The organism is Hymenobacter segetis, from assembly GCF_038448715.1.
GTDB lineage: Bacteria > Bacteroidota > Bacteroidia > Cytophagales > Hymenobacteraceae > Hymenobacter > Hymenobacter segetis.
Genome location: NZ_JBCEVZ010000013.1, coordinates 56709 through 106734 on the forward strand (window position 1 = coordinate 56709; position 50026 = coordinate 106734).

A 50026-nucleotide genomic window follows, 5' to 3' on the forward strand; every position below is an offset into this window, starting at 1 on the left:
AGCTGCCCGAGGGTATAAATGGCGCTTACCGCTGCATCATTCGCGGCCGGCGCCGTGACGCAAATGGAGAACGCGCCGCTGGCGGGGCTGGCGAAGTAGGAGTAGTAACGCACCAGATACGTGGTGCCGGCCGTGAGCGTGGTCAGGGTCAGGGTTTCGTTGTTGCCACTTGCATCCGAGCAGGCCAGGCTAACCGGCGCGCCGCAAGCGCCGGAAAACACTTCCATCACGCCATCAAAGGCACCGGTGATGGCGATGGTGTGCGTAGAACCGGTGGCCGTGAAGCTATACCACACATCCTGGGCGGCCGTGGCCGTGTAGCCGCCGCAAAGGATGGGTGCCAGCGACTGGGTGGCGCCGGCTACGCTGCCGGTCGTGGGGGTGCAGGTGGTGCCGGGCGTCAGGACCGTGGCCGTGGCGCAGTCGTCATTCGCTACCGTGGGGGCGGTGGCGGTGCCGGGCACGAAGCGGTAGGTACGCCCTACATCGGGCCGAACTGAGCCCCGATAATTGTAGAAGTTATTCGTGAAGTCGTAGTAGCCGGTGATGAAAGGCGTGGTGCTCCACAGTGCGGCCGAGCTGGAGCGGTCGGCCAGCACGGTTTGCCCGTTCGCAATGCCCGAGCCTTTGATGCCCACCACGGCAAACCGGTAGTCATCCGGGTTTGGCCCCTGGGTGGTGGTGCCGTACACGAATTCAATGTTGCCCGTGGTTTCGTACAGCTTCACCTGGAAATTCATCGAGCCGTATTGCAGGTCGTATTCCAGGGTTTTATCGGCCACGTTTTTCCACTGGATGGTGCACACCCGGTTGGGGGCCGTGCCGGTGGTGGCCACGCGGTACTCGGTACCGCCCGCGGCCGAGCCGGCGGTCAGGTCGAAGTTGAAGGGCGCGATGATGTTAACATCGGCGGCATCGGCACTGTAGATGGGGTCTTCCTGCGTAGCCGTGCCCGATTCCGGCAAAAACAAGTCGGCCGCCGACGGGGCCGTGGCTCCGAGCTTGAGGAAGCCGTTCGTGTTCAGCACGAATTGGGTGAAGGCCGTGCCGTTGTAAGTAAACGTGAAGCCAATCGGCTGGGCGGCCGAGTTGGCGTCGTCGGTATTGGCCGTGGCGATGGCGGTGCCAGTAGCAGCCAGGTCGGTGTAGGTGCCGGCGGTGTTCACCACATTGGCCGGGTCATAGCCCAATTGGGCGTGGGCCGCAAACGGCAATAACGCGAACGGCAGCAGCCGGCCGGCGTGTTTAAGCCGGGTTTGTAAGTTTGTTAACATGAGGAGGGTGGAGAAGTGGGGAATAAAAAAAGGTAAAAAAATAGGATGCGCGGGGCCGGCATCCAATGGGTAATCAATAGAAAAGGCCGCAGCCTTAGTGCACCGGCAAATGACGGTGCCGTGCCGGCTACTGTTGCACAATTATCGACTGACAGCGCTTTTACCGCGACGTTTGGGCCGTTTCGGCAGCGGCGTGTAGCAGCCGCGCGGCATTCGCGGCGGCATCGCAGCCGGGTACCGGTACGAAAGTACGGGGCGGCTCCTCGGGGCGCGGGGCTAGGCCGTAGGTGTAGGTCTTGTCATAATAATCGAGCACCAGCTCCACCATCAGCGGGAAGTCGCCGGCCGCCACGGCGGCCAGGGCCTGCTGGGTGGCCAAGCCGCCCAAGCGCTTGCGCAGGCGCTCGATGGCCTCGGCCAGCAGCTGCGGGTCTTCGGCCCCGTACTCGGCGGCCAGCTTGGCCACGCGGGCGGCGCGGGGCACTTCCAGCACGTAGCGCGGGGCGGCCTGCAATTGGGCAAACAGCCCGGGCGGGATGGTGAGGCGGCCAATCTGCCGGCTTTCGTCTTCTACCCAAATAGGTGCATCGGTAGGCAGCCGGGCCAGGGCGGCGGCCAGGTTGTTCTCGAACTGCTCCTGCGTGGGCTGGGTTGGCTGCCCAATGCTGCCGAAGGCCGAACCCTTGTGGTGGGCCAGCCCTTCGAGGTCGAGCACCAATTGGTCGGGCGTGGTGGCCAGCTCGTGCAGCACGTCGGTTTTGCCGCTGCCGGTGAGGCCGCCTAGCACCCGCCATTGTCGGGGCTGCGCAAAAGAGGCCAGCACAGCCCGGCGGTAGTCCTTGTAGCCGTGGTCGAGCAGGTGGACTTTGAAGCCGGCCAGCTCCAGCAGCCACAGCACCGCGCCGCTGCGCATGCCGCCGCGCCAGCAGTGCAGGCGCACTTCCTTGCCGGGCACCAGCTTTTTGGCCTGCTTCACCATCTGGGACATCTTCGGCCCGAAAAACTCCAGGCCCAGGTGCACGGCCCGCTCCTGGCTCACCTGCTTGTAGGTGGTGCCGATGCGGGCCCGCTCCTCATCGGTAAACAGCGGCAGGTTGAGCGCGCCCGGCACGTGGCCCTGGGCAAACTCAATGGGGGCCCGCACGTCGAGAATCGGGTAGGGGAGGTCTTGGAATTCAGAAAGAGGATGGCGGGGCATGGCGGATGTGTACGTGCTTATAGTGAAAAGGACCGGCCGCACTTCGGAGACGCCGGACGCCGGCGGCGGGTGCCACTTACCCCCTTGGGCATGGCCCGCCGCCGCCGGCGGGTGCTACTTCAGCTGCCGCAGGTACAGCTGCACCGTGTTTTCGAGGCCCAGATACAGGGCGTCGCACACCAGGGCGTGGCCGATGCTCACTTCGGCCAGCTCGGGCAGTTGCTGGTGCAGCCAGGCCAGGTTGTCGAGGTCGAGGTCGTGGCCGGCGTTCACGCCCAGGCCCAACTGGCCGGCGCGGGCGGCCGTGGCGCGGTAGGGGGCCACGGCGGCTTCGCGGTCGGCGAGGTACTGCACGGCGTAGGCTTCGGTGTAGAGCTCGATGCGGTCGGTGCCGGTGCTGGCGGCGGCTTCCACCAGGTTCACGTCGGGGTCGAGGAAGATGCTCACGCGGGCCCCGAAGGACTTCAGCTCGGCCACCACTTCGCGCAGAAACTGCTGGTGCGTCACTACGTCCCAGCCCGCGTTGGAGGTGATGGCGTCGGGCGCGTCGGGCACCAGCGTCACCTGCTCGGGGCGCACCTCGCGGCACAGGTCCAGGAAGTCGGGGGTGGGGTTGCCCTCCACGTTCAGCTCGGTGGTCACGATGTGCTTGAGGTCACGCACGTCTTGGTAGCGGATGTGACGCTCGTCGGGACGCGGGTGCACCGTGATGCCCTCGGCCCCGAAGCGCTCGATGTCGCGGGCGGCCTGCAGAATATCGGGGCGGTTGTGGCCCCGGGCATTGCGCAGGGTGGCCAGTTTGTTGATGTTGACGCTGAGCTTGGTCATGGAATTAAAGAAAGAAGGGTAGGAGAGGGCGCGGGCCGGTTGTCATCCTTGCCGGCTGGTTGCCGTAGCTTCGGGGCGAAATTACGTCTGGTGCCACCGTCGGGCGCGGCCGGCCGTATTTCCCTCGTACAACCTGCGCTAACCCGCCCAACCATCCATCCCATGCTCAAAACCACTATCGACGCCGCCATCAAGCAAGCCATGCTCGCCAAAGACAAGGTGCGCCTCACCGCCCTGCGCAGCATCAAATCGCAAATCATGCTGGCCGAAACCGCCGAGGGCGCCAGCGAAGCCGGCCTCACGCCCGAAGCCGAGCTCAAGCTCCTCAACAAAGCCGCCAAGCAGCGCCGCGACGCCGCCGCCATCTACAAAGAGCAGTTCCGCTCCGACCTCGAAGAAACCGAGCTCGCCGAACTGGCCATCATCGAAGAATACCTGCCCGCCCAGCTCACCGAAGCCGATTTGGTGGAGAAGCTGGTCCACATCATCCAGCGCGTAGGTGCCACTGGCCCTTCCGACCTGGGCAAAGTAATGGGCGTAGCCGCCCGCGAGCTCTCCGGCCAGGCCGACGGCAAGCGCATCTCCGACGTACTCGGGCATTTGCTGAACAACACGAACCTATAATCAATGAGTGAATGGGCGAATGGCTGAATAAGTGAATAAACTCGCTTGATAATTCAGCCATTCGCCCATTCACTCATTCACCCATTGTAAGCAATGACGGCCCTCGACATCCTCCTGCTCCTCCCGCTCGGCATCGGGGCCGTGAAGGGCTATCGGCGCGGGCTGGTGCTGGAAGTGGTGTCGCTGCTGGCCTTCGTGCTGGGCGTGGTGGGCGGGCTGAGCCTGCTCTCGGCCGCCGTGCCGCTGGTGCGGCAGTACGTGGGCGATGCCTTCGGAATGCTACCGCTGGTGTCGTTCGCGCTGGTGTTCGTGGCCATTATGTGGGGTGTGCACCTGCTGGGCGGCCTGCTCAAAACCGCCGTCCACCTCACCCCGCTGGGCGTGCTCGATAATTTGTTGGGCGGCGCGGCCGGCGTCATTAAGTGGCTGCTGGGCTTGAGCCTGCTGCTCTACGGCACCCGAATATCGGGCCTGATGCTTCTCTCGCCCAATTTGGTGGCGGGCTCTCAAATCCTGCCCATTGTAAAGCAGGCCACGCCGCTGGCCCTGCAAATCACGGGCTACGTGCTGCCCGTTGGGCAGGACCTGCTGGGACGAATGCGGGCGGCGTTTGTTAAAAGCTGACCATGCGCCTGCTGCTGCTTGATAACTTCGACTCCTTCACCTTCACCCTGGCCGATTATCTGCGCCAACTGGGGGCCGAAGTCGTAGTGCGCCGCAACGACGTGCCCTTGGCCGAGCTAAACGTGCCCGAGTTCGATGGCGTCGTGCTCTCGCCCGGCCCCGGCACCCCGGCCGAAGCCGGCGTTATGCCGGCCGTTATCCACGCGTTTCATCAGCAAATGCCCATGCTGGGCGTGTGCCTGGGCCACCAGGCGCTGGGTGAGTTTTTCGGGGGCGAAGTGGTGCGGGCCGCCCGCCCCATGCACGGCAAAGTCACCGACATGCGCTGCGATACCTCCGACCCGCTCTTTGCCAGGCTGCCGGCCGTGCAACCCATCACGCGCTACCACTCGCTCATTCTCGCCGAGCCCCTGCCGGCCGTGCTCCAGGCCCTGGCCCACACCACTGGCCCGGCCCCCGAGCTTATGGCCTTGCGCCACCGCACGTTGCCGCTCTACGGCGTGCAGTTTCATCCCGAAGCCCTGCTCACCCCGCACGGGCTGGCAATTTTGGGCAATTGGCTCCGCTGTTGTATCATTGCCAAAACCGCCGGTAATTGAGGAAATACGAGATGGAATTGCGCCGCCAGCACCAGCACGGGTACGAATTTGTGGATGAAGGCCAGGGGCCGGTATTGCTGCTGCTGCACGGCCTGTTCGGGGCCCTGAGCAACTGGCAGGATGTAGTGCAAGAGTTCTCGCCCGACTACCGCGTCATAATCCCCCTGCTGCCCGTCTACGACATGCCCCTAACCCAAGCCGGTGTACCGGGCTTGGTCGCCTACGTCGAAGGGTTCGTGAAAGCCCTTGAATTACCGGCCACGTTCACCGTGCTCGGCAACTCCCTCGGCGGCCACATCGCCTTGGTCTACACCCTGAAAAACCCCGCCCGCGTCAGCCGGCTGGTGCTTACCGGCAGCAGCGGCCTGTTCGAGGACAGCATGGGCGGCTCCTTCCCCAAGCGCGGCAACTACGCCTACGTGCAGGAGCGGGTGGGCTATACTTTCTACGACCCCAAAGTAGCCACCCAGGAGCTGGTCGATGAAGTGTTCAACGTGACCAACTCCAATGCCAAGTGCCTGCGCATAATTGCTATCGCGCGCTCGGCCCAGCGCCACAACCTGAGCAAGGAACTGGCTAAAATCACCGTGCCCACGCTATTGGTCTGGGGCCTGAATGATACCATCACGCCGCCGCCCGTAGCCCACGAGTTCGAGCGTCTGCTGCCCCACGCCGAGCTACGCTTCCTCGACCACTGCGGCCACGCCCCCATGATGGAGCGCCCCGCCGGCTTCAATGCCTACCTGCGCCACTTTTTGCGTACTACCGAAGCCACCCCCGCCCTGGCTGCCTAAAAGGCCGATATCCTTCTGCCGGCCCGATTGTTGTTCACTATTCCATCACCCGCCCGGTGATAATTTATGCCTTTCACTTATTTCTTTTCACCCAATTCGGCATCTATATCTCATCCCTCCTAAACTGCTACTAATATGCCCGCCCTGCTTGCCGAAGACCTCCTCAACGAAATGATTCCGCCCCTCAAGGGCACCGATTCGGCGGGCAAGGCAGCGCGCTGGCTCGATGAATTTCACGTGGCCCAGCTGCCCGTGCTCGACAACCGGCACTATCGCGGCCTCGTCACCGAAGCCGACCTCGCCGATTTCGACGACCCCGAAACACCCCTCTCCGAAATGCCCCTGGGCTACGCCGATGCCTTCGTGCGCCCCGACCAGCACTTCTACCGCGTGATGGAGCTGGCCATTGAAAATAAAATCCAGCTCGTGCCCGTCGTCGATGAGCACCAGGAATACGCCGGCGTGGTCACCATTGCCGATGCGCTGGCTGCTTTCGGGCAGCAACCGGCCGGCGGCCAGGGTGGCATCATCGTCCTCACCATGGAGGAGCGCGACTATTCGCTCACCCAAATCAGCCGCTATGTCGAGGAAAACAACGCCAAAATCATGAGTGCCCTGGTCGCTCAGGATGAAGTCGACCCCCACCGCATCCGCCTCACGCTGAAGCTGAATACCGACAACCTGACCCGCATCACGGCCACGCTGGAGCGGTTCGGCTACGTCGTGACGGCCCAGTTCAGCGGCACCGCCGTTGCCAACGACGACGAGCAGGAGCGCTACGATGCCCTCCTGCGCTACTTGAGCGTGTAAAGTCGGGTGCTGTTCGGAATCCTTCTTTCGTTGCGACTGCTGCTGGCTAGTCTGGTGCCAGCTCAGGCCGATACGTTGCCGCGTCCGCTACGCCCCGTGGTCGCCCCCGCCGATACGCTCGTGCGAATCGTGCCCTGCCCAGGCATCGAACGGGCACCAGTCGGTACCATCCTTTTCGCGGGCAATGCCGTCACCAAAGACCGCATCCTACGGGCTGAGCTCGACTTTCACGAAGGCGATACCCTGGCCCTGGCCGACTTGCCGGCCCGCCTCGAGTCCAACCGCCGCCGGCTGTTCAATCTCCAACTGTTTCATGCCGTGGTGGTGCAATCCAGTTGCACCGGTGGCCGACTGCTCATCGTGTTCGGGGTGCAGGAGCGGTGGTACACCTTCCCGGTGCCCATTCTCTCATTGGCCGACCGCAACCTGCGTTCCTGGCTCGACCGCGCCGACCGCTGGCGGCGCGTTGACTACGGTGTGCATCTTGTACGCAGCAATTTTCGCGGCCGCAACGAACAGCTCATCGCCAACCTGCAATTAGGTTTCAATCGCAAATACGAGCTGTTCTACGAAGCCCCCGGCCTGGGCCACTATCGGCGGCTGGGCCTCGGCGTAGGCGCGTCCTATTTCCAAAGCCACACCCTCGACTATAGCACGCTGGCCGACCGCCTCACCCCATTCCGGGCCGATGAAAGCTTCCCCATTCAGCGCTTCTACGTCACGGGTGGCCTGCGCTTTCGGCACACCGTCCAGTTTCTCACGGCCATCAACGTGTCCTACCACCGCGAGCAAATCAGCGACTCGGTCAATTATCACAACCCCGTCTACTACCTAGGCCGCACCCAGCGCGAATACCTCGACCTGAACCTCACCAGCACCCGCAACCAGCGCAATACTTTCGCCTACCCGCTCACCGGCAAGTATGCCCAGGCCGCGCTCACGCACCGCGTCTTCCTCGACGGCACAACGCCCAGCATCACCACCCTGCACCTCAACTACACCCGCTACCTGGCCCTCGGCCGCGAATTCTACTACAGCGTCGGCCTCACCGGCCAAGCCCGCCTCACCCGCCAGCTTGCCTACGCCGACAGCCGCGCCCTCGGCTATGACGACCTGGTGCGCGGCTACGACCAGTACGTTATCGACGGCCGCCACTACGCCCTGTTGCAGCAGGGTATCTCGTACCCGCTGCTGCGGCCCCAGCCCATCCGCCTGCAATCCATCGACAACCCCAAAGTCAACACCATCCCGCTCGCCCTCTATATCAATATCTTTGCCGATGCCGGCTACGTCGTCGCCCCTCATCCCTTGCCCCAAAACCGCCTGCCCAATCAGCTGTTGAGTGCCGTCGGCCTCGGCCTGCACCTCGTCACCTACTACGACCGCGTGTTTACCGCCGAATACACCCTCAACGGATTAGGACAAACCGGCTACTTTTTCCGGGCCGAATTCCCGATTTAGCCGCTCTATCTTCGCCACTCAGGTTATTTATTTGTTACGTAAGCCCGCCGCCGCGTTACGTAATCCGCTCTCCCCTCCGCATGAAAATCGCCATTTTCGGTAAGCCTTTCGACGACGAAGCCGCCCCGGCCATTCAGGCCCTGCTCGACGATTTGGCCGCCCGCCGGGCCGAAGTCCGCATTGGCGAAGCCTTCCGCACCTTCCTCGACAACCGTCTGCGCCTGCCCGAAGGCACCACCGAGTTTCACCGCGGCGACTCGCTGCGCGGCGTCCAGTTCGTGCTCAGCATCGGTGGCGACGGCACCCTGCTTGACACCGTCACTTACGTTGGTAGCCTCCAGATTCCGATTCTCGGCATCCACACCGGCCGCTTGGGCTTCCTGGCCACCATCACCCCCGACCGCATTTCCCAGGCCATCGATGCCCTCTTCAAAGGCCATTTCACCATCGAGGAGCGTAGCCTGATTCGCGTCGATACCGACCCCGACGTGTTCGGGAGCCTCAATTTCGGCCTCAACGAGTTCAGCGTCCTCAAGCGCGACACCTCGTCCATGATTGTCGTTCACACCTACATCGATGGCGAATACCTGAATTCCTACTGGGCCGATGGCCTCGTGGTAGCCACGCCCACCGGCTCCACCGGCTACTCCCTGAGCTGCGGCGGCCCGGTAATGCTACCCCAGACAAACAATTTTATCATTGCTCCCGTATGCCCCCACAATCTGAATGTGCGCCCCTTGGTGGTGTCCGACCAGAGCGTGATTTCCTTCGAAATTGAAGGCCGCAGTTCCAGCTACATGCTGGCGCTCGACTCCCGCTCCCTGCCCGTCGAAGCGTCCGTCCAGATAGCCGTTCGCCGAGAAGCTTTCAATGCTCGTCTAGTAAAACTCAATCACGTTAACTTCCTCAGTACCTTGCGCAGCAAACTCAATTGGGGCCTCGACCGCCGGAACCCAGCCGGCATCCAGGTTTAAAAACAGAGTTTTTTGTTGAAAAAATTGTCGAAACTTTTTTTAGTTCCCGATTAGCCCTACTTTTGTCACCGTCTGAAACTGTGCGCTCTCTGCACTGCTCTTACCCGCCGAACCTAGTATCATCATTTTAGTTGCCTTATGAAAAATATTTTCACGTATTCTACGGCCGTAGTGCTCGGGCTGGCTTTGGTGGCAACACCAGAGGCGGATGCCCAGCAGTTCAGCAAGCGGAAGCAATACAACTCCATAGGCTTCAGCCTGAATGCTATGAACTACTTCGGGGATTTGACGCCCGTAACTAGCTTCACTAGCTTGCGTTTAGGCGCTACCCGGGTTGGTGCTGGCGTTTCTATTACCCGTCGCTTCTACCCACGTTTGTCGGGCCGCTTCGGCTTGTCTTACGGTCGTATCTCGGGCGATGACTCGTTCGTTAACGACCAGGACCCGGATGCTCGCTTCCGCAACAACCGCAACATGAATTTCCGGAATGATATTCTGGAAGCTTCGGCCGTTGCCATCGTTGACCTTATCGAAAACCGCAACAACTACCTCAAGCGTCCGGACTTTGTGCCTTACGTTTTTGCTGGTGTAGCCGGTTTCTACTCCAATCCCCAAGGCCTGGATAACCGTACTGGTAACTATGTTGACCTGCAGCCGCTGAAAACCGAAGGTCAGGCAACTGCCTACGGCAAGACGCAGCTCTCGATTCCGTTCGGTGGTGGTATCCGCTACCGCATCAACCGCAACTTTGATGCAAGCCTGGAAATCGGCTGGCGCAAAACATTCACCGATTACCTTGACGACGTAGGAGGCAAATATGCTGACCAGTCCAAGCTAACCACTGATGCAGCGGCTTATTTTGGCCACAACATCACTAAGGACCGCACCAAGTTCCCCGGTTTCGACAATGCTGGTGAGCAGCGTGGCGACTCGGGCAATAAAACCGACTGGTACATCGTAACAGGTGTAACGTTGAACTACATCTTGACGCCCCGCATCAAGAACCCCAAATTCCGCTAGCCAGCGACTGCTGGCTTAGGTTTCTCTTTCCGAGTCAGCAATTACTAAATGACGAATTCAGGTTTCAAAAACGTACTCCTCGCTTGCTTCATGCAGGCGGGGAGTACGTTTTTTTGCGCTTCGGCCAACGCTCAGAATACCAGCGAAATAGGTATTGGTATTGGCGCTACCAATTATCGGGGCGAAATATCACCCGATTTTCAGCTGCAAAACAGTCGGCCCGCTTTCACCGCCTTTTATCGTAAGGATGTATCGGTGCCCATCACCTTACGGGGAGGCTTCACCGCCGGCTTCCTGCGGGGGGCTGACGATAATGTGACGGGTGTGAATGGCGGAGTGCCCCCGCTCCAGGCCTACCGCCAGGCCAATACCAAAGGCAGCGTGCTCGAAGCATCGGCGGTAGTGGAGTACAACTTCATGGATTATCATTACCGGACCGATAAGGTGCATTTCACGCCATATCTATTTGCCGGCCTGGCCGGATTTTACGCCAATACCACTACGGTATCCAACAACCCGCTTCTACAGGCTAGCTTTAACCAGAAAGGCAGCATGTTGGGACTGGCTATTCCGGCCGGAGTGGGTATGAAGTATGCCCTTTCGGAACACCTGAATCTGGGTCTGGAAGTGGGGGTGCGCAAAACATTTACGGACCAACTCGACCATTTGAGTACGCAAGACCCACTGCTGGTAAATGTTCATGACCAGGATTGGTATTATTATAGTGGTGTCAGCTTATCCTATACGTTCTATAAAATCCGCTGCCCCGACCAATATAAAAAGAATAAGAAGCTGCTAAAGTAGTAGTTAGCTTTAATGCGGTAGGTGGCTCCTGTATAAATGTGAGAGGTATATAGCGGAAGGCCAGTATTGGTGTTCGGCTGCTAAATGCAACCATTTCCGTAACTTGCGGGCTCTTTTAGCGAAACCGCAAAGATGACCGGCAAGGCCGAAATTGATACTCAAAATATTCCCGCTCACGTCGCCGTCATCATGGATGGCAATGGGCGGTGGGCCAAGCAACGTGGAGGCTTGCGCGTCTTTGGTCACCAGAGCGCCATCACTGCCGTGCGTGAAACTGTGGAGGAAGCGGCCGAATTAGGGGTGCGCTATCTGACGCTATACGCGTTTTCTACGGAGAATTGGAATCGCCCGGCGCTGGAAGTAATGGCGCTGATGCAGCTGCTGGTGCACACCATCCGGCAGGAAACGGCTACGCTGCTGAAGAATAGCATTCGCCTGGAAGCCATTGGCGACTTGGCTACTTTGCCCAAAAATTGCCAGCGTGAGTTGGCCGAGGCAATGGAACTGACCAAGGAGGGCACTCGCATGACGCTGGTGCTCGCCCTGAGCTACAGTGGCCGCTGGGACCTTACCCAGGCGGCCAAGCGGATGGCTGCCGATGTGGCTACCGGTCAGCTCCAGCCCAGCCAGATAACCGAAACCACGGTGGCGAGCTACTTGGTGACGGCTAAAATGCCGGACCCGGAACTTCTTATCCGAACCAGCGGCGAACAGCGGATTAGTAATTTTTTGCTATGGCAGCTGGCCTATACTGAGTTGTACATCACCGATTTGCTGTGGCCGGACTTTCGGAAGGAGCATTTCCAGGAGGCCATTCGGGCGTATCAGCGCCGGGAGCGGCGGTTTGGCAAAACCAGTGAGCAAGTCACTGTATCTTAAATTTTTGTAATGTTTATTGTGCGTAATTTTTTTATCAAGTGTGCGCTTGTGGTGGCTGTGTTGGCAGGCCTAGTAGCCCAGCCAATGCATGTGCAGGCCCAGGGAACTGCCGGAGCTGATGAGCCCAAAAAGTACGAGCTGGGGGGCATCACCATTAGCGGTGCCCGTTACCTCGACCCCAATACGCTGATTGGCCTGACTGGTTTGCGCGTGGGTGACCCCATTAGTGTTCCGGGGGAGGAGATTGGCAAATCCATCCGCAAGCTGTGGGCCCAGGGTATTCTCGGCGACGTGAGTGTGACGGTGGCCCGCATCGAGGGCAACAAGATTTTCCTCGACTATAACCTGAAGGAGCGGCCGCGCTTGTCGAAGTTTACTTTCACGGGTATTAAAAAGGGGCAAACCGAAGACCTGACCAAGAAAATTACGCTGATTCGGGGCAAGGTGGTAACGGATGCCCTGATGAACAATGCGCGGACGCAAGTGCGCAAGTTCTTTGTGAACAAAGGCTACCTGGATACTAAGGTGAACATTGTGCAGGTTGCCGATTCGAGCTTGTCGAATAGCGTGGCTTTGCGCATTGACGTGGACAAAGGCTCGAAAGTGCGCATCCACGAAATTACTTTTGAAGGTAATAAAGCCTTTACTGACCGGAAGCTGAAAGGCAAGCTCAAGAAAACCAAGGAGCGCAAGCCATATAAGTTCCTGACCCCTGGCAAGTTTCAGCGTAGTGAGTACGAAGAGGACAAGAAGAAGCTGCTAGAGTTTTACAATGCCGAAGGCTACCGCGACGCAACCATTGTGAGCGATACGCTGACGCGCGACGAGAAAGGTTTGGCCCTGCGCATTACCGTAGACGAAGGCCCCAAATACTACTTCCGCCACATTACGTGGAACGGCAACTACCTCTACGACGATAAGACGCTGGCTAACGTACTAGGTATCAAACCCGGCAGCACGTACAGCAAGGAAATACTGGATAAGCGCCTGAACTACAACCCAACCGGGCAGGACATCTCTTCGCTGTACCTCAACGACGGCTACCTGTTCTTCACCATCGACCCGGTGGAAACCAAGGTTGAAGGCGACTCGATTGATATCGAGATGCGCTTGAACGAAGGCGTGCAAGCCCACATCAAAGACATTAACATCTCGGGCAATACCAAAACCAGCGACCACGTGCTGCGCCGCACCCTGCGCACGCTGCCCGGCGATAAATTCAATCGTGAATTGCTCATCCGTTCGCAGCGGGAAATTGCCACTTTGGGCTATTTTGACCCGGAAAAAATCGGCATCAACCCCATCCCCAACCAAGCCGATGGCACGGTTGATATCAACTACACGGTGGTAGAGAAGCCTTCGGACCAGGTTACCCTGTCGGGCGGCTGGGGTGGCTATGCCGGCTTTATTGGCACGGTGGGCCTGGTTTTCAACAACTTCTCGCTGCGCAAAGCGGGTACGCTGCGCAACTGGACGCCAGTGCCAGCCGGCGATGGCCAGCGCCTGTCGCTCAACGTGCAGGCCAATGGTCTGCAGTATCAGGCTTATTCCCTGTCATTTACGGAGCCTTGGCTGGGTGGCCGTCGGCCAAACTCGTTCTCGTTCAGCCTGAACCACAGTGTGCAGCGGACCGGTGCGGCCTTGGATGCGGCTTCGGACCAGTTTATCAAAGTAAACAGCGCCACGGTGGGCCTGGGCCGCCAGCTGCGCGTGCCGGATGACTACTTCACGCTCAGCAACTCGCTGTCGTATAGCCAGTACCAGACGCAGAACTACGCGGTTATTGCCGGGGCAGCTTCGGGTACGTTCAATAACATTACCCTGAACACCACGCTGGCCCGCAACAGCATCGATAATCCGACTTACACCCGCCGGGGCTCGTCGCTAAGCCTGAGCGTGAACCTGACGCCGCCTTATTCGCTGATTAACCCGGACCACCCCAGCAACAACCAGTGGATTGAATTCCACAAATGGATGTTCGATGCGTCGTGGTTTACTCCGATTGTGGGCAAGTTGGTGTTGAACACCCGCGCACACTTTGGCTACCTGGGAACGTACAATTCGAAGCGTGACGTAGGGCCGTTCGAACGCTTCAAAATGGGCGGTGCGGGCCTGGGCTACAACGGCGGCGGCAACTATTTGGTGGGTACCGACTACGTGGGCCTACGTGGTTATGACGACCCCAACGCGGCCTTCGCCATTCCGACGGCGCAGGCCAATCAGGCCGGCGGCATTGCCTTCAACAAGTACGTGCTGGAAATGCGCTACCCCGTCAGCCTCAACCCAGCCGCTACGGTGTACGTGCTGGGCTTTGCTGAAGCAGGTAATGCCTTCGATTCCTATCAGAACTACAACCCCTACAAGCTGTACCGTTCGGCGGGCGTAGGTGCTCGTATCTTCATGTCGGCCTTCGGTTTGTTGGGCTTCGACTTCGGCCACGGCTTCGACTCTGTGATTCCGCCCGTGGGCACGCCTGCCGGCACCAAGCAGGACCCCAACCACTTCCACTTCATCATTGGCCAGCAAATTCGCTAGCAAGGCACTAGCGAGCGGAGTTTCACGTTTCCTCCCGTATGAAGAATTTTGGTGGCCTGCTACTGGCCTTGTTGTTGCTAATTGTTGCCCCGAAAGCCCAGGCTCAGAAATTTGGCTGGGTCGATTCGGAGTTTATCATGGCCAAAATGCCGGAATACGCCAAGGCCCAACAGGAGTTGAATCTGCTGTCGGATACCTGGCAGAAAGAAATTGAAGCCCAGCAAAAAGACCTCGACAAGCTTCATCGCAACTATCAGAACGAAGAAGTGGTGCTCACGGAGGCCATGAAAAAGAAACGGCAGGACGAAATCTTGCTCAAGGAGCAGGAGCTGAAAGCCTACCGCAACAAACAGTTTGGCTACGAAGGCCAACTGTTCAAAAAGCGCCAGGAGCTGAATAAGCCGGTGCAGGATAAGGTATTTGAGGCCGTGGAAAAGGTGGCCAAGAAGAAATCACTGGCTGTTGTTTTCGATAAATCCGGCGACCTGACCATGCTCTATACCAACCCTGCTCACGATTATACTGAATTTGTGCTCGAAGAACTGGGCCTGGGTGCCGAGGACCGCAACCAGCCCGGCCCCAAAGGCGCGGTAAAGACGGTGGCCCCGCCCAAAACGCCGGTAGACCCTAACTTTGAATCGGACTCGGGTACGCCCGAAGCTGCGCCCGGTACCAAGCCGGTAACCAAGCCAGCGCGGCCGACTAATAAGAAGTAATTACCTTTGCCCCAATATTTTTCTGACCCTTTTCCTTTTTGATGAATCTCGTGAAAATCTTTCGTCTGACGCTCGCCGCCGCTCTGCTGACCGCCGGAACCCTGGCTGCCACTTCCGCGCAGGCCCAGGCCCCCCTGAAAATTGGTTACACCGATGTTCAGTACGTGTTATCCCAGATGACCGAAAGCAAGCAGATTGAGTCGGAGCTCAAAACCTACAACGACCAGCTTGCGGCCCAGCTGAAAAGCAAAAGCTCCGAGTTCGAAACCAAAGTGAAGGACTACCAGCAGAAATCCGGCACCATGACGGAGGTAGTGAAGGCTGACACCGAAAAGGAGTTGCAGCGCTTGCAGCAGTCCATTCAGGAGTTTCAGCGCACGGCCGAGCAGTCGTTGCAGCAGAAGCAGCAGACGCTGCTGAAGCCCGCTCTGGACAAGCTGCAAAAGAACATCGACCTCGTGGCTGACGAGAACGGTTTCACCTACGTGTTCAACTCCGATGGTGGTGGCAGCCCGCTGCTGTTGCACGCGCCCAAGGACGGCGATATTTCGGACCTCGTGCTGAAGAAAATGGGCATCACGCCCGGTGCTCAGGCCCCCATTAAATCGGGCCCGGCCTCGCCGGCTACCCCTGCGCCCGTTGCGCCTGGTGTGAACAAGACCAAGACCAAAACCAAGAAGTAAGCGGCAACCGCCGCCTGCCTAAAAAAGCCGGAGCACTCGCTCCGGCTTTTTTCATATACCACGACTTTGGGAAATGATAGACGACGAATTTGAGGCGGATGAGCTGCTCGATAGTGAGGCCGATGAAGAAGGTGGAGATGAGCTTTATGAGCATCACCGCATAGTAGTAGACCGCGGCCAGGAAATGCTGCGGATTGATAAGTTCCTGCACAGTCGGCTGCGTAATACGTCACGCAATAAGGTGCAGGAAGCCATCCGGGCGCTGGCCGTAGAGGTGAATGGGGTGGCCGTAAAGCCCAATTACCGGGTAAAGCCGCAGGATATTATCACCGTCACGCTGCCCGAGCCGCCGCGTGAAGGCCGCGTGATACCCGAGGAAATGCCCCTGGATATTCGCTATGAGGATGCGGAACTGCTCATCGTGAACAAGCCGGCCGGTTTGGTCGTGCACCCGGCCTATGGCCACTGGCAGGGCACGCTGGTAAATGGCCTAGCGCATCACCTCGCCAACCTGCCCACGGGGCGCAATGGGGAAATCCGGCCAGGGCTGGTGCACCGCATCGACAAGGATACGTCGGGCCTGCTGGTAATTGGCAAAACTGAGTTTGCCATGACGCATTTGTCGTTGCAGTTTTTCCACCACACCATTCAGCGTAGCTATCTGGCTCTGGTGTGGGGTACCCCGCCCGGCCCTACGGGCACGATAACGGGCCATATCGGCCGCAGCGTGCGCGACCGCAAGGTGCAGGCCGTCTATCCCGGCGGCGAGCAAGGGAAGCCCGCAGTGACGCATTATGAGGTGCTGGAGAGTTTCGGCCCGGTGACGCTGGTGCGCTGCGTACTGGAAACCGGCCGGACCCACCAGATTCGCGCCCACATGCAATACCTCGGCCATCCATTGTTTTCCGATGCAACCTACGGGGGCGACCGAATTCGCGTGGGCCAGAGCAACGGAACATACAAGGCATTTGTAGAAAATGCTTTCCAACTGATGCCGCGTCAGGCGCTGCACGCCCGCTCCCTTGGCTTCGTACATCCTACTTCCGGCGAGCAGCTGCTATTTGAAGCCGAGCTACCAGAGGACTTCGCCGCCGTACTGGAAAAATGGCGGGCCTGGGCCAGCTAAACTATAAGAGATAATACAAAAAAAAGGCCCCTCCGCAGCTGCGGAGGGGCCTTTTTACACTAATTGCCAAAGCAATTACTTCTTCTTAACCGTGGTCTTGGTTGCGGTCTTCGTAGTAGTAGTCTTGGTGGCCTTGGTGGGGGCGCTGAGAATCTTGATGTTATTCTTAGCACCTGCGTTCTCCGGGTCCAAAGCCAGCACTTGCTCGAAGTAGCCTTTAGCGGCCGCTTTGTCGCCTTTCTGGAAGCTATATACGCCCAGATAGCCATTGGCTTCCACTACGCCTTCTTTGAACTTGGTGGGGTCAGCACCTTCAGCCTTCGAAAGCTCGATGTATTTCTCGTAATACGGCTTGGCCAAGCCTTGTTTGGCTTCGGGGTCGAGGTACGAATTCACCTTAGCGCGGGCCAGATAGCCGGGACCATACGTAGGCTTAGCCGTCAGGATGATGTTATAAACGCTGTCAGCACGGGTGTACTGCTTGTCGCCGGTGAGGGCGGTAGCCAAGCGGAACTGGTCGGTCAGGTCGCCTTTGCAGTTGGTCAGCTTGTAGCTGTACACGCGGGCGGCACCTTTGTAGTCCTTCTGGTTGGCATAGATGGCAGCCAGGTCATTCTGGAAGTCACAAGCCTTGCTCGGGTCTTTCTTGATGATGTCGCTGATACCGGCAATGGCTTCGGTGCCCTTACCAGTTTTGCTCATGATTTTGTACTTGTAAGCCAAGTCTTCCGGGATGACCTTGTCAGCCGGGGCAACTTTCATGTACGCATCCATAGCAGTCGAAGCACCAGCAAAGTCACCGGTTTCGTATAGCAAATACGGCTTCAGGCGGTTCATTGTGAGGTTGTTGGGGTCGCTTTGCAGCACCTTGTTTACCTCAGTCAGCGCCTCCGGGTACTTCTTGGTCAGGTAGAGAAACGACGCGTACTGAGCACTCGTCGAGGGCGAATTCTCGGCCAAGTCGGTGTACTTCTTGAATGTGCTCAAGGCTAGGTCATACTGCCCGGCATAATAGTACATGTCGGCTAGCTCACGGTAGGCCGGGGCGTAGCTGGGGTCCAGTTCAATTGCCTTGTTGAGGCTTTCACGGGCCGCGTTGAAGTTGCGCGAACGCACGCTCAATGCACCTTTCTTGTAGTAGGCCTGAGCGTAGCTGGGGTTAGCAGCAATAGCCCGGTCATAGCTGGTCATGGCCTCGCCACCGCCTTGGTCGGAGTGCAGGAATACATCGCCACGAGCAACCATTAGCGCCGGGTCGTCCTTTTTGAAAACGGCCTGAGCCGCATCCATATACGTCTGGGCCTTGCCGGTATTTTTACCGTCAGACTCACCGTATGCCTGTGCTATCATCGTCAGCACTTTGCCGTCTTTGTTCTTGGTTGCCTTGGCAGCGGCATCAAACTGAGCCTCAGCTGGAGAAACCTGACCTTTGGCCAGCAATGCGCGGCCAGCTGCTACCTGACCAAAAGGAGTAGAGCCAGCGGCTTTGTTGAAGAAGAACGCAGCCGAATCCGGCATATCACGCATCTGATACAGGCGGCCCAGCTCGAAAGCAGTTTCGGGCGTGGAGCCGGGGCGCAAAATGGCGCGGGCCTCGTTATACCGACCCAATTCAATGTCGCGTTGGGCGGTTTGCACGTTTTGGGCGGTGGCCGCCGTAGTACCTGCTACCATCGCAACGGCAGCGAGCAGCGGCTGTTTCCAGGGCTTGAAACTCATAGGAGAAGAAAAAGGATGAAAAAGCAATGAGAAATTGTTACGCGAAAAGCGCACTTACAGTTTAGGCGTGGTAATTATTCGGGCCTGCATCTGAGCCGGTAGTAAACCCGACTTCTGAAAAATCAACTGACCATTCTTGCCTGCCACGAAAGATGCAAACCCTGTGCCTAATCCTGCCCGCGCTTCCCGGCTGATGACGTAAAGGTTGCGCCGGAGCGGGTAATTCTGCAAATCCGGGTCCTGCGCCAGCTGCTCCGGCGTCTTTTCCGCCAGATACACCTGGTAGGGTTGAATGAAGTCGTTCGGCTTGGGATTGGGCCGGGCCGTGATGCTGGCCACCCGCACCTTATTGGCAAACTTCATGGCGGCCGGGTCGTCCCGGTCCGAAATCCAGTTCACGCCCACCACCCCAATGGCGCTGGGGTGAGTTGCAACATAATCCAGCAAAGCGGGGTTCGATGTGGCGGCAAAAACCCGACTGGTAAGTGCGGCCCCGTGCGTCACCGAGTCACGCACGAAACGCGTCGTGCTGCTCCGGTTCGCATCAAATACCACATTGATATCCGCTAGTCCTTTCTTGCCGCTAACCTGGCTCCATTTGCTGGTTTTGCCCGTAAAAATATCCGCCAGCTGCGCCACCGTCAGCAACGAGTCCGGGTTGCTGCGATTGAGGACAATAGCTAAACCGTCGATGCCAATGCGCGTAGTGCGCGGCACAATGGTTTGCTTGGCAAAATCGGCCTGCTCCTCCGCATTCAGCTCGCGCGATACCACGGCCAGCTTCACCTTGTCGTTGATGAGGTCCAGCATCACCTTTTCCTCCGGCTGAAAGCTCATCTTGACGTGAGCGTTCGGATAGAGCTTAGCAAACGTGTCTATCTGCGCCTGCAGAATGGGCGCAAATGTTTCATCGACGCTCACCGCAACGTTTCCGCTGGTAGGGGTGTCCTGGGCTCCTGGCGAGCCTGGGCCGTTGCAGGAAGCAATGGCAATGGCTCCGGCCAGCACCGTAACACCAGCAGTCAAAAAGTGAGCGCGCTTAATCATTATCGTCAGAAATGGTTTTTTTGCGGAAATGCTCTTGGTAGCCTCGGCTAAAGCGAAGCAGGCCATAGAGAATGAAAACGGAACCCAGAACCCGGCGGGCTATTGGGCCCAGCTGAATGATTGCACCGGCAGAAGGGCTATTGGCCGACCACCACAACCACACGCCAAGTCCCATATATACCACGGCCATCAGGAGCACAAAGTAACGCACCAGCCGCTGGGGCGACTTACCGAGCCGCTCCTCGGTAGTAGGCAGGTTGAGCATAAACAGGAAAATTCAGAAATGAATATATAATAAACCCAAAAAAACTGGGTAAAGGTTCGACGGGCAATAGTGAAGGTCCTGAACCGGGCTACAAAAAAGCCAAAAAAACGCTGCTTTTCATAGAAACCTGCATTTTTCTGACTTTAACGGATTTGCACCATTATTTGCTTCGTGAGCCAAGGTATTTCTTGAATCAAGCGGCCACTGAAATTGATTCTCCAATAAGAAGCATTCAACGACTTACCACAATTAAACGGTATTCGAAGGCGCAGATTTTCTCATGTTACGCTGAGTTTGAATGCAATAAAAAAACCCTGAACCGAGCCATGAAGCTCAATTCAGGGTTTTTACTAATTCAGAGCTAACTCCGAATTAAAAACCTATTGAATTTTGAAGGTAATCGGTACGGTAAACGAAACGCTTACTGCACGGCCGTTCTGCTTACCGGGGATAAACTTGGGCAGGGTTTTCACCGCCCGAATCGTTTCCTCGTCAAGACCCGAACCGAGGCCTTTTACCACTTTCACATCCGAAACGTCGCCCTGCGGGTTCACCGTAAAGCTAACGAAGATGCGACCTTCAACCTGGTTGCGAAGCGCCAGAGGGGGGTATTTCACCGCCTTCTGGATGGCATTCACGATAGCGGCGTTACCACCACCACCGGGCAGCTGAGGCATCTGTTCTACGTAGGTGTAGACTTTGTTCTCAACCACTTCTTCAACCACTTTGTCGCCGGTTCCGGAGAGTTCGGAAAGGTCGGGAGCATCCGTATTACCTTTTACGGTTACGGTGGCTACCGTCTTGTCCTTCAACTCTTCCTGGTCCGGAACCTCTTCCTTCTTCACTTCCTCATCCTTTTTCACCACCGGAGGGGTGAATTTGATGGTGGTGAGCTTGGGGGGAGGGGGTGGCGGTGCCTCGGGGGGAGGAGGGGGGGGCGGTGGCTTCGTCTCATCCAGAGGCGGAGCGTCCATCAGCACGTTCTCCTTGAGGTTTTTCGGAGCTTCCTTCGGCATCTTGTCTTTCAGATACTGAGCGATGAGCGGGAAAAACACGAGGAGCGCGAATACCGACGTAGCAATAATCAGTGCCCGGGTAACGTGCCGCTGGTACAAGCGACGCAGTACGTAAGCACCGTATGCCTTATTACGGCCTTCAAAAACGATGTCGTTTAAGCTGGCCTTGGCAATTTGCGCATTGTCCATCATAGGGCTGAGTCTTTAATAAGGTCCAGGTCGTCTTTGGGTACCTTCACCAGCGCGTATTTCTTCTGGTTCGTGATGTTCATCTCGTCCAGAATATCCACCATGTTTTTATACTTGGCGTCTTCGGTTGCTTTGATGAGGATGATGGGCTCCGGCTTCTGGCGCTGACGGTCCAACAGGACCTGGCGAATGCCATTGGCTGAGAAGTTCGTCACCTTCAGTTCGGGCTTGGCTACGGTTTTGTCATTGGGCGTATTCAGACCGAAGTAGTAATACGCCTTGTTGTCTTTGCCGAGGATGATGGTCATGGCCTGCGAGGCCTTGATTTTCGTGTCCTCCACATCGTCCGTTTTCTTCACCGGCATCGTGAGCTGCATCACGTTGGGCTTGGCGAAGGTGGTGGTCAGCATGAAGAAGGTGAGCAGGAGGAAGGCCAAGTCCACCATTGGGGTCATGTCGATTTTGGTCGACATTTTCTTGGCCCGCTTCTTCCCACCTTTTCCACCGGAGTCGGCTTTGCCTTGAATTTCTGCCATGGGATTTAGTTAAGTGAGGAGATTAGAAACTGAAGCAGTAGGAGCAGCCAATATTATTTGGCGGCGGCTACGGGCTTGTTTTCCATGTCCGTAATGAGGTTGAAGCGGTTGATATCCTTCTCCTGCAATACCTTGATAACCTGCTGCACCGTGGGTACATCAGCATTGCCGTCGCCTTTGATGGCGATGTAGGTAGGCTTGTGGAAGATGGCCTGGTTAGCCGTGCGAGCCGCCAGCACCCAGTCAATCAACTGGTTATTGAGCGAGTCGAGCGGAACACCGGGCTGTTGGGCATTCACCTGCTTGCGGTCTTCCTTGGCCATGTTCAGGTAAGAACCCAGCTGGCTGATGGGTAGGCCGAAGTTGGGCAGGTTGCTGAACTCCTTGGCCTGCGCTGCGGTAAAGTTTACGCCATATTTAGCGCCTACTTTCTGCAATGCCTGAATCTTGGTTTGCGGCGCATCAACACCAAAGAAGACGCGCTTCTTAGCATCGACGGTCAGCGTAATCACATTGTTCTCGGGCAATTTAAGCTCCGAAGTCGATGACGGCGTGTCCACCACCACAGTCTCTTCGGGGGCAAACTTGGTGGTGAGCATGAAGAATGTCACCAGCAAGAAAGCCAGGTCCACCATCGGCGTCATATCGAGCGACGGCGAGGTACGGTGCGGTTTTACTTTGGGCATTGCGAGGTGGGGTTAAAAGGGGGCGACTCATTCCGAAGAACGAATCGCCCCGCGTTTTAGTGCATCAGCCAGTAGCTGCGCAAACGGAATTAAACCGTCTGGGTAGCCGTGGTCTGGCCGTGCTGGCCAGCGAACGTCTGGATGATGCTGAAGCCAGCCTCGTCGATGCTGTAGGTCAGCTCGTCAATTTTGCTGGTGAAGTAGTTGTAAGCCACGATGGCCAGGGCCGAGGTGCCGATACCCAGTGCCGTGTTAATCAGAGCTTCCGAGATACCGTTTGCCAGTGCAACTGCGTCGGGAGTACCAGCCTGCGCCAGAGCGGCGAAGGCGCGAATCATGCCGAATACCGTGCCGAGCAGACCGGTCAGGGTTGCAATCGAAGCGATGGTCGAGATGATAACCAGGTTTTTCTCCAGCATGGGCAGTTCCAGCGCGGTGCTTTCCTCGATTTCTTTCTGGATGGCCAGTACTTTCTGGTCGGTGGTCATGTTGCGCTCACGAGTCATCTCGTTGTACTTCATCAGACCGGCTTTCACCACGTTGGCAACCGAGCCTTTCTGCGCGTCGCAGGCAGCCAGGGCACCGTTGATGTCGTTGGCGTTCAGCTTCTGACGCACGGTGCGTACGAAGCTCTCAATGCCTTTCGAGCCTTTAGCCTTGGCGATGGTCAGCATGCGCTCAATCGAGAACGTGATAACGCAGAGGAACATGGTGAGCAGGAACGGAACGATAACACCGCCCTTGTAAATCACACCGAGGTAATCGCCGGGGTTGGGGTTGTTTTCGCTGTTACCGCCCTGGAAGTGGCTACCATCACCGAAAACAAATTTGTAAACGATATAGCTGATGATGAAGGCCAAAATGATAACTATCACGGAGAACAGCGAGGCGCCACCGCTGCTTTGGGCTTCGGCTTTGGCGGCCGTTGCGGCGGGCCGTGGGCTCGTATTCATGGCATTTTTCTGTTCCATTGTGCCGGAGTGTTTGGGGTTATTGAGTGAAGTAGTTGAATTGAGTGGGTAAAGAAAATGCAAAAAGTTGGTTGGGAGCGCAGGCGACGGCAAAAAGACAATCGATAATCCCGTAATGAGAGGATTAAAATAGCACTTACCGAAGTCTAAACTACCCGACGAGCCGTCTTAGCTGGGCAAACCTAACCAAAAAGTGCGGCCTGACCAAAGAAAACTTGCCTGCACCCACTAGAATTGCAATGAAAGTTGGATGAAGTTTCCCCAACGCTAAACTGTGCCTTTGGGTTGAGTTGGGCGGCGTTTGGCTTCTTCCCAGTACACATCCATCTGGGCCAGGGAGAGGTCGGCGAGGCGCTCATTATTGGCGGCGGCGGCGGTTTCCAGGTACTGAAAGCGGCTGATAAACTTGCGGTTGGTGCGCTCTAGTGCTTCCTCGGGATTGATGCCGGCGAAGCGGGCAAAATTGACCAGCGAAAAGAGCAAATCGCCGAATTCGTCGGCCGCTTTTTCGGCGTCCATCCGGTCGGGATTGCCGTGGTTGTACTCCGCGCCAAACTCGTTTAATTCTTCCTGCACTTTGTCCCATACCTGCTCGGGCTGCTCCCAATCGAAGCCCGCGCCCCGGGCTTTTTCCTGAATGCGCATGGCTTTCACCAGCGCGGGCAGGGAGGTGGGCACGCCGCCGAGAACTCCGGTGGTATTGCCTTTTTCCTTGAGCTTGAGTTGCTCCCAATTGCGCTTTACCGTCTCTTCATCGTCGGCCTGCACGTCGCCGTAAATGTGCGGATGGCGGTAAATTAACTTTTCGCACTGTGCATTAAGCACATCGGCGATGTCGAACGCTCCTCGTTCGGCGGCGATGCGGGCGTAGAAAGTCAGGTGAAGCATGACGTCGCCGAGCTCCTTTTTGAGGTCGGGGAGGTCGTCGCGCAGAATGGCGTCGCTGATTTCGTAGGTTTCCTCGATGGTGAGGTGCCGCAGGGATTGCAGCGTCTGCTTTTTATCCCAGGGGCATTCGGTGCGGAGACGGTCGAGCACGTCGAGCAGGCGGCCGAAAGCTTCGAGCTGGGCCGGGCGGCGCGTGCTGGCCAACAGGGAACTAGTGGGGGGCGTAAGGTTTTCCATTATTCCAAAGATAAAACTCTGTGACGCCAACCGGTTGCTAATGCCTAATTTTGGTCTTTCAAATTAACTACCTCCGTGACTTTAATAAAATCTATTTCCGGCATTCGTGGCACCATTGGCGGGCCGGTGGGCCAGGGCCTCACGCCGCTCGACGTGGTGAAGTACGCTGCGGCGTATGGCACCTGGGTTAAAACCCAGAATACCGATAGCAAGCTGATTGTCATCGGCCGCGATGCCCGCATTTCGGGCGATATGGTGAGCCGCCTGGTGGCTGCTACACTGCAAGGCCTCGGCCTCGATGTGTGCGACCTGGGCCTGAGCACCACGCCCACTGTGGAAATGGCGGTGCCTGCCAAGAAGGCGGCCGGCGGCATTATTCTCACCGCCTCGCACAACCCGAAGCAGTGGAACGCGCTGAAACTGCTGAACGCAACCGGCGAATTCATCTCGGAAGCTGATGGACAACAGGTGCTGGCTTCGGCCGAAAGCGAGGACTTCGACTTTGCGCCCGTGACCAAGCTGGGCCAGTACACTACGGACGCGACTTTCCTCAAAAAGCATATCAAGGCCATTCTGGCGCTGCCGCTGGTGGATGTGGCGGCCATCAAGGCCCGCAACTTCCGGGTGGTGGTGGATGCGGTGAACTCCTCGGGCGGCTTTGCCGTGCCGCAGCTGCTGGAAGCGCTGGGCGTGACGACGATTGAGAAGCTGCACTGCGAGCCCACCGGCGACTTTGCCCACAACCCTGAGCCGCTGCCCGAGCACTTGCGCGACATCGCCAAAGTGCTGGAAAAAGGCGGCTTCGACCTCGGCATCGTGGTGGACCCCGACGTGGACCGCCTGGCGCTGGTGAGCGAAAACGGCGAAATGTTCGGCGAAGAATACACGCTGGTGGCCGTGGCCGACTACGTGCTGAAAAGCCTGGGCGGTGGCAACACCGTGAGTAACCTGAGCAGCACCCGCGCCCTGCGCGATGTGACGGAGAAGGCCGGCGGCAGCTACTCGGCCGCCGCCGTAGGCGAGGTGAACGTGGTGACTAAAATGAAGGAAACCAACGCCGTAATCGGCGGTGAGGGCAACGGCGGTATCATCTATCCCGAGCTCCACTACGGCCGCGATGCCTTGGTGGGCATTGCGCTGTTCCTGACGCACCTGGCCAAAACTGGCCTCACGGTGAGCCGCCTGCGCAACTCGTACCCGAGCTATTTCATCTCAAAAAATAAGATTGAGCTGACGGCCGACATCAATACCGACGATGTGCTGACCAAAATGGAGCAGCGCTACGCCAAGCAGCCGGTGAACACGATTGACGGCGTGAAAATTGAGTTCGATAAGGAGTGGGTTCACCTGCGCAAATCCAACACCGAGCCCATTATTCGCATCTACGCCGAATCGGATTCGAATTCTACGGCCGATTATCTGGCCCAGAAAATTATTGGTGATATCAAGGAGATTATTGCTGCCAAGAGTTAATTAGTCGGTGTTCTGCCCAATTAGAGCGGCTACTGTGGGCTGGTTTCAGTTTGAAAGCCGAAATTTGTATTTGTGTATAGCTTGATAGAAGCCGGGTGCACCCACGCCCGGCTTCTGACTTTTTCTGCTGAAATGACATCTATGACGACAACTTCCCCCACCGCCCCCGCTTTCGTTTATTTCGACAACGCTGCCACCACGCCCCTCGACCCCGAAGTGCTGGAGGCTATGCTGCCATTTCTGCAGAATCACTACGGCAACCCCAGCAGCCTGCACGGCCCCGGCCGGCAGGTGCGTGCCGCCATCGAGAATGCCCGCAAGACGGTGGCGCACCTGCTGAATGCCGCGCCGGCCGAAATCATCTTCACCAGCGGCGGTACCGAGGCCGACAACTACGCCGCCTTTGGCAGTGTGCGGACGCTGGGGCTGAAGCACGCCATCACCTCGCCGCTGGAGCATCACGCCGTGCTGCACCCCTTACAGGCGCTGGCCAAGAGCGGCGAGATTGAGTTGCACTATGTGAAACATGACGCGCAGGGCGCGCTGGATTTGGGCCATCTGGAAGAGCTACTGGCCACGCAGTCGCGCACCTTCGTGAGCCTGATGCACGCCAACAACGAAATCGGCAACCTCAACGACATTGCTGCCATCGGCGATATCTGTGCCCGGTACGATGCCATCTTTCACACCGATACGGTGCAGACGATGGGCCACTACCGGCACGACGTGCAGCAGCTGAAAAATCACTTTATGGTGGGTTCGGCGCACAAATTTCATGGGCCGAAGGGCGTGGGGTTCATCTACACCCGCAGCGGCTTGCAGGTGAGCCCGCTCATCCACGGCGGTTCGCAGGAGCGCAATGTGCGCTCGGGCACCGAAAACGTGTACGGCATCGTGGGTTTGGCCAAGGCGCTGGAAATTGCGGTGCGCGACCTGGCGGCTCACCACGCGCAGGTGCAGGCCCTGAAAACCCGCTTCATCGAAAAGCTGCGCGCTGAGGTGGGGGATGTGCAGTTCAACGGCTTGTCGGAATACGCCGACAAGAGCCTATACACGGTGCTGAGCGTGAGCCTGCCGCCGTCGGCCATCAGCGAAATGCTGTTGTTTAACCTTGATATCAGTAAGGTGGCGGCTTCGGGTGGCTCGGCTTGTACCAGCGGGGCGCAGGCCGGCTCGCACGTGCTGGAGGCCTTGGGCTGCGACCCCGACCGCGCCACCGTGCGCTTCTCGATGAGCAAGATGAATACCGAAGCCGAAGTAGACTATGCCGTGGCCGTGCTGGCCAAGCTATACCGGCCGGTGGCAGTGTAGGTGGCTTGCCTCGTTTAAATAGACAAAGTCCGGCTGCATTTCAGATGTAGCCGGACTTTTTTTTAGGTCTTTGACGAGGCCTGAGATTGGGTGCCTTGGCAAACCGTGTTGCCTGGCTTAATGATGACTACTTTTCGGCTCCTTCCGTAAACTACGTCGACAACTTATTTCTGCATGGCTGATATCAATATTCAACGCAAAAAATCTTCGCCCAGCCCGTGGCTGCTGGTGCTGCTGGCGGCCGTAGTGGTGGCAGTGGCCGCTTATTTCTTCCTGCGTCCCGACCCGGCCGATGAGCCCGCGCCGCCCGTGGCTACTCCCGAAGCAGCTACTCCCGCTACTGCTCCGGACACGTTGGTCGCCGCCGCGGCTGTAGACCAGGCCACACGTCGCGCCGCCATTGATGCCATTCCGCAGGGCGACACCACCCAGGATGCCGGGAGCACCGAAACGGCGGCCTCTCTGGCCACGCAAGCCGCTTCTGACCCCGCCGCGCCCGACTATGCCCGCAATGGACTGCAAAAACTGACTGGCGTACTAGTGTCGCTCACCGACCGCGACGACCTGCGCGACCCTACCACCACCGAGCAGCGCGACAACCTAACCAGCGCCACCGCCCGCCTCGGCGAGCCCAATACCAGCCTGCGCCCCGGCTTTGTGGCGGTGGCAGGCCTTATCCGGGCCATGCAGCAAAAGGCTTATCCCGAATTGGAAGAGCAGGCCAATGCGTTGGTAAGCCTCGCGGGCCAGCTATCCGGCCGCAGCGCCACGGCGGCTGAGCAACGCCAGAATCAGCAGTTTTTGACCCAGGCTGCCGCTGCCGTGCGCGTGCTCAGCGAGCCGAAACAGTAAAAGCGGTATTCAGTAGTGGGCAATCAGTAGTCAGCTGCCCATTCCACCTTATATCTGATTACTAACTACCCACTACCGAATACTAACCTTCCCATGGAAACTCCCGTCCTGCGCCGCTTGCGCGACCTCACCGATTTTGAAGTGGCCGATGGCAACCCCGACGTGCGCGGCTGGACCGTGCGCGGCTCCGATGGCCAGGCCCTGGGCACCGTCTTCGAGTTGATTGTGGAGCCCGAGGCCATGAAAGTGCGCTACCTGGACGTAGAGCTGGATAGCCGTTTCAACCTCAATGACCACGAAAACCACATTCTGCTGCCCATAGGAGCCGCTGCGCTGGATGAAGACGGCGACAACGTATTCGTGCCCGCACTCAATGCTGAATCCGTGCTGAATTACCCGCACTACGTCGAAGTCCAGATTACCCGCGAGTACGAGGAAGCCATGCTGCGGGCCTTGGGCAAGGAAAGCACCACCGCCAACCCGCGCTTCTACGAGCAGGATTCATTCGACGCAGATAGCTTCTACAATCGCCGCCGGGCTTCCTGAACTGGTCGGAAATTATTGCCGCGCAATGCGGCGGGTGAGTATCTGCCCATCGGGCAGGCGCAGGCTGAGCACGTAGAGGCCCGGAGCCAGCCCAGTCGTTTGCACCCGCACGGCACCCGCTCCGGCCGCCGTGCTACTTACAGCAAATTCCTGCCCCACGGCATTGTGGCAGCGAATTTCCGTCGGCAGCACGTTGCCGCTGATAAAAAATGCGTCGGTACTGGGATTGGGATAGATGCTGAAATCAGCCTCGGTGGCGCGGCGCGTGGCGGTGGCGGTGCGGTTGGGCGTAGCCAACCAGATGGTGGCGTTGAGGAGGATGCGGGCGTGGTCGCCGTTGGCTTCGGCAGCCCAGCCGTCATACAGGCTGTTGCCGGGCGCGCCCGAACCATCGTCGGGCGGCGACGAATCGCCGAGGGCGACCACGCGGCCCCGGCCGTAGCGGGCCCGCGCCACGATGGTCCCGGTGGTGCCGGTAGTGGCCGCGCCGGGCTTGAACAAGGCTCCGCGTACGCTGGCATTGGCGGTGGGGTCGAGGGTTATGCTGGCGCCGTTATGGTATTCCATCGCCACGGGGTTGCCGGCGGGGCCGTGTAGCAGCGAGTCGGCCGGCGCGGTGGCCGCGCCCACGCCGGTGGTGAAGACGAGATTATTGAGGTCGAAGGTGATGCCGAACGGGTTGACGGGACTGGCCGAGGCCATGAGGTCGTTCCAGATGGCGGGCGAATCCCATCCATCGCCGTTGCGGTCCGAAATGGTGTGGTCCGAAATCATGAACAAGCCGCCGCCGTTGCGCACATAGCTCAGAATGGCCGTTTTTTCAGCGGCAGTGTAGCGCGTGTTGGGCTCGTCCACGATGTAGGTGGCGTAGTTGCGCAGGTCCTGGGCATTCGTTGCATCGCCGTAGGTGATGCGGCCGCTGCTGGGCAGCGTTTCGACCTGATAGCCGCGCTTCACCAAGGCAATGCCCCAAGAGGAGAGGGCACCGGTCCAGTACGTTTCCGGCGTGCTGGCCGTGATGGTGCTTTGCGCGGGCGTGGGCAGGCGCTGGGGACTGCCCGAAACATCAGAATCAATCACCCAATCGGCATTGCCAGCGGTTTGGGCTTTGGTGGCATCAAATAGAATTTTAACGACTTGCTGAGCTTGAGCCTGTGTGCCGGCCAGTAGCCCGAAAGCAAGTGCTAAAGTGTAACGAATGCGCATCTGGGTGGGAATTTGCTGATTAAGAAACCTTAAAGTTACACAAGGCGCGTTAATAGAAATATGAAAATAAAAGAAGGCGCTGCCGAGCTAAGCTCAACAGCGCCTTCTTTAGCTATTCGATTGTTTACGTGCCTAATTCTGCCGAATCATATTGGCCACGGCCTCCACCCAGTATGGCTCTGAGTTCAGCGAAGGCACCAGCTGCCAGTGCTTCCCGCCGGCCTGCTCGAACATTTCCTTAAATTCCTCGCCCACTTCGATGGTCGTCTCCAAACAGTCGGCCACGAAGGCGGGGGAGAAGGCCAGCACATTATTAATGCCTTTGGCCGGGAATTCTTTGATAACCTCGTCGGTGTAGGGTTGGAGCCAGGGGTCGCGCAGGCGGCTTTGCAGGCGGCTCTGGAAGGTGACGGTGTACTGGTCGTCGCGCAGGCCCAGCTCGGCGGCCAGCAGGCGCGAAGTTGCGAAGCACTGCGCCCGGTAACAGTAGCGGTTGTTCTTATTGTAGCTGGCGCAGCAGGTGCCCAGCTTGCAGTAGCCCTTAAAGCTGCCCTTCAGCACGTGCCGCTCCGGAATGCCGTGGTAGCTGAATACGATGTGGTCGTAGCTGTGCTTGGCCATTTCGGCCTTGCCCCGTGCCCCAAAGCTGCTGATGAAACCGGGGTCATCGGCAAAGGTGCTGATGAAGCTGATATTCGGCACTATCCACCAGTCTTTCACGATGTCCATCACCTTCTCCTGCACCGAGCCCGTGCTGGCCGACGCATACTGCGGAAACAGCGGCAGCACGATGATGCGGTCTACGGCCGCATCGCGCAGCTCCTCCAGCGCCTTCTCGATGCTGGGCTTCTGGTAGCGCATGCCGAAGGCCACCACGTAGTCCTTGCCCAGCACTTCCCTCAGCTTGGCTTGCAAATCGAGCCCGTGGTAGAGCAGGGGCGAGCCCCGCTCGGCATCCCAGAGCTGCTGGTAGATTTTAGCCGATTTCGGGGCCCGTAGCGGTACGATGATGCCCTGGAAGAGCGGGTATCGAATGGCGGCAGCCATGTCAATCACGCGGCCATCGGTCAGGAATTCGTTGAGGTAGCGGCGCACGTCGGGCGTGCTGGGCGAGTCGGGCGTGCCGAGGTTGACGAGGAGCACGCCGATGCGGCGGCCGGGAGTAGCGGGAGAATTCATTAAGGCAAAGTTCGGAAGTGTAGCGTGGACTCTGCGAGTCCGCGCGTGGTTGGATGTTCGACCAAAACGCGGACTCGCAGAGTCCACGCTACACGCGCTTGCCCAGCAAACAGCTGGCAACCGGCATGGTTTCAGACGAGTTGCTACTTGCCCGATTTCCATCCCACCCTAGCTTTTCCGCGCCGCAAGCCGTACCTTTGCGGCCCTGATTATCAAACCCATCCATCGTGAACCCCGAAACTAAACCCCACCGCGCCGGCTTCGTGAGCATCATTGGCAAGCCCAATGTGGGCAAGTCCACGCTCATGAATGCGTTGGTGGGCGAGCGGCTCAGCATCGTCACGAGCAAGGCCCAGACTACGCGCCACCGCATCCTGGGCATCCTCAACGGCGATGATTTTCAGCTGATTTATTCTGATACCCCCGGCATCATCCAGCCCAAATACGAGCTGCACAATGCCATGATGAGCTTCGTGTATTCGTCGCTCGAAGATGCCGACGTGGTGCTCTTCGTGACCGATATCTACGAGAAGCACGACGAGGAACCCGTAGTGGAGCGCCTGCGCAAAATGACGGACACGCCCATCATTCTGCTCGTCAATAAAATCGACCAGGCCAACCAGGAAGAAGTGGAAGCCAAGCTGGCCTACTGGAAAGAACAGCTGCCCAACGCCGCCGAAGTGCTGCCCATCTCGGCCCTCAATCATTTCGGTACCGACGGCGTGCTACAGCTGGTGATGGAGCGCCTGCCCATCCACCCGCCTTACTACCCCAAAGACGAGCTAACCGACAAGCCCGAACGCTTTTTCGCCGCCGAAATGGTGCGCGAGAAAATCTTCAAGCTCTACAAAAAAGAAATTCCCTACAGCTGCGAAGTTGTTATCGAAGAGTTTAAGGAAGAGGATGATATCATCCGCATTCGCGGTATCATCTACGTCGAGCGTAACTCCCAGAAAGGCATCGTTATCGGCCAGGGCGGCGAGGCGCTGAAGAAAGTAGGCACTTGGGCGCGCGAGGAAATGGAGAAGTTTTTCCAGAAGAAAGTGTTTCTGGAAATGTATGTGAAAGTGAACGAGAACTGGCGCACCGACCCCAAAGCGCTGAGCCGGTTCGGGTATCAATAGGCCTGTAGCGCGGACTTTTAGTGCGCGACTAAACTGTTATTTAAAGTAATCTACTCGCGGACTTTTAGTCCGCGCTACAAATATTCCGACCATCTATAACTAACACACCCCGGGCACTGCCGAATCTAGGTCGGGTCGGCGGCTGGGGCAAAGACATCATGTCAAAGCAAAACACGGTCGCCATCGTTGGGCGGCCCAACGTGGGCAAATCCACGCTTTTCAATCGCCTCGTGGGCCAGCGCAAGGCCATCATGGACAACGAGAGCGGCGTTACCCGCGACCGTCACTACGGCTACGGCGACTGGATTGGCAAGAACTTCACCGTGATTGATACGGGCGGTTACGTGCACAATTCGGAAGATATTTTCGAGGGCGAAATCAACAAGCAGGTGAAGCTGGCCATTGAAGAGGCCGACGTTATCCTCTTCATGGTAGATGCCGAAGCCGGCGTGCACGGCCTCGATGAGGAGTTTGCGCACGTGCTGCGCCGCTACATCAGCAAAAAGCCCATCTACATGGTGGCCAACAAGGCCGACACCAACCTGCGCGCCAACGGCGTGGGCGAGTTCTACTCGCTGGGCCTCGGCGACGGTGAAATCTACGCCATCAGCAGCGCCAACGGTCACGGCACCGGCGAATTGCTGGATGCCGTGGTGGCCAACTTCGACGACCCGGGCATTGAAGAGCCCGAGTCGGAAATCCCACGCATTGCCGTGGTGGGCCGCCCCAACGTGGGCAAATCCAGCCTCGTGAACCTGCTGCTTGGCGAAGACCGCAGCATCGTAACGGAAATTGCCGGCACCACCCGCGACTCGATTTCGGCCCGCTACAATGCCTTCGGCAAGGAGTTTATCCTAGTTGATACGGCCGGCCTGCGCCGCAAGGCCAAGGTGAGCGAGGACGTGGAATTCTACGCCAACATGCGCAGCCTACGCGCCTTGGAAGAGTGCGACGTCTGCATCGTGATGCTGGACGCCAGCCGTGGCATCGAGGCTCAGGATGTGAACATCATCACCCTGGCCGACAAAAACCGCAAGGGCATCGTGATTCTGGTGAACAAGTGGGACCTGGTGGAGAACAAGGAAACCAATACGGCCAAGGATTTCGAGGCGAAAATCCTGGAAAAGATTGCGCCGATTGCCTACATCCCGATTGTGTTCATTTCGGTGCTGAACAAGCAGCGCGTGCACAAGGCCATCGAAACGGCCATCGAAGTGTACCACAACAAGCGCCGCAAAATCCCGACCTCGCAGCTTAATGACATCATGCTGAAGGAGATTGAGAAATACGGCCCGCCCGCGCTCAAAGGCAAGATGATTCGCATCAAGTACGTGACGCAGCTGCCCACGCACAACCCCGTGTTCGCCTTCTTCGCCAACCTGCCGCAGTACGTGCAGACCAACTACGTGCGCTACCTCGAAAACCGCATGCGCGAGCATTTTGACTTTACGGGCGTGCCCATCGGCATCCTGTTCCGCAAGAAATAAGCAAGGCTATATTGGCCTCATACATTCTTCACAATTTTTTTTCAGCAGCGGGTTACCTTCTTACGGTCGGGGTATAAAGCCCCGAATTTGAAGTTAAGCTCCGGCCAAACCTTCAGAAGTTGCTTGAAAATCAACCACATTTAAAACAAACCCCAAGATGAAAAAAGTATTGTTCCTCGCCCTGGCCCTCGGTTCGTTCACCTTCTCGTCGTGCGACAGCAAGAAAGAAGATGCACAAGAGCAGGTTGGCGAAAACGTGAAAGAAGCTGGCGAAGCCAAAGCTGATGCCATGGAAGACAAGGCTGATGCCGTACGTGACTCGGCCGATGCCAAAGGCGAAGCCATCCAGGACAACGCTGACAAAATGGACGCTGCTGCTCCCGCTGCCGGCACCACCACCACTACCACGACCGAAGAAGTTAAGAAGTAATTCTTGCTGCTTTAGCGTAAAAAAAAGCCTCTCCGGCAACGGAGAGGCTTTTTTGCGTTTGGACCGTAGCGCGGACTTTTAATCCGCGAGTGATTCGTTTCCAGACGCGGACTATAAAGTCCACGCTACAAATCGGTTTCGGGCAGACCAAGTCGGCGGTTCAGCAAACCATCTACTACTTCAAACAGGCGGCGCGGCTCGTAGGTGCGCCAGGGCAGGTCGTCGAGCTGCCCGCCGAAGTTCACGTAATTGTCGACGTTGTACTGCTTCATTTCGCGCAGCACATGCTCCTGGAAGTTGATGCCCGCAATCCAGCCGTCTTCCACGTCCTCGTACCATTCTTCGTAATAATCATCGTCGGAGCCGTGGAAATTGAATACGTTTTCGCCGATGAGAATGAACTTGCGAATGCCTTCGTGCACCAGAATATCGATGATATTCCGTTTCAATTCCATGATGTCGTTTTCGATGGCATCATTCCACTCGCCGATAAATTCGAGGACGGCAATGCCTAACTCGTAATCAGCAAAGAGGATTTTGACGAACAGCGTGTCCGACCCCAGGCTGTCCCACTGCGGGTGGATGTAGTAGCCGTAAATCGTATTAGTGTAAGTGTCGAGACTGTTTTCGGCTTCGAAGAGCGGCGAACGCGGGTCTTCGGACGCGGAATATTGCTCAATCCAGTTGTAGTGCGGCTCGATGGTGTGCATAGGGCAGAGGACGCACCGGTTATAGCTGATGCGTCTCTAGAAACGCCATAAATGCTGAATCGTTCGCCCGAAAAAATAAGCCTGTGAGACACAAGCTAAAGCATATGCTACTGCTGGGCCGCATTCAGTGCCGCGCGCACGCTGCCGTGCTGCTTGAGCAACTCCGCCGCCTCGGTTTGCCCGATGCCGAGCTCATCCATCAGCATGCGTTCGCCCCGGTCCACCAGCTTCACGTTGGATAGCTTCATGTCGACCATCTTATTGCCGCGCACGTAGCCCAGGCGGATAAAAGTGGCTGTGGTGAGCATGTTGAGCGTCATTTTCTGGGCCGAACCGGCTTTCAGGCGAGTGCTGCCCGTGATAAACTCCGGCCCCGTCACCACTTCCACCGGAAACTCGGCTGCCGCCGCCACTGCCGAACCAGCGTTGCACACCACACAACCGGTTGCTAAACCGGCCGCCCGGGCCCGCTGTAGCCCGCCAATGACGTAGGGCGTGCGGCCCGAAGCTGCGATGCCCACCAGCACGTCTTTCGCGGTGATATTATGCGCCTGCAGGTCTTTCCAGGCCTGTTCAGCATCGTCTTCCGCACCTTCCACCGCCACCCGGATGGCCCCGTCGCCACCCGCCATGATGCCTACCACCATTTCGGTCGGCACCCCGAACGTAGGTGGGCACTCCGACGCATCGACCACGCCCAGACGCCCACTGGTGCCCGCCCCGATGTAGAACAGCCGCCCGCCGTCGCGTAGCCGGGCCACCGTAGCTTCTACCAACCGCTCAATTTGCGGCAGGGCTTTGGCTACGGCATCAGGAACGGTGTGGTCTAGGCGATTCATGCCGGCCAGCAGCTCGGTGGTCGACAGCGTTTCGAGGTGATTGAATTCGGAGGGCGCTTCGGTGGTCATCATAGTGGAGAACATGCTTTGGCATGTTCAGAGAAAAAAGAAGTTCAGATGGTGAACAAGCTAAAGCATGTTCTACAGCAATACCCCAATGACGGGGAAATTATCGAATACGTTGGCGGTGTGGGGCGCGTCCTTGTCCAGTTCGGCCGTCAGGTCCTGGCCGGCCCAGTGCTCGTAGTGGTTGCCGCGCCGCCACAAGCGCGAGCGGCTCACATCGTAAATCTGGCCCTGGTACGCCACCCAGATTTCGTCGCGGTCCTGGCCGTTCCGCAGGGCCAGTTGACGAATGGTGTAGGAGGGTAGGGGCAAAGTTTCCATCAACGAAATCTAGCTCAACAGCGCCTGCAAGCGAATCCAACGTTGCGGCAGGTCGCCCTGCGAAGCGTTCAGGTAGTCCTCATACGTGCAGGGCACCACGCGCTTAGTGGCATTGTCGCCGAGGCGTTCCACTTCCATCCACCACTTTTCGGCGCGGCGCGACTTGTAGAACACCAGCTTGTCGGGGTTGCCGGGCAGCACCACGGTGTAGGTGAGGAAGCGGAAGGTGCCGAAGCCGGTTTCGGGCTTGCGGTGATAGAAACCTTCCACGAAGTACCAGAGCATGGTGGCGATGGTGGCGGCGGCCAGGCCATTCGGGTCCACATCGGCGCGGTAACCGTAGAGGCCGAAGGAGCTAAGCTGCTCGTTGTGACCAGCGTACCAGCACAGCTGCGTAGCTTCCTCATTGCCCAGGCCGAAGGGGTTAGCCGGGTAATAGCCCGGTGAGTCCTGCCAGCGAATGGCGGCAATGTCTACGCTCATGAAGTCGGCCTGGCGCACCAGCGGCTCGGCCAGGCGGCGGTCGGCGCGCACCTCGCCCACGCTCATGGTATCGAAATGCAGCTTTTCGAGGGCCACCATCACTTCGGGCGGCGTGAGGTATTGCTGGTGGCCGAGGTGGGCCAGGCTGAACACGATGTTGGGCTCATGTACCAGCAGGCGGCGCAGGTGGCTTTCCTCGGGCGGGGTGCCGGGGCCGGGCTCGGCCATATCGGGCCGCGAGTCCACTATCGTTACATTGATGGTGCGGTCCTGGGCTTCGTAGGCCAGAAACTGGCCGTAGTCTAGGTCGTGGCTGCCCCCGAGCAGAATGGGCACCGTATTTTCCTCCAACAGCGCCCCGATGATTTCGCGGAGGCGCTGGTAGGTGTCTTCCAAAGTGAGGCCCGGGCGCAGGTTGCCGAGGTCGACCAGGCGTAGCATTCCTGAGCCTTTTTGCAGCTGGTAGAAGCGCTGACGCACTTCGTTGGGGCCGTGGCGGCGGGCATTGGGCGGGCCGGCCGCGCTGCCGCGCCACTCATCGAGGCCAATGAGGGCCAGGTCGGCGGTGCGCCAGTCGGGAAAAGTTTCGGTGAAGCGGGTGGCGTAGGCGGCCAGCGTGGTAGGCGCGGGCGAGGCTTCGGTCAGCGTTTCCGGCAGCGGGTCAAAAAACAGGGCCAGATTCATTGGGAGCGGGAATGCTAGAGCTCAAAATTACGCCGAAAAAAGCCGGATTTTGGGGCTTTTTGAGCGTTTTCGCGGTCAATTTGGTTTTTAGCCGTAAGAGCAATGCCACAGATGTGGTTAGCCTGCCATCGTGTAGCCCCAAAAAAAGCGCTTTATTTAAGCTGAATTTCACGCAATACGCCTTATCCGACCCCACCCATGGACGTTCGTCGCGCCTTTGATATCCTAGCCCACCAAATTGCCGAGTCGCCCAAGTCCGACGCCCTGGCCTCCAAAATCGACGGTAAATGGGTGCCCATCAGCAGCCAGCAGCTACAGGACCAAGCCAATCTGGTGTCGCTGGGCCTCATGTCACTCGGCCTCAAGCGCGGCGATAAAGTGGCCATTATCAGCATGAACCGCCCGGAGTGGATGATGGCCGATTTCGGCATTTCCCAAATCGGGGCCACCAGCGTGCCGATGTACCCGAGCATCACCGTTGAAGACTACAAGTACATCTTCACCGATGCCGGCGTGCGGGCTGTGTTCGTGGCCGATAAAAAGCTGTTCGACAAGGTGAAAGAGGCCACGCAGGGCCTGGATATTCCCGCCGAAAACATCTTCACCTTCGATAAAATTGAAGGGGCCCGCCACTTCAGTGAGCTATTAGAAATTGGCAAAAAAGGGAATGCCGCCGACCTGGAACCGCTGAAAGCCGCCGTCGAGCCCGACGATTTGCTCACGCTCATCTATACCAGCGGCACCACCGGCCAGCCCAAAGGCGTGATGCTCACTCATGATAACATCCTGAGCAACTGCCGCAACTCGCAGCGCTTCGTGCCCGTCACGAAAGAAGATAAGGCGCTCAGCTTCCTGCCGCTCTGCCACATTTTCGAGCGCATGGTGACCTACCTGTACATGATAAACGGCGTGAGTATTTACTACGCCGAAAACATGGACGTCATCGCCGACAACCTGCGCGAGGTGAAGCCCGAAATCTTTACCACCGTGCCGCGCCTGCTGGAGAAAGTGTATGATAAAATCGTGCAGAAGGGCCACGAACTGGAGGGTATCAAGAAAAGCCTGTTTTTCTGGGCCCTGGATTTGGGGCTGAAATACGATACCCAAAAAGACCAGGGCTTTCTCTATAATACTCAGCTGGCGCTGGCCAATAAGCTCATTTTTAATAAATGGCGCGAGGCGCTGGGCGGCAACTTGCGCTGCATTGTGAGCGGCGGCGGAGCCTTGCAGCCGCGTCTGGCCCGCGTGTTCTGGGCGGCGGGCATCCGGGTGATGGAGGGCTACGGCCTGACCGAGACCTCGCCCGTAATTGCTGTGGGCGGCTACGAGCCGGAGAATAACATGATTGGCACCGTGGGCCCGCTCATCGATAATGTGGAGGTGAAAATCGCCGCCGACGGCGAAATCCTGACCAAGTCGGCCTCCGTGATGAAGGGATACTACAATCAGCCCGAGCTTACGGCCAAGGAATTTGACGAGGAAGGCTGGTTCCACACCGGCGATATCGGCGAGTTGGTGAACGGCAAGTTTCTGAAAATCACCGACCGTAAGAAGGAGATGTTCAAAACGTCGGGCGGCAAGTACATCGCCCCGCAGGTCATCGAAGGCAAGCTCAAGGAAGACCCGCTCATCGAGCAGGCCATGGTGGTGGGGGCCGACCAGAAGTTTGCCGCCGCGCTGGTCATTCCGTCCTTCTCCGACCTCAAAGGCTGGTGCAAGCGCAACGGCGTGCCCGATGCCTCGAACGAAGAGCTGGTGAAAAACCCAAAAATCGTAGATCTCTACGAGGGCCTCGTAAAGAAGTACAACCAAAGCTTTGCCCAATGGGAGCAAGTGAAGAAAATCACCCTTCTGCCCGAGCAGTGGACGGTAGAAACGGGTGAAATGACCCCCACGATGAAGGTGAAGCGCAAAGTCATCACCGAAAACCACAAGGATGCGATTGAGGGAATGTATGCGCGGGCCGAGAAGGAGCCGCACGAGCGGACGGCCCATTAGGCAAATAAAGCAGCGCGGACTTTTAGGCCGCGAGTGGGGCAATCCATTCGCAGACTAAAAGTCCGCGCTGCTTTTTTGCTAAGTGTTATGCAAGCCTAACAAATTTTTCGTAAGTTTACCGCACTATCAGCCCGCCCATGAAACCCGAAGAAACCGTCGATTATAACATTAAAGTGGCCTGGCACGCGATTTCGCGGATGTATAACACCCAGGCCGCGCAAAACGATATTACGACCAGCATTGGCTTCGTGCTGCTCAATATCGACCAGGAGCGCGGCACGCCGGCCACCAAAATCGCCCCGCTGCTGGGCCTCGAAACCCGCAGCCTCACCCGCATCCTGCGTAGCATGGAGGAAAAAGGCTTGATTTACAAACAGGCCGACTCGGTGGATAAACGCTCGGTGCGCATTTTCCTGACCGAACTCGGCTTGGAGAAAAAAGAGGTTTCGCGCCAGACGGTGCGGCACTTCAACCTGAAAATCCGGGAGAAAATCCCGCAGAGCCAGTTGGATGTTTTCTTCAAAGTCGCGGCCCAGATTACGAGCATGATTGAGGGCAAAACCCTGTTTGAAGAATTTGTGCTGAAGCCGTTACGTACCGAGTCTTCGGCTTCTTAAGCCTCGCAATAAATGGAATAGACTATCATGCCTCAACAATACCGGCATGACGGTTTCTCATTCTTTCCAGAAACTCATTACCACCCACCTCATCACCCCCAAAAGAGGATGAATCGAATCATCAAGAAAGTGGCCGTGCTCGGCTCCGGCGTCATGGGCTCGCGCATTGCCTGCCACTTCGCCAACATCGGCGTGCAGGTGCTGCTGCTCGACATCGCGCCCAAAGAGCTGCTGCCCGACGAAGAAAAGAAGGGCCTCAAACTCGACGCGCCGGCGGTGAAGAATCGCATTGTGAATGCGGCTTTGCAGGCTGCAATCGTTGCCAACCCGTCGCCGCTCTACCGCAAGGCCGATGCCAGCCGCATCAAAACCGGCAACTTCGATGATAACCTGAAGGACATCGCCACCTGCGACTGGACGATTGAGGTGGTTATCGAGCGCCTCGACATCAAAAAGAGCCTCTACGAGCGGGTGGAGCAGTTCCGCAAGAAGGGTACGCTCATTACCAGCAACACCAGCGGCATCCCGATTCACCTGCTGGCGGAGGGCCGCTCGGAGGATTTCAAGCAGCATTTCGCGGGCACGCACTTCTTCAACCCGCCGCGCTATTTGAAGCTGCTGGAAATCATCCCGACGCCGGACACCAAGCCGGAGGTGCTGGATTTCCTGCAGCATTACGGCGATTTGTACCTGGGCAAAACAGTGGTTTTGGCCAAGGACACCCCCGGCTTCATTGCCAACCGCGTGGGCGTGTGGGCCCTGCTCGACGCCATGCAAACCATGCAGAAGCTGGGCCTAACCGTGGAGGAAACCGATAAGCTGACTGGCCCGGTAATCGGCCACGCGAAGTCGGCCACGTTGCGTACTTCCGATGTGGTGGGCCTTGATACGACCATCAACGTGGCCAACGGCCTGGCCCAGGGCCTGCCGGATGACGAGGCCAAAGACGTATTCGTGCTGCCCGATTTCGTGAAGAAGATGGGCGAGAGCAAGTGGCTGGGCGACAAGACTGGCCAGGGCTTCTATAAGAAAGTGAAAGGGGAGGGCGGCAAGTCGGAAATCCACGCGCTGGATTTGAACACGTTGGAGTACAAGCCGAGCCAAAAGGTGAAATTCGCCACGCTGGAAATGACCAAAACCATCGAGAAGCTGGCCGACCGCTTCAAGGTGCTGGTGGGCGGCAAGGACAAAGCCGGCGAGTTTTACCGCCTGAGCTTCGGCGGTTTGTTTGCCTACGTGAGCAACCGCGTGCCGGAAATTTCGGACCAACTCTATAAGATTGACGACGCCCTGCGCGCTGGCTTCGGCTGGGAACTGGGCCCGTTTGAAACCTGGGATGCGCTGGGTGTGCAGGCCGGCGTGGACCTGGCCAAAGCGGCCAGCCGCACCGTAGCCCCGTGGGTAGAGGAAATGCTGGCCGCCGGCAATGCTACCTTCTACAAGGTAGAAGACGGCGTGCGGAAGTTCTACGACCAGGCCAGCAAGAGATACCAGGCCATTTCGGGCGTGGAGAATTTCATCATTCTCGACAACCTGCGGGCCAGCGGCAAAGTGCTGTGGAAAAACTCCGGTGCATCGGTCATCGACCTAGGCGATGGCATTCTGAACGTGGAATTCCATTCGAAGATGAACTCGCTGGGCACCGATGTCATCCAAGGCTTGCTAAAAGGTGTGGAGATGGCCGAAGCCGGCTATCGTGGCCTCGTGGTGGGCAACGACGCGCCGAACTTCTCGGCCGGTGCCAACCTGGGCCTCGTCTACATGCAGGCGCTCGACCAGGATTTCGACGAGCTGAACATGATGATTCAGCAGTTCCAGCAGGCCATGATGCGGATGCGCTACAGCAGCATCCCGGTGGTGGGCACCCCGCACGGCCTCACGCTGGGCGGCGGCTGCGAGCTGAACCTGCACTGCGACCGCGTGGTAGCAGCCGCCGAATCCTACATCGGCCTCGTGGAATTCGGCGTGGGCCTGATTCCCGGCGGCGGCGGCACCAAGGAAATGACCCTGCGCACCGCCCTCAAATACGAAGACGGTGAGCCCGAATTCAACCTGTTGCGCAACACCTATATGACCATCAGCACGGCCAAGGTTTCAACCTCCGCCGCTGAGGCCTTCGACCTGGGCTTCCTGCGCCGGGGCGATGAAGTGGTGCTGAACAGCAACCGCGTTATCGCCGCCGCTAAATCGGCCGCGCTGGACCTGGCGGATGCCGGCTACACCCAGCCGATGCAGAAAACCAACATCAAAGTGCACGGCAAAGGCGCACTGGCCATGTTCAAAACCGGCGTGTACGCCATGCAGCAGGGCAACTACATCTCGACCCACGACCAGTTCATTGCCGACAAACTGGCTTATGTGATGTGCGGCGGGGACTTGTCGTCGCCTACCGAAGTGAGCGAGCAGTACCTGCTGGACTTGGAGCGTGAGGCCTTCCTGTCGCTGTGCGGCGAGCGCAAGACCTTGGAGCGGATTCAGTCGATTCTCACGACGGGTAAGCCGCTGCGCAATTAATTCATTCTGATTCGATAAAGACCATGTCTAATACCGCATATATCGTAGCAGGCTACCGTACGGCCGTGGGCAAAGCCCCCCGTGGTGGCCTCCGTTTCACCCGGCCCGACGACCTCGCCGCTGCCGTTATCAAACACCTCGTGGCCCAGGTGCCGGCCCTTGACCCCACGCGCATTGACGATGTCATCGTCGGCAACGCCGTGCCTGAGGCCGAGCAGGGCCTGCAAATGGGCCGCCTGATTTCGTTGCTGGCCCTGCCCATCAACGTGTCCGGCCTCATTGTGAACCGCTACTGCGGCTCCGGCGTCGAGACCATCGCCATGGCGGTGGGCAAAATCTCCTCGGGCATGGCCGACTGCATCATCGCGGGCGGCACCGAGAGCATGAGCATGGTGCCCACCGTGGGTTGGAAAACCGTACCCAACTACAAGCTGGCGATGGCGCACCCGGATTACTACATGGGAATGGGCCTCACCGCCGAAGCTGTGGCCAACGACTACAAAATCAGCCGCCAGGACCAAGACGAATTCTCCTATAACTCCCATCAGAAGGCCATCAAGGCCATTGCGGCCGGCAAGTTTGCCAAGAGCATCGTGCCCATCACGGTAGAGGAAACTTACGTGGACCAGGCCACCGGTAAGAAGAAAAACCGCTCCTACGTGGTAGATACCGACGAAGGCCCCCGCGCCGACACCTCGGTAGAAGCCCTGGGCAAGCTGCGCCCCGTGTTCGCCGCCAACGGCACCGTCACGGCCGGCAACTCGTCCCAGACATCCGACGGCGCGGCCTTCGTGCTCGTGATGTCGGAGCGCATGGTGAAGGAGCTGAACCTGGAGCCCATCGCCCGCATGGTGAACTACGCCACCGAAGGCGTTGACCCGCGCATCATGGGCATGGGTCCTATCAAAGCCGTGCCGAAAGTGCTCAAGCAAGCCGGCCTGAAACTCGAAGACATCGACCTGTTTGAGTTGAACGAAGCCTTCGCCTCGCAGTCGCTGGCCGTGGTGCGCGAGCTCGGCATCGACCCCGAGAAACTGAACGTGAACGGCGGCGCCATCGCCCTCGGCCACCCGCTGGGCTGCTCCGGCGCCAAGCTCAGCATCCAACTCTTCGACGAGTTGCGCGAGCGCGGCAAGAAGTACGGCATTGTCACGGCCTGCGTGGGCGGTGGCCAGGGCGTCGCCGGCATCTACGAGCTGCTGAAGTAACCTTCTGTATCGCCGCCAATCAGAACGTCATGCTGAACGCAGTGAAGCATCTCTACCGCGAGAGTAATCGAGATTGATTGTAAAAGGTTAGAGATGCTTCACACATTCAGCTCAACAAACAGCATGAGCAAATGGCAGTTCTGAAACAGATTCTCAGTTTATTCTTTCTGCTGATTGTGCCTTCACTAGCAGCCTGCGCTCAAAAACTGCCAGTTTCAAAAGAAGCTGTTGATTCCACACATGTGTACACTTACGTGGAAAAGATGCCGCAATTGCTTGGGGGTGGTGGGGTTACAGGAATTGTGAATGAGTTTTCAAAACGGTTGCAGATACCGGCATTTACCGATGACGGGGATACTCGTTATTCAGGCATCCACGTAACATTTGTAGTCGGTACTGATGGACAGGTGCGAAATGCTGAAATATCGAAAAGCAGCAATAATCCCATCATTGACAATGCACTACTGGCAACCGTAAGAAGTCTGCCTCGGTTAAGCCCTGGTTACCATGATGGTCAAGCAGTACCAGTCCGTCTGACGATTCCGATAAGCTGTATTAAGCCTCAATAGATGAAAAAGCGGCTGCGAAAGAAGCTTCGGCTACGGGAGTTTCAGGAGATGGGCTTCTCTGTGAAGTTCGATTTAGCTGAGCTTGGAAGCGACGAAGCTTACTTCACTTTCTGGGATAAGTTGGTCGAAGTAGTAGAAGCCAACCATTTGCTCATGGGCGGCGGGCTCAATAACTTCTTTGTAGGTACTGATTCGCGCCGAACTGCTACCGAAGCTGACCGGAAAGCCATTGAGACTTGGCTACACCAGCAGCCGGAAGTATCAGCAGTAAATGTGAGTCCGCTGGTGGACGCTTGGCATGGCTCTTTCGAGTAGCAGCACAATTTGACAAAAAGAAAACCCCGCTCAACCGGGGTTTTCTTTCGCCGATATAGTAGGCGTGCCTAACATTTTTTCTTAACTTGCAACACTAAACCGGCTGGCTAATTGTTTCTCTAACTAGTAGGCTAGCCTAACACTATTCAACTCCACACCCCACCCCAAACCGTCATGGAAGTAACGCAGCAAGCCAGCCTGAAGGGCGGCGAATTCATTATCAAGCCGACCGATGCCCAGAGCGTCTTCACCCCGGCCGACTTTACCGAAGAGCAGGTCATGATGCACCAGACCTGTCTGGACTTCGTGGCCGCCGAAGTGCAGCCGCTGCTGGAGCGCCTCGACAACCACGAGGAAGGCCTGATGCGTGGCCTGATGGAGAAAGCCGGCCAGCTCGGCCTGTTCGGCGTGAGCATTCCGGAGCAGTACGGCGGGCTGGACATGGACTTCACCACGGCCCTGCGGGTGACCGAGGGCGTGGGCGGTGGCCACTCGTTCCCGGTGGCGTTTGCGGCGCACACGGGCATAGCAATGCTGCCCATCCTGTACTTCGGCAACGATGAGCAAAAGGCCAAATACCTGCCCGGCCTCACCGATGGTACCTTAATGGGCGCTTACTGCCTCACCGAGCCCGGCTCCGGTTCCGACGCTTTGGGCGCGAAGACCAAGGCTGTGCTGAACGCCGAAGGCACGCACTACGTGCTGAACGGCCAGAAAATGTGGATTACGAACGCCGGCTTTGCCGACGTATTCATCGTGTTTGCCCAGATTGACGGCGACAAGTTCACCGGCTTCATCGTGGAGAAAAACACGCCCGGCCTGAGCCTCGGCAACGAGGAGCACAAGATGGGCATCAAGGGGTCTTCGACCCGTCAGGTGTTCCTGACCGATGCGCAGGTGCCGAAGGAGAACGTGCTGGGCGAGATTGGCAAAGGCCACCTCATCGCCTTCAACGTGCTGAACATCGGCCGCATCAAGCTGGCCGCGGCTTGCCTGGGCGCTACCAAAATGGCCGCTGACCTGAGTGTGAAATACGCCAATGAGCGGGTGCAGTTTAAGATGCCCATCTCGAAGTTTGGTGCCATTCGCTACAAGCTGGCGCAGCAGGCCATCCGCATCTACGCCGTGGAATCGGCCATTTACCGTGCGGGTTCCGACATATACCGCATGGAGCAGCAGCTCATCGCCGAAGGCAAAGGTGCCAACGAAGCTCTGTTGGGCGCGGCCCGCGAGTTTGCCGTGGAGTGCGCCATTCTGAAAGTGGAAGGCTCGGAAGTGCTCGACTACGTGGTGGATGAAGGCGTGCAGATTTACGGTGGTTACGGCTTCTCGGCCGACTACCCGATGGACCGCGCTTACCGGGATTCGCGCATCAACCGCATCTTCGAGGGCACCAACGAAATCAACCGCCTGTTGGCCGTTGACATGATTCTGAAGAAGGGCCTGAAAGGCGAAATCGACCTGATGGGCCCCGCCCAGGCCGTGCAGCAGGAGCTGCTGAGCATCCCGAGCATGAGCCAGGACGAGGAAACCGGCCTGTTCAGCAAAGAGATGAAGACCATCGCCAACCTGAAAAAGGCCATTCTGATGGTGGCTGGCTCGGCCGTGCAGAAGTTCACCGCTACCCTCGCCAAGGAGCAGGAGCTGCTGATGAACATCGCCGATATGGCCATTAAAACCTACATCGCTGAGAGCACCCTGCTCCGCGTGGAGAAGGAAGCCGCCGCCAAAGGCGAAGAGGTAATGTCGGTAGAAGCCGACATCGCCCGCGTGTACCTGGCCGATGCCGTGGACATCGTGGAGAAAGCCGGCAAGGATGCCATCGGCAGCATGGCCGAGGGCGACGAGCAGCGCCTGCTGCTCATGGGCCTGAAGCGCTTCACCAAAACGGAGCTGTTGAACGTGAAAGAAGCCCGTCGCCGCATCGCTGCCAAGCTGATTACGGCCAACGAGTACGCGGTGTAAATACCGGTCATTCCGAGCGCAGCGAGGAATCTGATAAACTAAAAAAAAAGGCCGCTCCTGGGTTCAGGGGCGGCCTTTTTGCGTTGGTGGGGCTGGGGGAGAGGAGTGTTAACTCATTGGTGAATTGGGCCGTACCAATAAAAGGTGACTGGCTCCGGCAACCTTTTGCTGTTGCGGCTGGTCCGGAAGAAAAGCCCGGCGCAGCGGTTGGGTTTAGGTTCTTCTTTTCCACTCTTTTTCTCTCTTTATGAAACGCATTGCTACCTTTTGCTTCTTGCTGGTGATGGCCCTGCTTGGGCTGCGGCCCCTGGCCCAGGCCCAGACCTGTGCCGCTCCCACCAACGTGGCGGCCAGCAGCCTGAGCCCCGGCACGGCGGCCGTCAGCTTCACGCCCTCGGCCACGGCCACCAGCTACACGGTGCGCTACTATTGGGTGTATGATTCGCTGATGACAAACGTGATGAGCGTCAACACCACCACTTCGCCGGTCACCATCACGGGCCTGCGGGGGCAGACGTATTACCGGGTGTCGGTGGTGAGCAACTGCGCGGGCGGCCTCACCACGGCCTCGTCCTGGACGGGGCTTTACACCAGCGGCGGGGGCACGGTGGGGTGCGGCGCGGTCACCAACCTGGTGAATAGCAGCTCCACGGCCAGCACGTCCACGGTTAGCTTCACGCCGGTGGCGGGGGCGCTGAACTACACGGTGCGCTACCATTTGTACAACGACACGACGACCATCGGGGCGATGACGGTGAGCGGGTCGCCGGTGGTGTTCACCGGTTTGGCGGCGGGAGCTACCTACGGGTTCACCATCGTGGCGCACTGCGCCAGTGGGACATCGGCGGGGGCCACCGGCTTCTTCAGCTCGCAGTACGTGGCCCCGGGCTGCGCGGCCATCAGCAATGTGAGCACCACCACGACCAGCTACACGGCCTCGGTGAGCTTCACGCCGGTGCCGGGGGTGGCCTCGTATTTTGTGCAGTACCACGCGGTGGGCAGCAGCACGGTGTACCGCCAAACGGCCACGGCTTCGCCCATTGTGTTCGCCACGTTGCAGCCGGGCACCAGCTACACGGCCGAGATTTTCAGTAATTGCGGCACCGGCGGCTACCAGTCGCAGCCGGCCACGGTCAACTTCACCACCCCGTACCTCAATAACTGCGCCCCGGCCACCAACGTGGTGGTGACGGCCACCAGCCCCACCACGGCCACCGTCACCTTCACGCCCGGCACCAGCAACACCACCTTCCGAATCGTTAGCTATGCGTACCCCGATTCTTCGGTGGTCGTTACCACTGCCTCGCCCGCCGTGCTCACCGGGCTGGTGCCGGGCCGCACCTACTACATCCGGGTCATCAGTGGGTGCGGCACGGGCAGCAGCGTGGCTTATGCCGTGGGCACCACGCCGGTTTCGTTCGTGTTCCGGGGGGCTTTGGCGGCCCGCGCCGCCCTGGGGGCCGGCACCGTGGAGGTGTATCCGAACCCCGCGCACCGCAGCGCCAGCCTGGTGCTGCCGGCCGTGGCCGGCGCGGCCCAGGCCCGCCTTACCCTCCTCAATGCCCTGGGGCAGGCCGTGCGCACCCAAACCATCGCGCTGCCGAAAGCCGGCGAAACCCGCACCCAGCTCGACCTCGCCGATGTGCCCCCCGGCCTCTACACACTGCGGGTAGCCGCCGCCGGCCAAACTGCCAGCCAGCGCCTGGCCGTGGAGTAGACGGACATGCTATTACCAAAAAGGCCGCTCCTGGATTCAGGAGCGGCCTTTTTGCTGGCTAATTATCAGTGGACGACTCTTATTCTTTCACCAGTTTCAAATGCTGAGCCTTGCCGTCCAGCGTGATATGCAACACATAAATTCCCCGGGGTAGGGGTGCAAGGCCGGAAATACGCAGCTTGTTGAGGGTGGCGGGCACTTCTGCTACCTGCTTGAGCACGATACGGCCAGTGGCATCGGTGAATGTGAGCAGCGCCGTGGAGGCGGAAGCAGCCTGCGTGGTCAGCGTCAGGGTTTCGCTGAACGGGTTGGGGCTGGCGGTTAGGATGAGGGTGCTGGCGTCTCCAAACACCACGGCTTTGGGAGCGGTGTAGGTGCTGGTACCATCCAAATCGACTTGCTGCAAGCGGTAGTAGCGGGTGCCCGTGGGGTTGGCCGGGGCATCAATGTAGCGGTAGGACTGCGCCTGCAGGCTGTTGGCGCTGGCGCTGGGCACGAAACCGACCGAACGGAACTCGCGGCCATCGGCCGAAACCTGCACGTTGAAACCTTTGCTGTTCTGCTCGGTGGCGGTGGCCCAGGTGAGCACGGCTTGCTGGCCCTGGCGCTCGGCCTCGAAGCGGGTGAGGGTGACGGGCAGGGGAGCCGCTTTGTTGCCCAGCGTCCAGTCGGAGAGGTGGGTGAGGTTGGTCAGGGTGACGCTGTTGGCGCTGGCGGTGCCGCCTTCGGGCCGCCACAGGCCGCCGGCAATAGGCCGGCTGAATAGCTGGAGGTTGGCGGCGGGGATGCCGTTCAGCTCGGCCACACTGGGTGAGAAGCCGAACACCAGGTCCATGTTGAGGCCGGTTTCGGTGGTAGGCACGATGCGGTACTGGCGGCGGATGCTCCGGCTGGTGATGCCCGCATTGGCCCCGGCCGTGGGCGTGATGCCGTAGACCGGCGTACCCGTGGTGCGCACCACGTAGGTGTTGCCGGGCAGGGCCGCGCCGCCGGTGGTGTGGGCCGTGAGGGTGAGGCCAAGGCCGCCGAAACCAGTGGAATTGCCATCGGCCACGAAGCTGAGCGTAGCCGACTGCACCTGGCCCAGCACGAAGCTGGTAGCAGTTTCGCTAATGGTGGCGTTGCGGCCCAGCGTGAGTAGGTGGGCACCCGAGCCATCGGGCAGGTAGCCCTTGAGCACGCCCCGACTGAGCACGAGGCCGGTGTTCACGGTCACGTCGCTGTTGAGCTGGAGCGTATCGGTGGCCGTGGCTAGGTTGACTTTCAAGCTGCGCACCGTGGCGGGCAGTCCGTCGCCGGTCGCCTGGTTCGCACCATTGGTGTACGTGCCGGTGTACGTGTAAATGGCATCAGCGCTGAACGAGCGGGTGCCCGTGGTTTGCACCGCGCCGCTGGCCGCGCCGGCCGAAATGCCGGCCGGGTCGCAGATGCGCAGCTCGGCCCCGGCATTCAGGGCGAAGGTGGCGAGGCCCGTCAGAGGCTGGCAATTGGTGTTGAGCACGCCGCCGGTTTGTACCGTAATGGCTCCCTGAGCCGTGAGCGGTCCGGTAAGGGTGGCCGTGCCGCCGGACAGCACCGTTACGTTGCCGTAGGTGGTGGCGCTGCTCACGGCGCGGGTGTCGCCGATGGTCAGGTTGGGCAGGTTGTTGACGAAGCCCTCGCCGGCGAAGTACACGTTGCGCAGCAGGGCGTAGCGGCCGCTGCTGCTGGTGCCCGCCCCAAAGTAGAGACGCACTTTCAGGGTCTGGCCGCTGGCGCGGGTAACACCGCCCAGGACCACCCGGTAGGTAGCCAGGCTGCTGGCGGTGTTGTAGTTGGTGGCGGCCACGGGCGCGGCCAGCGTGCCCAGCACGAAGGTGCTGGTGGTGAAGTTGTCGGTGGAGTACGCGGCGGCCACTGCACCGGCATT

General features: G+C 58.5%; 47 protein-coding genes (1 of these 47 running past the window's edge). 29 read left to right on the forward strand and 18 right to left on the reverse strand.

What is annotated here, in order from left to right; genetic code table 11:
- The 3 genes from AAFH49_RS07660 to AAFH49_RS07670 form a co-directional block, all read right to left on the reverse strand.
- Positions 1–1274 carry the 5' portion of a T9SS type A sorting domain-containing protein gene (locus AAFH49_RS07660; RefSeq protein WP_342297062.1) on the reverse strand. It extends 1036 nt beyond the left edge of the window, so only the first 1274 of its 2310 coding nucleotides appear in the window; the start codon lies at positions 1272–1274; the stop codon falls past the left edge of the window.
- 160 nt (positions 1275–1434) lie between these two features.
- Positions 1435–2472, reverse strand: coding sequence for a tRNA 2-selenouridine(34) synthase MnmH (gene mnmH, locus AAFH49_RS07665; RefSeq protein WP_342297063.1), 1038 nt, complete (start codon positions 2470–2472; stop codon positions 1435–1437).
- A gap of 114 nt (positions 2473–2586) precedes the next feature.
- Positions 2587–3300 (reverse strand): pyridoxine 5'-phosphate synthase, encoded by a 714-nt coding sequence (locus AAFH49_RS07670; protein WP_342297064.1) that lies wholly within the window; start codon positions 3298–3300, stop codon positions 2587–2589.
- Between the two features lie 162 nt (positions 3301–3462).
- Between AAFH49_RS07670 and AAFH49_RS07675 the strand changes: the two genes are divergently transcribed.
- From AAFH49_RS07675 to AAFH49_RS07740, 14 genes are all read left to right on the forward strand, one after another.
- Entirely contained in the window at positions 3463–3924 is a 462-nt protein-coding gene (locus tag AAFH49_RS07675; RefSeq protein ID WP_342297065.1) for a GatB/YqeY domain-containing protein, read from the forward strand.
- Between the two features lie 93 nt (positions 3925–4017).
- A complete protein-coding gene (locus tag AAFH49_RS07680) occupies positions 4018–4548 on the forward strand; it encodes a CvpA family protein (protein ID WP_342297066.1) in 531 nt (176 codons plus the stop codon).
- A gap of 2 nt (positions 4549–4550) precedes the next feature.
- Positions 4551–5147 (forward strand): anthranilate synthase component II, encoded by a 597-nt coding sequence (locus AAFH49_RS07685; protein ID WP_342297067.1) that lies wholly within the window; start codon positions 4551–4553, stop codon positions 5145–5147.
- A gap of 11 nt (positions 5148–5158) precedes the next feature.
- Entirely contained in the window at positions 5159–5941 is a 783-nt protein-coding gene (locus AAFH49_RS07690; protein WP_342297068.1) for an alpha/beta fold hydrolase, read from the forward strand.
- Between the two features lie 135 nt (positions 5942–6076).
- Positions 6077–6751: a CBS domain-containing protein gene (locus tag AAFH49_RS07695; RefSeq protein ID WP_342297070.1), complete on the forward strand. Its 675-nt coding sequence runs from the start codon at positions 6077–6079 to the stop codon at positions 6749–6751.
- Between the two features lie 30 nt (positions 6752–6781).
- Complete coding sequence (locus tag AAFH49_RS07700) at positions 6782–8212, forward strand: BamA/TamA family outer membrane protein (RefSeq protein ID WP_342297072.1); 1431 nt, start codon at positions 6782–6784, stop codon at positions 8210–8212.
- 80 nt (positions 8213–8292) lie between these two features.
- Positions 8293–9186 (forward strand): NAD kinase, encoded by an 894-nt coding sequence (locus tag AAFH49_RS07705; protein WP_342297074.1) that lies wholly within the window; start codon positions 8293–8295, stop codon positions 9184–9186.
- A gap of 138 nt (positions 9187–9324) precedes the next feature.
- On the forward strand, positions 9325–10206 hold the full coding sequence (locus AAFH49_RS07710; protein ID WP_342297076.1) for a DUF6089 family protein: 882 nt from the start codon (positions 9325–9327) through the stop codon (positions 10204–10206).
- Positions 10207–10296: 90 nt separating this feature from the next.
- A complete protein-coding gene (gene porG / locus AAFH49_RS07715; RefSeq protein WP_342297078.1) occupies positions 10297–11010 on the forward strand; it encodes a type IX secretion system protein PorG in 714 nt (237 codons plus the stop codon).
- 132 nt (positions 11011–11142) lie between these two features.
- Positions 11143–11889 carry an undecaprenyl pyrophosphate synthase gene (locus AAFH49_RS07720; RefSeq protein WP_342297080.1) on the forward strand — a complete coding sequence of 249 codons (747 nt, stop codon included), beginning with the start codon at positions 11143–11145 and terminating at the stop codon, positions 11887–11889.
- Between the two features lie 9 nt (positions 11890–11898).
- Positions 11899–14424: an outer membrane protein assembly factor BamA gene (bamA, locus tag AAFH49_RS07725; protein WP_425293322.1), complete on the forward strand. Its 2526-nt coding sequence runs from the start codon at positions 11899–11901 to the stop codon at positions 14422–14424.
- Positions 14425–14462: 38 nt separating this feature from the next.
- Positions 14463–15140: an OmpH/Skp family outer membrane protein gene (locus tag AAFH49_RS07730; protein WP_342297084.1), complete on the forward strand. Its 678-nt coding sequence runs from the start codon at positions 14463–14465 to the stop codon at positions 15138–15140.
- 41 nt (positions 15141–15181) lie between these two features.
- The gene (locus AAFH49_RS07735; RefSeq protein WP_425293323.1) at positions 15182–15823 is read left to right on the forward strand and encodes an OmpH/Skp family outer membrane protein; all 642 of its coding nucleotides are present in this window, start codon (positions 15182–15184) and stop codon (positions 15821–15823) included.
- A gap of 73 nt (positions 15824–15896) precedes the next feature.
- Positions 15897–16949 (forward strand): RluA family pseudouridine synthase, encoded by a 1053-nt coding sequence (locus tag AAFH49_RS07740; protein WP_342297088.1) that lies wholly within the window; start codon positions 15897–15899, stop codon positions 16947–16949.
- A 75-nt stretch (positions 16950–17024) separates the two neighbouring features.
- Here AAFH49_RS07740 and AAFH49_RS07745 read toward each other — a convergent pair whose 3' ends face one another.
- The 8 genes from AAFH49_RS07745 to mazG all read right to left on the reverse strand — a co-directional run bounded on the left by AAFH49_RS07745 (position 17025) and on the right by mazG (position 24503).
- Positions 17025–18668: a tetratricopeptide repeat protein gene (locus AAFH49_RS07745; RefSeq protein WP_342297089.1), complete on the reverse strand. Its 1644-nt coding sequence runs from the start codon at positions 18666–18668 to the stop codon at positions 17025–17027.
- 54 nt (positions 18669–18722) lie between these two features.
- Positions 18723–19715 carry a PstS family phosphate ABC transporter substrate-binding protein gene (locus tag AAFH49_RS07750; RefSeq protein ID WP_342297091.1) on the reverse strand — a complete coding sequence of 331 codons (993 nt, stop codon included), beginning with the start codon at positions 19713–19715 and terminating at the stop codon, positions 18723–18725.
- Entirely contained in the window at positions 19708–19980 is a 273-nt protein-coding gene (locus AAFH49_RS07755) for a hypothetical protein (protein WP_342297093.1), read from the reverse strand. Before AAFH49_RS07755 ends, AAFH49_RS07750 begins: the two co-directional genes overlap by 8 nt.
- A 380-nt stretch (positions 19981–20360) precedes the next feature.
- Positions 20361–21188, reverse strand: coding sequence for an energy transducer TonB (locus tag AAFH49_RS07760; RefSeq protein ID WP_211532026.1), 828 nt, complete (start codon positions 21186–21188; stop codon positions 20361–20363).
- Positions 21185–21721: an ExbD/TolR family protein gene (locus AAFH49_RS07765; RefSeq protein WP_342297095.1), complete on the reverse strand. Its 537-nt coding sequence runs from the start codon at positions 21719–21721 to the stop codon at positions 21185–21187. The genes AAFH49_RS07760 and AAFH49_RS07765 overlap by 4 nt, the downstream gene beginning before the upstream one ends.
- Before the next feature lie 53 nt (positions 21722–21774).
- The gene (locus tag AAFH49_RS07770) at positions 21775–22407 is read right to left on the reverse strand and encodes an ExbD/TolR family protein (protein ID WP_198069142.1); all 633 of its coding nucleotides are present in this window, start codon (positions 22405–22407) and stop codon (positions 21775–21777) included.
- An 89-nt stretch (positions 22408–22496) separates the two neighbouring features.
- Positions 22497–23378: a MotA/TolQ/ExbB proton channel family protein gene (locus AAFH49_RS07775; protein WP_425293324.1), complete on the reverse strand. Its 882-nt coding sequence runs from the start codon at positions 23376–23378 to the stop codon at positions 22497–22499.
- A 267-nt stretch (positions 23379–23645) separates the two neighbouring features.
- On the reverse strand, positions 23646–24503 hold the full coding sequence (gene mazG / locus AAFH49_RS07780) for a nucleoside triphosphate pyrophosphohydrolase (RefSeq protein ID WP_342297098.1): 858 nt from the start codon (positions 24501–24503) through the stop codon (positions 23646–23648).
- 75 nt (positions 24504–24578) lie between these two features.
- Between mazG and glmM the strand changes: the two genes are divergently transcribed.
- The 4 genes from glmM to AAFH49_RS07800 all read left to right on the forward strand — a co-directional run bounded on the left by glmM (position 24579) and on the right by AAFH49_RS07800 (position 28685).
- Positions 24579–25976, forward strand: a complete 1398-nt coding sequence (glmM, locus tag AAFH49_RS07785) for a phosphoglucosamine mutase (protein WP_342297099.1) — start codon at positions 24579–24581, stop codon at positions 25974–25976.
- 141 nt (positions 25977–26117) lie between these two features.
- Positions 26118–27287 carry a cysteine desulfurase family protein gene (locus tag AAFH49_RS07790; RefSeq protein WP_342297100.1) on the forward strand — a complete coding sequence of 390 codons (1170 nt, stop codon included), beginning with the start codon at positions 26118–26120 and terminating at the stop codon, positions 27285–27287.
- Positions 27288–27461: 174 nt separating this feature from the next.
- Positions 27462–28139 carry a hypothetical protein gene (locus AAFH49_RS07795; RefSeq protein WP_342297101.1) on the forward strand — a complete coding sequence of 226 codons (678 nt, stop codon included), beginning with the start codon at positions 27462–27464 and terminating at the stop codon, positions 28137–28139.
- A 93-nt stretch (positions 28140–28232) separates the two neighbouring features.
- Entirely contained in the window at positions 28233–28685 is a 453-nt protein-coding gene (locus AAFH49_RS07800) for a PRC-barrel domain-containing protein (protein WP_342297102.1), read from the forward strand.
- A 12-nt stretch (positions 28686–28697) separates the two neighbouring features.
- Here the strand turns inward: AAFH49_RS07800 and AAFH49_RS07805 are convergent, their stop codons facing one another.
- Together AAFH49_RS07805 and hemH are read right to left on the reverse strand one after the other, a co-directional pair.
- The gene (locus tag AAFH49_RS07805; protein WP_342297104.1) at positions 28698–29891 is read right to left on the reverse strand and encodes a T9SS type A sorting domain-containing protein; all 1194 of its coding nucleotides are present in this window, start codon (positions 29889–29891) and stop codon (positions 28698–28700) included.
- A gap of 132 nt (positions 29892–30023) precedes the next feature.
- Positions 30024–31070: a ferrochelatase gene (gene hemH / locus AAFH49_RS07810; protein WP_342297106.1), complete on the reverse strand. Its 1047-nt coding sequence runs from the start codon at positions 31068–31070 to the stop codon at positions 30024–30026.
- A 227-nt stretch (positions 31071–31297) separates the two neighbouring features.
- Between hemH and era the strand changes: the two genes are divergently transcribed.
- The 3 genes from era to AAFH49_RS07825 all read left to right on the forward strand — a co-directional run bounded on the left by era (position 31298) and on the right by AAFH49_RS07825 (position 34111).
- Positions 31298–32194, forward strand: a complete 897-nt coding sequence (gene era / locus AAFH49_RS07815; RefSeq protein WP_342297107.1) for a GTPase Era — start codon at positions 31298–31300, stop codon at positions 32192–32194.
- Positions 32195–32352: 158 nt separating this feature from the next.
- Positions 32353–33681 carry a ribosome biogenesis GTPase Der gene (der, locus tag AAFH49_RS07820; RefSeq protein ID WP_342297109.1) on the forward strand — a complete coding sequence of 443 codons (1329 nt, stop codon included), beginning with the start codon at positions 32353–32355 and terminating at the stop codon, positions 33679–33681.
- 157 nt (positions 33682–33838) lie between these two features.
- Entirely contained in the window at positions 33839–34111 is a 273-nt protein-coding gene (locus tag AAFH49_RS07825; RefSeq protein WP_342297110.1) for a hypothetical protein, read from the forward strand.
- A gap of 125 nt (positions 34112–34236) precedes the next feature.
- Here the strand turns inward: AAFH49_RS07825 and AAFH49_RS07830 are convergent, their stop codons facing one another.
- The 4 genes from AAFH49_RS07830 to AAFH49_RS07845 all read right to left on the reverse strand — a co-directional run bounded on the left by AAFH49_RS07830 (position 34237) and on the right by AAFH49_RS07845 (position 37214).
- Positions 34237–34821, reverse strand: coding sequence for a hypothetical protein (locus AAFH49_RS07830; protein WP_342297112.1), 585 nt, complete (start codon positions 34819–34821; stop codon positions 34237–34239).
- 107 nt (positions 34822–34928) lie between these two features.
- Positions 34929–35729: an N-acetylmuramic acid 6-phosphate etherase gene (gene murQ, locus AAFH49_RS07835; RefSeq protein ID WP_342297135.1), complete on the reverse strand. Its 801-nt coding sequence runs from the start codon at positions 35727–35729 to the stop codon at positions 34929–34931.
- Positions 35730–35801: 72 nt separating this feature from the next.
- Positions 35802–36047: a cytochrome b5 domain-containing protein gene (locus tag AAFH49_RS07840; RefSeq protein WP_342297114.1), complete on the reverse strand. Its 246-nt coding sequence runs from the start codon at positions 36045–36047 to the stop codon at positions 35802–35804.
- Positions 36048–36056: 9 nt separating this feature from the next.
- Positions 36057–37214 (reverse strand): formimidoylglutamase, encoded by a 1158-nt coding sequence (locus tag AAFH49_RS07845; protein WP_342297115.1) that lies wholly within the window; start codon positions 37212–37214, stop codon positions 36057–36059.
- 198 nt (positions 37215–37412) lie between these two features.
- Here AAFH49_RS07845 and AAFH49_RS07850 point away from each other — a divergent pair, with 198 nt between their 5' ends.
- The 8 genes from AAFH49_RS07850 (at position 37413) to AAFH49_RS07885 (ending at position 48117) form a co-directional block, all read left to right on the forward strand.
- On the forward strand, positions 37413–39212 hold the full coding sequence (locus tag AAFH49_RS07850) for an AMP-dependent synthetase/ligase (RefSeq protein ID WP_342297117.1): 1800 nt from the start codon (positions 37413–37415) through the stop codon (positions 39210–39212).
- Between the two features lie 137 nt (positions 39213–39349).
- Positions 39350–39829: a MarR family winged helix-turn-helix transcriptional regulator gene (locus tag AAFH49_RS07855; protein WP_342297119.1), complete on the forward strand. Its 480-nt coding sequence runs from the start codon at positions 39350–39352 to the stop codon at positions 39827–39829.
- Between the two features lie 108 nt (positions 39830–39937).
- On the forward strand, positions 39938–42343 hold the full coding sequence (locus AAFH49_RS07860) for a 3-hydroxyacyl-CoA dehydrogenase/enoyl-CoA hydratase family protein (RefSeq protein ID WP_342297121.1): 2406 nt from the start codon (positions 39938–39940) through the stop codon (positions 42341–42343).
- Positions 42344–42366: 23 nt separating this feature from the next.
- Entirely contained in the window at positions 42367–43551 is a 1185-nt protein-coding gene (locus AAFH49_RS07865) for a thiolase family protein (RefSeq protein WP_201983696.1), read from the forward strand.
- A gap of 131 nt (positions 43552–43682) precedes the next feature.
- Complete coding sequence (locus AAFH49_RS07870) at positions 43683–44120, forward strand: energy transducer TonB (RefSeq protein WP_342297124.1); 438 nt, start codon at positions 43683–43685, stop codon at positions 44118–44120.
- Complete coding sequence (locus tag AAFH49_RS07875) at positions 44121–44435, forward strand: 50S ribosome-binding protein YggL (RefSeq protein WP_342297125.1); 315 nt, start codon at positions 44121–44123, stop codon at positions 44433–44435. It abuts the gene before it with no gap.
- Between the two features lie 174 nt (positions 44436–44609).
- A complete protein-coding gene (locus tag AAFH49_RS07880) occupies positions 44610–46400 on the forward strand; it encodes an acyl-CoA dehydrogenase family protein (RefSeq protein ID WP_342297127.1) in 1791 nt (596 codons plus the stop codon).
- A gap of 247 nt (positions 46401–46647) precedes the next feature.
- Positions 46648–48117, forward strand: coding sequence for a fibronectin type III domain-containing protein (locus AAFH49_RS07885; RefSeq protein ID WP_342297128.1), 1470 nt, complete (start codon positions 46648–46650; stop codon positions 48115–48117).
- 79 nt (positions 48118–48196) lie between these two features.
- Here the strand turns inward: AAFH49_RS07885 and AAFH49_RS07890 are convergent.
- Positions 48197–50026: T9SS type A sorting domain-containing protein (locus AAFH49_RS07890; RefSeq protein WP_342297129.1), on the reverse strand; the 1830-nt coding region annotated here is incomplete at its 5' end.

What these genes read in the sequence shown, in the direction of transcription:
- mnmH (WP_342297063.1), bottom strand. Translation starts at nt 2,472, where the DNA reads ATGCCCCGCCATCCTCTTTCTGAATTCCAAGACCTCCCCTACCCGATT.
- AAFH49_RS07670 (WP_342297064.1), bottom strand. Translation starts at nt 3,300, where the DNA reads ATGACCAAGCTCAGCGTCAACATCAACAAACTGGCCACCCTGCGCAAT.
- AAFH49_RS07675 (WP_342297065.1), top strand. Translation starts at nt 3,463, where the DNA reads ATGCTCAAAACCACTATCGACGCCGCCATCAAGCAAGCCATGCTCGCC.
- AAFH49_RS07680 (WP_342297066.1), top strand. Translation starts at nt 4,018, where the DNA reads ATGACGGCCCTCGACATCCTCCTGCTCCTCCCGCTCGGCATCGGGGCC.
- AAFH49_RS07685 (WP_342297067.1), top strand. Translation starts at nt 4,551, where the DNA reads ATGCGCCTGCTGCTGCTTGATAACTTCGACTCCTTCACCTTCACCCTG.
- AAFH49_RS07690 (WP_342297068.1), top strand. Translation starts at nt 5,159, where the DNA reads ATGGAATTGCGCCGCCAGCACCAGCACGGGTACGAATTTGTGGATGAA.
- AAFH49_RS07695 (WP_342297070.1), top strand. Translation starts at nt 6,077, where the DNA reads ATGCCCGCCCTGCTTGCCGAAGACCTCCTCAACGAAATGATTCCGCCC.
- AAFH49_RS07705 (WP_342297074.1), top strand. Translation starts at nt 8,293, where the DNA reads ATGAAAATCGCCATTTTCGGTAAGCCTTTCGACGACGAAGCCGCCCCG.
- AAFH49_RS07710 (WP_342297076.1), top strand. Translation starts at nt 9,325, where the DNA reads ATGAAAAATATTTTCACGTATTCTACGGCCGTAGTGCTCGGGCTGGCT.
- porG (WP_342297078.1), top strand. Translation starts at nt 10,297, where the DNA reads ATGCAGGCGGGGAGTACGTTTTTTTGCGCTTCGGCCAACGCTCAGAAT.
- AAFH49_RS07720 (WP_342297080.1), top strand. Translation starts at nt 11,143, where the DNA reads ATGACCGGCAAGGCCGAAATTGATACTCAAAATATTCCCGCTCACGTC.
- bamA (WP_425293322.1), top strand. Translation starts at nt 11,899, where the DNA reads ATGTTTATTGTGCGTAATTTTTTTATCAAGTGTGCGCTTGTGGTGGCT.
- AAFH49_RS07730 (WP_342297084.1), top strand. Translation starts at nt 14,463, where the DNA reads ATGAAGAATTTTGGTGGCCTGCTACTGGCCTTGTTGTTGCTAATTGTT.
- AAFH49_RS07735 (WP_425293323.1), top strand. Translation starts at nt 15,182, where the DNA reads ATGAATCTCGTGAAAATCTTTCGTCTGACGCTCGCCGCCGCTCTGCTG.
- AAFH49_RS07740 (WP_342297088.1), top strand. Translation starts at nt 15,897, where the DNA reads ATGATAGACGACGAATTTGAGGCGGATGAGCTGCTCGATAGTGAGGCC.
- AAFH49_RS07745 (WP_342297089.1), bottom strand. Translation starts at nt 18,668, where the DNA reads ATGAGTTTCAAGCCCTGGAAACAGCCGCTGCTCGCTGCCGTTGCGATG.
- AAFH49_RS07750 (WP_342297091.1), bottom strand. Translation starts at nt 19,715, where the DNA reads ATGATTAAGCGCGCTCACTTTTTGACTGCTGGTGTTACGGTGCTGGCC.
- AAFH49_RS07755 (WP_342297093.1), bottom strand. Translation starts at nt 19,980, where the DNA reads ATGCTCAACCTGCCTACTACCGAGGAGCGGCTCGGTAAGTCGCCCCAG.
- AAFH49_RS07760 (WP_211532026.1), bottom strand. Translation starts at nt 21,188, where the DNA reads ATGATGGACAATGCGCAAATTGCCAAGGCCAGCTTAAACGACATCGTT.
- AAFH49_RS07765 (WP_342297095.1), bottom strand. Translation starts at nt 21,721, where the DNA reads ATGGCAGAAATTCAAGGCAAAGCCGACTCCGGTGGAAAAGGTGGGAAG.
- AAFH49_RS07770 (WP_198069142.1), bottom strand. Translation starts at nt 22,407, where the DNA reads ATGCCCAAAGTAAAACCGCACCGTACCTCGCCGTCGCTCGATATGACG.
- AAFH49_RS07775 (WP_425293324.1), bottom strand. Translation starts at nt 23,378, where the DNA reads ATGGAACAGAAAAATGCCATGAATACGAGCCCACGGCCCGCCGCAACG.
- mazG (WP_342297098.1), bottom strand. Translation starts at nt 24,503, where the DNA reads ATGGAAAACCTTACGCCCCCCACTAGTTCCCTGTTGGCCAGCACGCGC.
- AAFH49_RS07790 (WP_342297100.1), top strand. Translation starts at nt 26,118, where the DNA reads ATGACGACAACTTCCCCCACCGCCCCCGCTTTCGTTTATTTCGACAAC.
- AAFH49_RS07795 (WP_342297101.1), top strand. Translation starts at nt 27,462, where the DNA reads ATGGCTGATATCAATATTCAACGCAAAAAATCTTCGCCCAGCCCGTGG.
- AAFH49_RS07800 (WP_342297102.1), top strand. Translation starts at nt 28,233, where the DNA reads ATGGAAACTCCCGTCCTGCGCCGCTTGCGCGACCTCACCGATTTTGAA.
- AAFH49_RS07805 (WP_342297104.1), bottom strand. Translation starts at nt 29,891, where the DNA reads ATGCGCATTCGTTACACTTTAGCACTTGCTTTCGGGCTACTGGCCGGC.
- hemH (WP_342297106.1), bottom strand. Translation starts at nt 31,070, where the DNA reads ATGAATTCTCCCGCTACTCCCGGCCGCCGCATCGGCGTGCTCCTCGTC.
- der (WP_342297109.1), top strand. Translation starts at nt 32,353, where the DNA reads ATGTCAAAGCAAAACACGGTCGCCATCGTTGGGCGGCCCAACGTGGGC.
- AAFH49_RS07825 (WP_342297110.1), top strand. Translation starts at nt 33,839, where the DNA reads ATGAAAAAAGTATTGTTCCTCGCCCTGGCCCTCGGTTCGTTCACCTTC.
- AAFH49_RS07830 (WP_342297112.1), bottom strand. Translation starts at nt 34,821, where the DNA reads ATGCACACCATCGAGCCGCACTACAACTGGATTGAGCAATATTCCGCG.
- murQ (WP_342297135.1), bottom strand. Translation starts at nt 35,729, where the DNA reads ATGACCACCGAAGCGCCCTCCGAATTCAATCACCTCGAAACGCTGTCG.
- AAFH49_RS07840 (WP_342297114.1), bottom strand. Translation starts at nt 36,047, where the DNA reads ATGGAAACTTTGCCCCTACCCTCCTACACCATTCGTCAACTGGCCCTG.
- AAFH49_RS07845 (WP_342297115.1), bottom strand. Translation starts at nt 37,214, where the DNA reads ATGAATCTGGCCCTGTTTTTTGACCCGCTGCCGGAAACGCTGACCGAA.
- AAFH49_RS07850 (WP_342297117.1), top strand. Translation starts at nt 37,413, where the DNA reads ATGGACGTTCGTCGCGCCTTTGATATCCTAGCCCACCAAATTGCCGAG.
- AAFH49_RS07855 (WP_342297119.1), top strand. Translation starts at nt 39,350, where the DNA reads ATGAAACCCGAAGAAACCGTCGATTATAACATTAAAGTGGCCTGGCAC.
- AAFH49_RS07860 (WP_342297121.1), top strand. Translation starts at nt 39,938, where the DNA reads ATGAATCGAATCATCAAGAAAGTGGCCGTGCTCGGCTCCGGCGTCATG.
- AAFH49_RS07865 (WP_201983696.1), top strand. Translation starts at nt 42,367, where the DNA reads ATGTCTAATACCGCATATATCGTAGCAGGCTACCGTACGGCCGTGGGC.
- AAFH49_RS07870 (WP_342297124.1), top strand. Translation starts at nt 43,683, where the DNA reads ATGGCAGTTCTGAAACAGATTCTCAGTTTATTCTTTCTGCTGATTGTG.
- AAFH49_RS07875 (WP_342297125.1), top strand. Translation starts at nt 44,121, where the DNA reads ATGAAAAAGCGGCTGCGAAAGAAGCTTCGGCTACGGGAGTTTCAGGAG.
- AAFH49_RS07880 (WP_342297127.1), top strand. Translation starts at nt 44,610, where the DNA reads ATGGAAGTAACGCAGCAAGCCAGCCTGAAGGGCGGCGAATTCATTATC.
- AAFH49_RS07885 (WP_342297128.1), top strand. Translation starts at nt 46,648, where the DNA reads ATGAAACGCATTGCTACCTTTTGCTTCTTGCTGGTGATGGCCCTGCTT.